The 42,354-nt window shown below is 61.1% G+C and carries 44 protein-coding genes and 3 pseudogenes (1 of these 47 only partly in view); 20 read left to right on the top strand and 27 right to left on the bottom strand.

Translation table 11 applies throughout. The features are described 5' to 3' along the window. The 3 genes from ACEWE8_RS20570 to ACEWE8_RS20580 form a co-directional block, all read right to left on the bottom strand. Positions 1-46: the 5' end (the start) of a hypothetical protein gene (locus ACEWE8_RS20570; RefSeq protein WP_012315739.1), read on the bottom strand. It extends 218 nt beyond the left edge of the window; only the first 46 of its 264 coding nucleotides appear in the window; the start codon lies at positions 44-46; its stop codon lies off the left edge, out of view. A 423-nt stretch (positions 47-469) separates the two neighbouring features. Further along, positions 470-1,420, bottom strand: a complete 951-nt coding sequence (gene tal / locus ACEWE8_RS20575) for a transaldolase (RefSeq protein WP_046787997.1) — start codon at positions 1,418-1,420, stop codon at positions 470-472. A 24-nt stretch (positions 1,421-1,444) separates the two neighbouring features. Further along, positions 1,445-3,028: an FGGY-family carbohydrate kinase gene (locus tag ACEWE8_RS20580; RefSeq protein ID WP_046787998.1), complete on the bottom strand. Its 1,584-nt coding sequence runs from the start codon at positions 3,026-3,028 to the stop codon at positions 1,445-1,447. A 236-nt stretch (positions 3,029-3,264) separates the two neighbouring features. On the opposite strand from ACEWE8_RS20580, the gene ACEWE8_RS20585 reads away from it, so the two are divergent. The 4 genes from ACEWE8_RS20585 to mqo all read left to right on the top strand — a co-directional run bounded on the left by ACEWE8_RS20585 (position 3,265) and on the right by mqo (position 7,536). Then, entirely contained in the window at positions 3,265-4,263 is a 999-nt protein-coding gene (locus ACEWE8_RS20585) for a LacI family DNA-binding transcriptional regulator (protein WP_046787999.1), read from the top strand. A 166-nt stretch (positions 4,264-4,429) separates the two neighbouring features. After that, positions 4,430-5,158 (top strand): SDR family oxidoreductase, encoded by a 729-nt coding sequence (locus ACEWE8_RS20590; protein WP_046788000.1) that lies wholly within the window; start codon positions 4,430-4,432, stop codon positions 5,156-5,158. Positions 5,159-5,378: 220 nt separating this feature from the next. Next, the gene (locus ACEWE8_RS20595; protein WP_008097338.1) at positions 5,379-5,570 is read left to right on the top strand and encodes a DUF4223 family protein; all 192 of its coding nucleotides are present in this window, start codon (positions 5,379-5,381) and stop codon (positions 5,568-5,570) included. 328 nt (positions 5,571-5,898) lie between these two features. Next, the gene (gene mqo / locus ACEWE8_RS20600) at positions 5,899-7,536 is read left to right on the top strand and encodes a malate dehydrogenase (quinone) (protein WP_046788001.1); all 1,638 of its coding nucleotides are present in this window, start codon (positions 5,899-5,901) and stop codon (positions 7,534-7,536) included. Between the two features lie 81 nt (positions 7,537-7,617). On the opposite strand, the gene ACEWE8_RS20605 is transcribed toward mqo, so the two are convergent. Then, positions 7,618-7,953 (bottom strand): helix-turn-helix transcriptional regulator, encoded by a 336-nt coding sequence (locus ACEWE8_RS20605; RefSeq protein ID WP_012315737.1) that lies wholly within the window; start codon positions 7,951-7,953, stop codon positions 7,618-7,620. A gap of 49 nt (positions 7,954-8,002) precedes the next feature. On the opposite strand from ACEWE8_RS20605, the gene xenA reads away from it, so the two are divergent. Further along, the gene (gene xenA / locus ACEWE8_RS20610) at positions 8,003-9,094 is read left to right on the top strand and encodes a xenobiotic reductase XenA (RefSeq protein ID WP_046788002.1); all 1,092 of its coding nucleotides are present in this window, start codon (positions 8,003-8,005) and stop codon (positions 9,092-9,094) included. A 30-nt stretch (positions 9,095-9,124) separates the two neighbouring features. On the opposite strand, the gene ACEWE8_RS20615 is transcribed toward xenA, so the two are convergent. From ACEWE8_RS20615 to ACEWE8_RS20635, 5 genes are all read right to left on the bottom strand, one after another. Further along, positions 9,125-10,375: an FAD-binding oxidoreductase gene (locus ACEWE8_RS20615; protein ID WP_046788003.1), complete on the bottom strand. Its 1,251-nt coding sequence runs from the start codon at positions 10,373-10,375 to the stop codon at positions 9,125-9,127. 3 nt (positions 10,376-10,378) lie between these two features. Then, entirely contained in the window at positions 10,379-11,956 is a 1,578-nt protein-coding gene (locus ACEWE8_RS20620) for an aldehyde dehydrogenase (NADP(+)) (RefSeq protein WP_046788004.1), read from the bottom strand. A gap of 54 nt (positions 11,957-12,010) precedes the next feature. Then, positions 12,011-12,958, bottom strand: coding sequence for a dihydrodipicolinate synthase family protein (locus tag ACEWE8_RS20625; protein WP_046788005.1), 948 nt, complete (start codon positions 12,956-12,958; stop codon positions 12,011-12,013). Between the two features lie 55 nt (positions 12,959-13,013). After that, positions 13,014-13,940, bottom strand: coding sequence for a 4-hydroxyproline epimerase (locus tag ACEWE8_RS20630; protein ID WP_046788006.1), 927 nt, complete (start codon positions 13,938-13,940; stop codon positions 13,014-13,016). A gap of 66 nt (positions 13,941-14,006) precedes the next feature. Then, positions 14,007-15,623, bottom strand: coding sequence for an APC family permease (locus ACEWE8_RS20635; protein ID WP_046788007.1), 1,617 nt, complete (start codon positions 15,621-15,623; stop codon positions 14,007-14,009). Positions 15,624-15,908: 285 nt separating this feature from the next. On the opposite strand from ACEWE8_RS20635, the gene ACEWE8_RS20640 reads away from it, so the two are divergent. After that, positions 15,909-16,691 carry an AraC family transcriptional regulator gene (locus tag ACEWE8_RS20640; protein WP_046788008.1) on the top strand — a complete coding sequence of 261 codons (783 nt, stop codon included), beginning with the start codon at positions 15,909-15,911 and terminating at the stop codon, positions 16,689-16,691. Here the strand turns inward: ACEWE8_RS20640 and ACEWE8_RS20645 are convergent. Further along, positions 16,679-17,566, bottom strand: a complete 888-nt coding sequence (locus ACEWE8_RS20645; protein WP_046788009.1) for a LysR family transcriptional regulator — start codon at positions 17,564-17,566, stop codon at positions 16,679-16,681. The two genes, ACEWE8_RS20640 and ACEWE8_RS20645, sit on opposite strands and share 13 nt — an antisense overlap. Positions 17,567-17,705: 139 nt before the next feature. Between ACEWE8_RS20645 and moaB the strand changes: the two genes are divergently transcribed. Further along, positions 17,706-18,245, top strand: a complete 540-nt coding sequence (moaB, locus tag ACEWE8_RS20650) for a molybdenum cofactor biosynthesis protein B (protein ID WP_046788010.1) — start codon at positions 17,706-17,708, stop codon at positions 18,243-18,245. Positions 18,246-18,287: 42 nt separating this feature from the next. Here the strand turns inward: moaB and ACEWE8_RS20655 are convergent, their stop codons facing one another. Both ACEWE8_RS20655 and moaA read right to left on the bottom strand, forming a co-directional pair. Beyond that, on the bottom strand, positions 18,288-19,187 hold the full coding sequence (locus ACEWE8_RS20655; RefSeq protein WP_046788011.1) for a bestrophin family protein: 900 nt from the start codon (positions 19,185-19,187) through the stop codon (positions 18,288-18,290). Positions 19,188-19,207: 20 nt separating this feature from the next. Continuing rightward, a complete protein-coding gene (gene moaA / locus ACEWE8_RS20660) occupies positions 19,208-20,212 on the bottom strand; it encodes a GTP 3',8-cyclase MoaA (RefSeq protein WP_080952203.1) in 1,005 nt (334 codons plus the stop codon). Positions 20,213-20,532: 320 nt separating this feature from the next. Here moaA and ACEWE8_RS20665 point away from each other — a divergent pair, with 320 nt between their 5' ends. Further along, positions 20,533-22,860 (top strand): FdhF/YdeP family oxidoreductase, encoded by a 2,328-nt coding sequence (locus ACEWE8_RS20665; RefSeq protein WP_046788012.1) that lies wholly within the window; start codon positions 20,533-20,535, stop codon positions 22,858-22,860. A 23-nt stretch (positions 22,861-22,883) separates the two neighbouring features. Here ACEWE8_RS20665 and ACEWE8_RS20670 read toward each other — a convergent pair whose 3' ends face one another. Beyond that, positions 22,884-23,345: an Lrp/AsnC family transcriptional regulator gene (locus tag ACEWE8_RS20670; protein ID WP_012315727.1), complete on the bottom strand. Its 462-nt coding sequence runs from the start codon at positions 23,343-23,345 to the stop codon at positions 22,884-22,886. 122 nt (positions 23,346-23,467) lie between these two features. Between ACEWE8_RS20670 and ACEWE8_RS20675 the strand changes: the two genes are divergently transcribed. Beyond that, on the top strand, positions 23,468-24,652 hold the full coding sequence (locus ACEWE8_RS20675; RefSeq protein ID WP_046788013.1) for a PLP-dependent aspartate aminotransferase family protein: 1,185 nt from the start codon (positions 23,468-23,470) through the stop codon (positions 24,650-24,652). Positions 24,653-24,720: 68 nt separating this feature from the next. On the opposite strand, the gene ACEWE8_RS20680 is transcribed toward ACEWE8_RS20675, so the two are convergent. Next, complete coding sequence (locus ACEWE8_RS20680; protein WP_012315725.1) at positions 24,721-24,957, bottom strand: YdcH family protein; 237 nt, start codon at positions 24,955-24,957, stop codon at positions 24,721-24,723. Positions 24,958-25,072: 115 nt separating this feature from the next. Between ACEWE8_RS20680 and ACEWE8_RS20685 the strand changes: the two genes are divergently transcribed. The 6 genes from ACEWE8_RS20685 (at position 25,073) to ACEWE8_RS20710 (ending at position 29,863) form a co-directional block, all read left to right on the top strand. Next, positions 25,073-25,438 carry a 5-carboxymethyl-2-hydroxymuconate Delta-isomerase gene (locus ACEWE8_RS20685; protein ID WP_046788014.1) on the top strand — a complete coding sequence of 122 codons (366 nt, stop codon included), beginning with the start codon at positions 25,073-25,075 and terminating at the stop codon, positions 25,436-25,438. Between the two features lie 103 nt (positions 25,439-25,541). Next, positions 25,542-26,675 carry a ribonuclease D gene (gene rnd, locus ACEWE8_RS20690; RefSeq protein WP_046788015.1) on the top strand — a complete coding sequence of 378 codons (1,134 nt, stop codon included), beginning with the start codon at positions 25,542-25,544 and terminating at the stop codon, positions 26,673-26,675. After that, the gene (locus ACEWE8_RS20695) at positions 26,672-26,965 is read left to right on the top strand and encodes a YcgL domain-containing protein (RefSeq protein ID WP_012315722.1); all 294 of its coding nucleotides are present in this window, start codon (positions 26,672-26,674) and stop codon (positions 26,963-26,965) included. The genes rnd and ACEWE8_RS20695 overlap by 4 nt, the downstream gene beginning before the upstream one ends. A 78-nt stretch (positions 26,966-27,043) precedes the next feature. Then, a complete protein-coding gene (locus tag ACEWE8_RS20700) occupies positions 27,044-27,976 on the top strand; it encodes a D-2-hydroxyacid dehydrogenase (RefSeq protein ID WP_046788016.1) in 933 nt (310 codons plus the stop codon). A 187-nt stretch (positions 27,977-28,163) separates the two neighbouring features. Further along, positions 28,164-28,613: a YcgN family cysteine cluster protein gene (locus tag ACEWE8_RS20705; RefSeq protein ID WP_042112095.1), complete on the top strand. Its 450-nt coding sequence runs from the start codon at positions 28,164-28,166 to the stop codon at positions 28,611-28,613. A gap of 41 nt (positions 28,614-28,654) precedes the next feature. Beyond that, positions 28,655-29,863: a hypothetical protein gene (locus ACEWE8_RS20710; protein ID WP_046788017.1), complete on the top strand. Its 1,209-nt coding sequence runs from the start codon at positions 28,655-28,657 to the stop codon at positions 29,861-29,863. Positions 29,864-29,909: 46 nt separating this feature from the next. Here the strand turns inward: ACEWE8_RS20710 and ACEWE8_RS20715 are convergent, their stop codons facing one another. From ACEWE8_RS20715 to ACEWE8_RS20725, 3 genes are all read right to left on the bottom strand, one after another. After that, positions 29,910-30,251: a DUF2892 domain-containing protein gene (locus ACEWE8_RS20715; protein ID WP_046788018.1), complete on the bottom strand. Its 342-nt coding sequence runs from the start codon at positions 30,249-30,251 to the stop codon at positions 29,910-29,912. A gap of 116 nt (positions 30,252-30,367) precedes the next feature. Further along, on the bottom strand, positions 30,368-30,838 hold the full coding sequence (locus tag ACEWE8_RS20720; protein ID WP_115274091.1) for an RNA methyltransferase: 471 nt from the start codon (positions 30,836-30,838) through the stop codon (positions 30,368-30,370). Between the two features lie 72 nt (positions 30,839-30,910). Continuing rightward, positions 30,911-31,282, bottom strand: a complete 372-nt coding sequence (locus ACEWE8_RS20725; protein WP_012315716.1) for a YajD family HNH nuclease — start codon at positions 31,280-31,282, stop codon at positions 30,911-30,913. 131 nt (positions 31,283-31,413) lie between these two features. Here ACEWE8_RS20725 and ACEWE8_RS20730 point away from each other — a divergent pair, with 131 nt between their 5' ends. Continuing rightward, positions 31,414-31,692: a hypothetical protein gene (locus ACEWE8_RS20730; RefSeq protein WP_046788019.1), complete on the top strand. Its 279-nt coding sequence runs from the start codon at positions 31,414-31,416 to the stop codon at positions 31,690-31,692. On the opposite strand, the gene ACEWE8_RS20735 is transcribed toward ACEWE8_RS20730, so the two are convergent. After that, positions 31,689-32,156: a Crp/Fnr family transcriptional regulator gene (locus ACEWE8_RS20735; protein ID WP_046788083.1), complete on the bottom strand. Its 468-nt coding sequence runs from the start codon at positions 32,154-32,156 to the stop codon at positions 31,689-31,691. The genes ACEWE8_RS20730 and ACEWE8_RS20735 overlap by 4 nt on opposite strands. 113 nt (positions 32,157-32,269) lie before the next feature. Then, the gene (locus ACEWE8_RS20740; protein WP_046788020.1) at positions 32,270-34,312 is read right to left on the bottom strand and encodes a S9 family peptidase; all 2,043 of its coding nucleotides are present in this window, start codon (positions 34,310-34,312) and stop codon (positions 32,270-32,272) included. An 82-nt stretch (positions 34,313-34,394) separates the two neighbouring features. On the opposite strand from ACEWE8_RS20740, the gene ACEWE8_RS20745 reads away from it, so the two are divergent. From ACEWE8_RS20745 to ACEWE8_RS20755, 3 genes are read left to right on the top strand one after another with little or no spacing between them, the layout of a single operon-like run. Further along, positions 34,395-34,889 (top strand): hypothetical protein, encoded by a 495-nt coding sequence (locus ACEWE8_RS20745; protein WP_012315712.1) that lies wholly within the window; start codon positions 34,395-34,397, stop codon positions 34,887-34,889. 14 nt (positions 34,890-34,903) lie between these two features. Continuing rightward, complete coding sequence (locus ACEWE8_RS20750) at positions 34,904-35,677, top strand: class II glutamine amidotransferase (protein WP_012315711.1); 774 nt, start codon at positions 34,904-34,906, stop codon at positions 35,675-35,677. Positions 35,678-35,686: 9 nt separating this feature from the next. Further along, entirely contained in the window at positions 35,687-36,208 is a 522-nt protein-coding gene (locus tag ACEWE8_RS20755; protein WP_012315710.1) for a DUF2937 family protein, read from the top strand. Positions 36,209-36,287: 79 nt separating this feature from the next. Here the strand turns inward: ACEWE8_RS20755 and ACEWE8_RS20760 are convergent. From ACEWE8_RS20760 to ACEWE8_RS20780, 5 genes and pseudogenes are all read right to left on the bottom strand, one after another. Further along, positions 36,288-36,481: pseudogene (locus ACEWE8_RS20760) on the bottom strand (hypothetical protein); the annotation flags it as partial. A 357-nt stretch (positions 36,482-36,838) separates the two neighbouring features. Then, complete coding sequence (locus ACEWE8_RS20765; RefSeq protein WP_144415509.1) at positions 36,839-37,087, bottom strand: hypothetical protein; 249 nt, start codon at positions 37,085-37,087, stop codon at positions 36,839-36,841. Between the two features lie 485 nt (positions 37,088-37,572). Continuing rightward, the gene (locus ACEWE8_RS20770) at positions 37,573-38,049 is read right to left on the bottom strand and encodes a hypothetical protein (protein ID WP_046788021.1); all 477 of its coding nucleotides are present in this window, start codon (positions 38,047-38,049) and stop codon (positions 37,573-37,575) included. Then, a pseudogene (locus ACEWE8_RS20775) lies at positions 38,043-39,290 on the bottom strand (RHS repeat domain-containing protein); the annotation flags it as partial. The pseudogene ACEWE8_RS20775 and the gene ACEWE8_RS20770, both read right to left, overlap by 7 nt. A gap of 389 nt (positions 39,291-39,679) precedes the next feature. After that, the gene (locus ACEWE8_RS20780; protein ID WP_080952204.1) at positions 39,680-40,159 is read right to left on the bottom strand and encodes a hypothetical protein; all 480 of its coding nucleotides are present in this window, start codon (positions 40,157-40,159) and stop codon (positions 39,680-39,682) included. Between the two features lie 305 nt (positions 40,160-40,464). Between ACEWE8_RS20780 and ACEWE8_RS20785 the strand changes: the two are divergent. Further along, a pseudogene (locus ACEWE8_RS20785) lies at positions 40,465-40,716 on the top strand (IS5/IS1182 family transposase); the annotation flags it as partial. 105 nt (positions 40,717-40,821) lie between these two features. Here ACEWE8_RS20785 and ACEWE8_RS20790 read toward each other — a convergent pair. The 3 genes from ACEWE8_RS20790 to ACEWE8_RS20800 form a co-directional block, all read right to left on the bottom strand. Beyond that, entirely contained in the window at positions 40,822-41,433 is a 612-nt protein-coding gene (locus ACEWE8_RS20790; RefSeq protein WP_144415511.1) for a hypothetical protein, read from the bottom strand. A 172-nt stretch (positions 41,434-41,605) separates the two neighbouring features. Next, positions 41,606-42,097, bottom strand: a complete 492-nt coding sequence (locus ACEWE8_RS20795; RefSeq protein WP_046788022.1) for an SMI1/KNR4 family protein — start codon at positions 42,095-42,097, stop codon at positions 41,606-41,608. A gap of 9 nt (positions 42,098-42,106) precedes the next feature. Continuing rightward, positions 42,107-42,354, bottom strand: a 248-nt coding sequence (locus tag ACEWE8_RS20800) for an HNH endonuclease (protein WP_395589361.1), incomplete at its 5' end; no start/stop codon positions are given.

The raw sequence follows: 42,354 nt of genomic DNA on the forward strand, positions 1-42,354 counted from the left end.
ACGAGGGATCGAGGGGGGACGGTGGATCGGGGACTATCTTGCGCATGAATGCTCCTTGAGTCAGGTGGAGCTACCTTTAAACGCTGTCAAACGAATGGAGGCAGCTATACACGGGTTGACAGACCGGTGACCCAAGGAACCCGGCGCACACGAAGGTGCCCCATGTACAGCTGCCATGAAGCGCTGCAAAGGACCCTTGAATCGGTCAGCCTGTCAAAGCCGGTCGCTGAGGTGTCAACGACGAACCGAGACTAGGCCGCAATCCGAGCACTCGCAATGGGTTGGCAGCGCCGGCAATATAATTCGGAAATGGACTACAGGGAATGGGAAAAATCGGAGTTAAATCTGTAGGACCTTAGGCGCACCAGGCGTGAATATTCTTCCCTGGCACGGATGCAATAAAGCCCCTGAAAGCGATGAGCTGTCAGAGGCCTTATCGTTATGCGTTTCCCCTCAAGATTTGGCGTGCTCAAGCCCACAAACGTTGTGCGATAAGCGCCTCCAGTTTCCTCTGGTCCGCCGCAAACCCTCGAATCCCTTCGGCCAGCTGCGCGGTTGCCATTGCGTCCTCATTCATCTGCCAGCGAAAATCGGCCTCGCTCAGTGGCGGTGGCGGCGCCTGATGGTCGGCGGGGGCGGCGAGGGCGGCCTGCAGGCTGCCCTCGGTCACTGCCAGCTCCTCCAGCAGTGCGGGGCTGATCGTCAGCCGATCGCAACCTGCCAAAGCAACGATTTCACCGACGTTGCGAAAGCTAGCCCCCATCACCGAAGTCGCGTAACCGTGGCGTCGCATGAAGCGGTAGCTGGCCGCCACCAATTGAACCCCAGGCTCCGACGCCGGCGCGTACTCCTTGTTCGGGTAAGCGCGGCGATGCCAGTCCAGCACCCGGCCAACAAAAGGCGAGATCAGGAATGCGCCGGCTTCGGCGCAGGCGAGTGCCTGGGCGAGGTTGAAGATCAACGTCAAGTTGCACTGGATGCCCTCACGCTCCAGTTCGCTGGCCGCGCGAATGCCCTCCCAGGTGGCGGCGAGCTTGATGAGGAACCGCTCACGTGGAACGCCCGCCGCCTCGTACAGTGCGACCAGGCGCCTGGCCTTGGCCAGGCTTGCCTGTTTATCGAAGGACAGCCGCGCATCGACCTCGCTCGATACCCTGCCGGGCACGTGCTGCAACAGGTCGCACCCCAAAGCAACGATCAGTTGGTCGGACAGTTGATCGATTGCCTGCGCATGCGGCAGGCCGGCAGCTTTCGCCAGGGCGCAGAGGTCATCGAGCAATGTGTCGTAGTGCCCCGACACCACGGCCTTGAGCACCAGTGAGGGGTTGGTGGTTGCATCATGAGGGCTGAAGCGGCGAACGGCCTGAAGGTCGCCGGTCACTGTGCTGTACTGCTCCAACTGGCTGAGCAAAGTTGGCATGCTGGAACCCTTTGGTGGTTGATGTCAGACGGCCATGGGCTGTGCGGGGTGCGAAGGCTCGGGCAGGGGCGTGGCCTGGTCTGCCAGCCCATGCATGATGGATTTCAGGGCGTGGTAGGCCGCGCAGTAATGAACGAACATCTGGTCATACAGGGCTTTGTTCGCGGGGTTGGGGTCGGCCCGTCGGCGCAGGGTGCGCCAGTTGCGGATAGCTTCGACGTCCTCGATGGCGCCGATTGCCAGTGCCGCGAGCATGGCGCCACCCAGCGGCGCTTCGACCTGCTGCTCGATGGTGAACACGGCGTGGCCGGTGATATCGGCGATGATCTGCATCCACAGGTTCGACGCCGTGCCGCCCCCTACCACGATCAAATGCGGATCGAGCTGCAGCCCTGCCTGGTTGCCCATTTGCATGTTGTGACGCAAGGCAAACGCCAGCCCCTCCAGTACTGCGCGGTACAGATGAGCCTTGTGGTGGAACAGCGACAGCCCTATATAGGCCCCCGATGCCTTGGCATCCCAGATGGGGCTGCGCTCGCCCATCAGGTAGGGCAGGAACAACAGGCCGTCTGCACCGGCGGGTGTTTTGGCAGCGTCCTGCTCCATCAGTTGGTGCACCTCGGCGCCGGGTGACAGGGCAGCTGCCTGCTTTTCCTGTGCACAGAACTGCTCACGGAACCAGCTGATTGCGGCACCGGCGGTAATGGCGCCGCCGAAGCTGTAGGTGTTGGCGCCAGCGTCGTAGACGTAAGGCATGTTGATCAGCCCTTTGCAGGCAGCGCTGTGCTGCTTGATGAAGCCCCAGCACATGCTGGTGCCCAGCATCGCGACATGGTTGCCTGGCGCAATGACCCCTGCGGCCAGTGTGGCCATCGCTGCATCGACTCCGCCTGCAACTACCTTGGTGCCTGGCTGGAGCCCTAGCCGCTGCGCCGCAGCCGGTAGCAGGCTGCCAATGACCTGCCCGGGCGCAACCAGGCGTTGCGGCATCAGGTGGGCGTCGATGCCCAGGGCATCGAGCATCAGAGGCGACCAGCCACGCGTTGCGAGGTCGTAGATGCCGCCGATATTGCCCGCTGAACTGTGGTCCACGGCCAGCTCGCCGGTCAGGTGGTACTGCACAAAGCTGTTGGGCGGCAGCAGGTAGCGTGCCTTGGCCCAGACCTCTGGCTGGTTGCGCTTGATCCACAGCATCTTGGTATAGCCGTAGTAGCTGTCGACACCGTTGCCCGTTATGCGCTGCAACTGTTCCACATCCACATTTTCGCGCACCCATTCGGCCTCGGCGATGGCCCGGCGGTCCATCCAGATGAGGCAGGGGTGAAGGGGGTTGATGTCGGCGTCCACCGGGATGCCCGAGCCCCCGTAGAGGCTGCTGATGCAGATGGCTTTGATCTGGGCGGCTGGTACTTGGCTGCGGCGGATGCTGGTCGCGACCGTTTCGTACACAGCGTCCAGCCACACCTGGGGCCATTGCTGCGCCCACAACGGTCGAGGTTGCTCGACCTGGTAGCTGACGCAGGCCTGGGCCAGCATTCCACCCTCGGTTGACATCAAGAGAGCCTTGGTACTTTGCGTGCCGATGTCGACACCAATCACGTAGTCCATTGTTGTCCCTTTTATTATTGGCGTGGTGGTTTATGTAGACGTGAACATTTTTTTGGCGATTTTATCCAACGGCAGTTTCAAGTCGCGGCTGATCAGTCCGTGGTTGTAAATGTTAACGTCAACATTTCGGGACGCTAGCACAACACGATTGTCACCACAATACGCATGCACGGTTGTGGCCTGGCGTACAATCGCTGAAAATCACGGCGCCCGCAGCCAGCCACCATCGAGCGTTCATGACCAGACCAGGCAAAGCCACCATCACCGACATCGCCAAACGCGTGAACATGACTACCGTCACGGTGTCGCGGGCGCTCAACCAGCCAGAGAAGGTCAAGAAACAGACGCTGGAGCTCATCCTCAAGGTGGCCAAAGAGCTCAACTACGTGCCCAATGCCTTTGCCCGCAACCTCAAGAATCGCGAGAGCCGGCTGCTGGGCCTGGTCACGGCAAGCCTGGAAAACCCGTTCTACGGCGAGATCATCAAGGCGATAACGCGCGAGGCGAAGAAGCGCGACTACACCTTGATGCTGTTCGATACCGATGGCTCGCCAGAGCTGGAGGCGCGGGCGATCGATACGCTGCTCAGCTATCAGGTTGCCGGGGTGATCCTCTCGGTGATCAGCGACGACGACCAATACCAGCCGAGCTATCTGGCCAAGCTGGAGATGGCCGCCATCCCGGTCGTCCAGATCGACCGCCAGCTCACAGGTGCGCCGTTTGCCGGCGTCTACCTGGACAACGAGCAGAGCGGCTATCAGGGCGCGCGCGCCTTGTTGGCACAGGGGCGGCGCCGGCTGCTGGTCGTCGCCGGGCCGCAACGCTCGAAGATTTCCCTGGCGCGGCTGGCAGGCATTCGCCGCGCGTTGGAGCAGTGGCCAGAGCCTACCGTGCTGGAGGTCGTGCATGGGGACTACACCCAGGCGCCGGCACGTGATGTGGTGCGTAGTTACCTGCAAAGTGGCAAGTGGCCCGATGTCATCTTTGGCCTCAATGCGCTCATGACCTTGGGCGCGCTGCAGGCCATGCGCGAGGTTGGCTTGAGCCGCAATGACATAGCGCTGTTCAGCATCGACCAGGTGCACTATGCCGAGATCTATGGCCAACCCATCCCTTGCATCAGCCATAGCAGCGTCGAGTTGGGTGTAGGCGCGATCAACCTGTTGCTTGGCCAGATCGACGATCCTTCGCAACCGCTGCGCGACCAAGTCATTGAAGGGCAGCTACTGCTCTGACCTGCCAGCCACTGGCGGGTACATATCTGGTTAAAAATGTAGACGTTGACATTTGGCGCTGAGCTGGCGTCAGATTGAGTCCGCAAGCGATTCGAGTGGTATGTAAACGTCTACATAAAAATAATCAAAGTGCCCTTTGTTCGTCAGGGGGCCAGGGAGGTGGCGAATGGCAACGCAACTCGAAGGTAAAGTGGCAGCGGTCACAGGCGCTGCGTCGGGAATAGGCCTGGCATCGGCCGAGGCGATGGTGGCAGCCGGTGCCAGGGTGGTCATGATCGACCGGGATGAAGCCGCCTTGGCCAGCGCGTGTGAACGCCTGGGGGAGGCGGCCATGCCGTTGGTGATCGACCTGCTGGTGCCTGAGCGCTGTGCAACGCTGCTGCCGGGTGTGCTGGCGAAGGCCGGCCAGCTCGACATTCTGTATGCCAACGCCGGTTGCTACGTGGGCGGTGATCTGGTTGATGCGGATGTGGCGGCCATCGACCGCATGCTGAACCTCAACGTCAATGCCGTGATCAAGAATGTGCATGATGTGTTGCCGCACATGATCGAGAGGGGGACGGGCGACATTCTGGTCACAGGCTCGGTGGCCGGGCATTTTCCGGTTCCCTGGGAGCCGGTGTACTCGGCCTCCAAGTGGGCGGTCAACTGCTTCGTGCAGACGGTGCGCCGCCAGGTCAAGGCTCACGGTATCCGTGTCGGCGCCGTGTCGCCTGGCCCGGTCAGCAGTGCACTGCTGGCCGATTGGCCGGAAGAAAACCTGAAAAAGGCCAAGGCGAGCGGAAGCCTGATCGAACCCTCCGACATAGCCGATGCGGTCATGTACATGCTCACGCGCCCGCGTAACGTGACGATTCGGGACATGATCGTGCTGCCTTCGGCATTTGATATGTAACGGTTGCACGCAACATCAACCGCTGCAGGCGTGATCTTGTCGAGGCAGCCTGCAGCGTAAGTTGGTCTGCGGTGGTGTCTTATTTCAAAGCACTACCGAAACCCGCTGGTGGATTGGATGGCGGCCTATCTTCGAATGCGACTTGGATCCAATACTCCGGTTCTGTATCATCCGGCCGCCATCAGAATGATGGTCGATGATTATTTAAAGGACTGAAGTAATGAAAAAGCTGTTCAAGGCCACCGTAGCCGTTGCTGTCGTTTCGGGCGTTGCCCTGCTGTCCGGTTGCACTGGCCAAGTTTACAACCAGCAGAAAAACTGCTCGTACGACTACCTGTTCCACCCATCGGTTTCCATCTCCAAGGTCATCGGTGGCTGCGGCCCGATCGATAAACTGCCTCAGCCGCAGTAAGCTTGGCGATACCCTGATCGCGTCACCTGTGACCTGATCCAAAGCCCCCAGTCATGCATATGGCTGGGGGCTTTTGTTTGTCTGGCGTGACAACCTGCCGCTGGGACAACCTGCCGCCTTGCTTGTACGCCCGCAATTTGTTTGTGCTGGCATTTCAGATACAATCAGCGAAACGATTCAGCCCTGTCGGTCAATACGACAAAAGCCTGGGTCGTTTTCTGGTTCTTTAAGCCGCTGAACAATGATCACAAAAAGCCTGCGCACAAGAACACGAAGCACCTGGGCCAGCCACAGGCCCGTCCTCCGTTCTACAGACTGGAATTGATCAATGTTCAAGAAAGCTGGCAAGACCTTGCTGGGTCTGGCTGTCGCTGCGAGCTTCATGCAAGCGCACGCCGCAGAAACCAAGAAAGTCGATGTGCTGCTGGTCGGCGGCGGCATCATGAGCTCCACCCTGGCCGTGTGGCTGCACGAGCTGGAGCCAAGCTGGTCGATGGAAATGGTCGAGCGCCTGGATGGCGTCGCCGAAGAAAGCTCCAACGGCTGGAACAACGCCGGCACCGGCCACTCCGCGCTGGCTGAGCTGAACTACACCCCGGAAGATAAAGACGGCAACGTCAACATCACCAAGGCCATCGAAATCAACGAAGCCTTCCAGATCTCCCGCCAGTTCTGGTCGTGGCAGGTCCGTCAGGGCGTGCTGAAGAACCCGCATTCGTTCATCAACACCACCCCGCACATGAGCTTCGTGTGGGGCGATGACAACATCAAGTTCCTCAAGAAGCGTTATGACGCGCTGCAGGCAAGCCCGCTGTTCCGCTCGATGCAGTACTCCGAGGACCACGCGCAGATCGCCAAGTGGGTCCCGCTGATGATGGAAGGCCGCGACCCGAACCAGAAGCTGGCGGTGACCTGGACGCCACTGGGCACTGACGTGAACTTCGGCGAGATCACCCGCCAGTTCGTCGGCCACCTGAAGACCCAGGACAACTTCACCCTGAAGCTGTCCAGCGAAGTCCAGGACATCACCCGCAACGAGGACGGCTCCTGGCACGTCGAGTACAAGAACCTGAAGGACGGGACCGAGTCGGCCACCGACGCCAAGTTCTTGTTCATCGGTGCCGGCGGCGGCGCGCTGAAGCTGCTGCAGAAGTCGGGCATTCCTGAAGCCAAGGAATACGCAGGCTTCCCGGTCGGCGGTTCGTTCCTGGTGACAGAGAACCCGACCATCGCCATGCAGCACATGGCCAAGGCCTATGGCATCGCCTCGACCGGCGCGCCACCCATGTCGGTACCGCACCTGGACACCCGTGTGCTGGACGGCAAGCGCGTGATCCTGTTCGGGCCATTCGCCACCTTCTCGACCAAGTTCCTGAAGAACGGTTCGTACCTGGACCTGCTCAGCAGCACCACCATGCACAACGTGTGGCCAATGACCAAGGTCGGCATCGAGCAGTACCCGCTGGTCGAGTACCTTGCTGGCCAGCTGATGCTGTCGGACGACGACCGCTTCGAAGCGCTGCGCACCTACTTCCCGAACGCCAAGAAGGAAGACTGGAAGCTGTGGCAGGCCGGTCAGCGCGTGCAGATCATCAAGCGTGACGCAGACAAGGGCGGCGTGCTGAAGCTGGGTACCGAAGTGGTGGCCTCGCAAGACCGCACCATCGCCGGCCTGCTGGGCGCATCGCCAGGCGCCTCGACCGCCGCACCGATCATGCTGAACGTCCTGGAAACCGTGTTCAAGGACAAGGTCGCCACCCCGCAATGGCAAGCCAAGATCAAAGAGATCGTGCCGAGCTACGGCACCAAGCTCAACGATTCGGCAGCGGCCACGCAGAAAGAGTGGAACTACACCGCTGAAGTCCTGCAGCTGGAGAAGCCGCCGGTCATCGACCAGAGCGTCGGTACCAGCACGGGTGCTAGCCAGCCGGTTGAAAGCAAGCCAGAGAACGACATGGCGCTGTAAGCGTCAGCGTTGTGATCGAAAGCCACGGGGGTGACCTCGTGGTTTTTTTTTGCCTGTTCCGGCCCCACCGCCAACCTTGGCTCACCGCTGACGCAAAATGCACTCCAGCAAACCGGGGAAGCGTGCATCGAGCATTTCGCTGCGCAGTGAGTTCATATGGGTAGTGCCCACATTGCGCGTTTGCACCAGCCCCGCATCGCGCAACACGCGAAAATGATGGGACATGCTGGACTTCGGCCGGCCGCCGTCCAGCTCGCCGCAGCTGGCTTCCGCCACGCCCGCTAGGTGGCGCACGATTTCCATGCGTACAGGGTCGCTCAGCGCATACAGCAGGCGCTCGAGGATCAGGTCTTCAGGGGTGGGATGTTTGTAGGCTCGCATGGGCGTCATGATAACGGGGGTTTCATTAATTGCCATAGTTCGATTATGATCGAACTATCGTATTCAGATGAACCCGGAGTTCTCCATGTCCGCACTGTTCGAACCCTATACCCTCAAAGACGTCACCTTGCGCAACCGCATCGCCATTCCGCCGATGTGCCAGTACATGGCCGAGGACGGCATGATCAACGATTGGCACCAGGTGCATTACGCCGGCCTGGCCCGTGGTGGCGCCGGCCTGCTGGTGGTCGAAGCCACTGCGGTGGCGCCGCAAGGGCGTATCACCCCCGGTTGCGCCGGTATCTGGAGCGATGCCCATGCCCAGGCCTTTGTGCCGGTGGTGCAGGCGATCAAGGCTGCAGGCTCGGTGCCGGGCATCCAGATCGCCCACGCGGGGCGCAAGGCCAGTGCCAACCGCCCGTGGGAAGGTGACGACCATATCGCCGCGGATGACGCGCGAGGCTGGGACACCATCGCCCCGTCGGCCATCGCCTTCGGCGCCCACTTGCCGAAAGTGCCCCGTGAAATGACCCTGGACGACATTGCCCGGGTCAAGCAGGACTTCGTCGATGCAGCACGTCGAGCGCGTGATGCGGGCTTTGAATGGATCGAACTGCACTTCGCTCACGGCTACCTGGGGCAGAGCTTCTTCTCCGAGCATTCCAACCAGCGCACCGATGCCTACGGTGGCAGCTTCGAGAACCGCAGCCGCTTCCTGCTGGAAACCCTGGCAGCCGTGCGCGAGGTGTGGCCGGAAAACCTGCCGCTGACCGCCCGCTTTGGCGTGCTGGAATACGACGGCCGTGATGAGCAGACGCTGGAAGAGTCCATCGAGTTGGCCCGCCTGTTCAAGGCGGGTGGCCTGGACCTGCTCAGTGTCAGCGTCGGCTTCACCATCCCGGACACCAACATTCCATGGGGCCCTGCCTTCATGGGGCCGATCGCTGAGCGTGTGCGTCGTGAGGCAGGTTTGCCAGTGACTTCGGCGTGGGGCTTCGGTACGCCGCAGTTGGCGGAAGGGGCGTTGAAGGCCAATCAGCTCGACCTGGTGTCGGTGGGGCGTGCGCACCTGGCCGACCCGCACTGGGCGTATTTTGCGGCCAAGGAACTGGGCGTCGATAAAGCCTCGTGGACTTTGCCTGCGCCTTACGCGCACTGGCTTGAGCGTTATCGCTGATTCCTGGAGGGGCCGCACAGCGGCCCCGGCTCAAAACCGATCCAACCGGTAACCCTTCAACTCGGCACGAAGCTCCCGTTCAGCCAACCCAGCCACCCATTCCGCTGTCACCGCCGCCTGGGTCAACCCCAGGTGCTGATGCCCAAACGCTAGCAGCACGCGCCCGTCACACACCCGGTCGATCACCGGCAGCGAGTCCGGCAGCGAAGGCCGCAAGCCCATCCACGGCGTCGCCCCTTCGGCATTCAGTTCACGTTGGAACAAACCCTTGCTTAACCGGTGCAACTGCCACGCCCGCTGCATGCTCGGCGGTGCATCGAGACCGGCGAACTCCACCGTGCCAGCCAGGCGCAAGCCCTCGGCCATTGGCGTCATGATGAACTTGCGCTCCAGCGAGGTGACGGCGAATGGCAAGCGCTGCTGCTCGCCAGGCAGCATCAGGTGATAGCCACGCTCGGTGTCCAGAGGGACTCGTTTGCCGGTCAGAGCCGTGGTCAGTTGCGCTGAGTGCGCGCCGCAACTGATTAGCACCTGGCGCGCATGGAACGTACCTTGGCCGGTGTTGAGCTGCACGCCATTGCCATTCAGTTGTCCGCCATCGACCTGCGCCTGGACGAAGCGCACGCCACAGGCCTTGGCGGCTTCGAACAACTCGATTACCACGCGGTAAGGGTCGATGAAATGCCCGGTACGGGGGAAAAACAAGCCGCCCAAGATAGACGAGGTCAACTCTGGCGCAGCGGCGCGCACCGTGTCGGCTGACCAGAATTCGGCCGGCACCGCCTGCTGTTGCATGCGTGCCTGCAACGCTTCCAGTGCCGGGCGCGACTCGGCGCGCTCGAACACCAGCAACGAGCCGTCCTCCTTGAACAGCGCGCTGCGCCCGATGGAGCCGAGCAAACGCTGCCAGGCGCCCAGGCTGCCTTCGTTCAGTGCACGGATGCCGGCCACGCTGCGCTGGAACGGCTCCGGGCGCAGGTTGAGCAGCAGCCGGGTGAACCAGGGCAACGCCTTGGGCAGGTACTTCCAGTCCAGCCGCAGGGGCCCCATCGGGTCCAGCAGCATGCGCGGCAGGCGCTTGAGGATCGACAGGTCGGCAATCGGGAACACCTGCTCGGTAGCCAGGTGTCCGGCATTGCCGTAGGAGGCGCCGTGGCCCGGCGGTTGGCGGTCGATCAGCAGCACGCGGCGGCCCTGGCGGGCCAGTTGCAGGGCGCAGGCGACACCGACAATGCCGGCGCCGACCACAGCGATATCGGTCTGGGAGGGGGCGTGGGCCATGATTCAGTGTTCCCGCTTGCCGTCGAGCAAGCGCCGCACCTGCAGCGGGTTTGCGTGTTTCAGCGCCTGCGGCAGCAAGGCATCGGGGAAGTCCTGATAGCACACCGGCCGCAGAAAACGCAGGATCGCAGCCGTGCCCACCGAGGTGCTGCGCGCATCGGACGTTGCCGGGAACGGCCCGCCGTGGACCATCGCATCGCACACCTCAACCCCGGTCGGCCAGCCATTGACCAGCAGGCGCCCGGCCTTGCGTTCGAGGGTCGGCAGCAGGCTGCGGGCGCTGTCGAGGTCGGCATCGTCCAGGTGCAGGGTCGCGGTCAGTTGGCCCTCCAGGTGCTCGGCCACCTGGCGCACTTGTTCATCGCTGTCGCAGGCCACCACCAACGAAGCGGCGCCAAACACCTCGGCCTGCAAGCCCGGGTCGGCGAGAAACGCGCTGGCCTGGGTGACGAACAGCTGAGCCTGGCACTGGTTCGGGCCTTGCGGGGGTTGGCCGCAGGCCGCGACCTTGGCATTGCTGTTTTCGGTCAGGGCGCCCACATCCGCTGCGTAGGCATTGAAAATGCCCGGGGTCAGCATGGTCTGCGCCGCTGCATGGCGTACTTGCTCGCTGGCGGCGGCGATAAAGCGCTGCAGTGCCGGGCCTTGACGGGCGACTATCAGGCCGGGGTTGGTGCAGAACTGCCCGGCGCCCTGGGTCAACGAGGCAACGAAACCTTGGGCCAGTACCTCGCCACGCGCCTGCAAGGCTGCGTCGAACAGGAACACCGGGTTGATCGAGCTCATCTCGGCATACACCGGGATCGGTTCCGGGCGCGCCTGAGCCGCGTGGCACAGGGCCAAACCGCCGCTGCGCGAACCGGTGAAGCCAACGGCCTTGATCCGCGGGTCGCTGACCAGGGCGATGCCCACTTCACTCCCAGCACCATACAGCAGCGAGAAGAAGCCCTCTGGCAGGCCGCACAACTGGACGGCGCGAGCGACGGCCTGGCCGACCAGCTCACTGGTGCCCGGGTGCGCGCCGTGTGCCTTGACCACCACCGGGCAGCCGGCGGCCAGGGCCGAGGCGGTGTCGCCACCGGCCACCGAGAAGGCCAGGGGGAAGTTGCTGGCGCCAAACACCGCTACCGGCCCCAAGGCCACCTGGCGCTGGCGCAGGTCGGCGCGCGGCAGGGGCTGGCGCTGTGGTTGGGCGGCATCGACGCGCACATCCAGCCATTCACCACTGCGCACCACGCGGGCGAAGGTGCGCAGTTGGCCACAGGTACGGCCCCGTTCGCCCAGGATACGTGCCTTGGGCAGGCCACTTTCGGCCACGGCACGGCCGATCAGGGCATCGCCCAGCGCTTCTATCTGCTGGGCGATGGTTTCGAGAAAGATTGCGCGTTGCTCCAGTGAGGTTTCGCGGTAGGCGTCGAACGCAGCCCAGGCCAGTTCGCAGGCGTGGGCCACGTGTTCCCCGGTACCGCCGGCATAGGCGGGTTCCAGGGGCTGGTTGGTAGCCGGGTCGATGGCGCGGATCGCTTCGCGGCTGCCGGGTACGGGGCGTTGGCCGATCAGCAGTTTGCCTGTCAGGGGCATGGAGCCTCCTTCATAGTCGGATTCTGGGTCGGGGCTGCCAAGCAGCCCCAGGGTTCAGGCCAGGTTCTGCTCGGCCGACCAGCTGGCATACCACGTGCGGAACAGCGCGTACTGCTGTTCGGCGTAGTTGCGCTGGGCGTCGGTGAGCGCATCGGTTTCGTTGAAGTGCAGGCTGTATTCGCGGTCGCCGTTGAGCACCATCAGGTGTTTGTAATACAGCACCAGGTCGCAGCCCTCATCGAACGACGACAGCACCGCCAATGCCGACTCCAGCTCGCGTGCCAGGCGGCGGGCCCTGGCGTCACCCTTGGCCGCTTGCTTGCTCAGGCTCACCAGTTGCAGCACTTCACGCGGCAGGGCATTGCCGATGCCGGTAATGGCGCCGGTGGCGTTGCAGTTGACGAAACCATGGACTACCTGGGTATCCACGCCGACCATCAGGGTCACATCGTCGTCTTTGGAGGTGATGTGCTCGGCGGCGTAGCGCAGGTCGGCACCACCACCGAACTCCTTGAAACCGATCAGGTTCGGGTAGTCGCGGCGCAGTTCGAAGAACAGGTCGGCACGGGTGGCAAAGCCGTAGTAGGGGCTGTTGTAGATCACTGCAGGCAGCTTCGGCGCCGCTTGCAGGATCGCGGCGAAGTGGTGCTTTTGGGCGATCAGAGAGGCGCCACGCGACAGCACGCGGGGGATGACCATCAGGCCGGCGGCGCCGACCTTGGCGGCATGGGCTGCATGGGCCACGGCTTCACGGGTGTTCACCGCGCCGGTGCCGACGATGGTCGGGATGCCGGCGGCAACCAGGCGCGCCACGCCCTCCTGGCGCTCGGCTTCGGCCAGCAGCGGCCAGTCGCCCATCGAGCCGCAGTAGACCACGGCGCTCATGCCGGCCTCGATCAGCTCGCGCCCTTTGCGCACAAGGGCGTCGAAGTCTGGCTTGCGCTCGGCGGTGCAGGGTGTCATCAGGGCAGGCATGCAGCCGGTGAAAATATTGTCGCTCATGGGTATCACTCCTTGCAGTATTCAGTCTGGGTTGCGAAGAAAATGGCCTGGGCAGTCAGATGCCCCAGGCGAAAGGGTCTTGTTCGTCGATCAGCAGGGTACTGTCGGCGGTCATGTAGGCGCGGCCGGTGATGAACGGCCGAATATGCTCACCTTCGCGCTCGTAGCGGCCGTGGAACTGGCTGCCGGTAATGCTGGCCTGGACCCAGGTCTGGCCTTCGGCGAGCTTGCCGTCGGCGGCCAGGCAGGCCAGCTTGGCGCTGGTGCCGGTGCCGCAGGGCGAGCGGTCATAGGCCTTGCCGGGGCACATGACGAAGTTGCGGCTGTCGGCATCAGGGTCGGCGGCAAACAGCTCGATATGGTCGATGGGGGCGCCGTGCTCGCCGGTGATGCCTTGGGCCTCCAGGGCCTTGAGCATCGCCCAGGTGAACGCGGTGAGAGCTTCGCGGTTGTCCAGCTCGATGCGCTGGCCGTGCTCTGAAACCAGGAAGAACCAGTTGCCGCCCCAGGCGATGTCGCCGTGCACCACGCCATGGCCTGGCACGTCCACCGACACCTGCCGGCGGTAGCGATAGGACGGCACGTTGCCGACGGTGACCGCGCCGTCCTCGTGCAGGGTGGCGCTGACCTGGCCGACCGGCGTGTCGATTTTGTGCACGCCCGGCTGGATCAGCCCCAGGTGCCGTAGCGAGGCGACCAGCCCGATGGTGCCGTGGCCACACATGTTCAGGTACCCGGCATTGTTGAAAAAGATCACCCCACAAGTGGCGTCTTCCGACACCGGGGCGCAGTACAGCGCACCGACCAGCACATCGTTGCCGCGTGGCTCCAGCAGGCAGGCGCGGCGCCAGTGGTCGTGCAGCTCGCGCAACTCATCGCGCTGCTCGGCCATGCTGCGGCCATTGAGTTGCGGGAAGCCATTCATTACCAGGCGGGTCGGTTCGCCGCCGGTGTGCGAGTCGATGACGTGAACGTGTTTCATGGGCATGTCCATTCTCTAGTGAGCCTGCTTTTGTGCTGGTTGTGCCGGCGACAGGGCCAGTAGCCTTCAGGAGGCCAGTGCAGCCGGGCGAGCGGCGGCCTGGGCCTCGTGGCTTGTTTCGCTTTCGTCTTCGCCTTCCAGGCGCACCAGGTGGGCCGGCACGCCGGTGGCAGCACCCCAGTAGTAGATGCCCAGCGCGCAGGCCGCGACGACCACGGTATCGAACGGGTGGCCGATCACGCCCAGGCCGCCGAAACTGCCCAGCCAGGAAAGCAGGATGGTCACCGCGTAAAAGCCGATCAGCCAGGCGCTGGAGCGCACCTGCTGGGCCAGCGACAGGTGCTGGGTCGGCACGAAGCGGCCGCACAGCAGGTACAGCACGAACATCACCATCTGCAGGGCCAGTAGCCACGACACGGTGTTCCAGCCGGACCAGTAGACGATCAGCGCGGCGATGATGAACGACAGCGGGCCCAGCACGCCCATGCCCTTGACCCGGAACGGGCGTGGCATATCTGGCGCATTGCGGCGCAGGGCAGCGACGGTGACCGGCGCTACCGCATAGCTCAGCACCAGGGCTGCAGACACCACGTTGATCAGCGCTTCCCAGGACGGAAAGGGCAGGGTCCAGAACACTGACAGGCCGAAGGTCAGCCACAGCGCCGGGCGTGGGATGCCCGATTGCTCGTCGATGCGGGTGAAATACTTGAAGAAGGTGCCGGTCTGGGCCCAGCCATAGATCACCCGCGGGGTGGCGTTCATGTAGATGTTGCCGCAGCCGCTGGGGGAGATCACCGCATCGGCCACCACCAGGTAGGCCAGCCAGCCTACGCCCAGGGCCAAGGCGATGTCACGGTAGGGCAGGGCCAGTTCCTTGGTCACCGAAGCCCAGCCGTTGGTCAGCATTTCGGTTGGTACGCTGCCAAGGAAGGCCAGTTGCAGCAGGGCATAGATCGCGGTGGACAGCAGCACGGAGAGGATCAGCGCGATGGGTATGGTGCGCTGTGGGTTCTTGACCTCGCTTGCCACCGAGATGATTGGTGTCAGGCCCAGGTAAGCGAAGATGATGCCGCCAGCCGAGACGGCCATTTCCACACCGGACATGCCGAAGGGGGCGAAGCCCTGGACCTCGAAGTTCTCTGGCTTGAAGAAGGTGAACAGCACACCGATCACCAGCAGCGGCACGATGAACTTGAACACGCTGACCAGGTTGTTGGCCTTGGCGAAGGTCTTGACGCTGCGGTAGTTGAGCAGGAAGAACAGCCCCAGCAGCGCAAACTGCACTAACCAGCCGAGCACGGTGGGGTCGCTGGAGCCGGCCTTGGTCAGGCCAGGGAACCAGGCCGCGGCGTACTGGCGTGATGCGACCACTTCGATGGCGATCAGGCTGGAGAAGGCGATCAGGGTGATGAAGCCCATCAGGTAGCCGAGCAGCGGGCCGTGCGAGTACACCGGGTAGCGCACCACACCCCCGGCGCGTGGCAGCGCGGCGCCGAGCTCGCAGTAAACGATGCCCAGTAGCAGTACGGCGAAGCCGCCGAGAAACCAGGAGAGGATGCCGGCCGGCCCGGCAATGGCCGAAACGTGGCTGGCGGCGAACAGCCAGCCGGAGCCGAAGATGGCGCCGAGGCCGATGAAGGTGAGGTCCAGCAATGACAGCTGTTTCTTGAATTTGCCTGACATGGGGTCGCCTTTTTGTAGGTTTTGGATAGGCAGGTCTGATGTCACCAGGTGCGGCTTTTGGGGCCGCGCTCTTGTAGGTTTTGGGCGGCTTGCGTGGGAACTAGAGTGGACCGAACGGGGCCACGGTTCTTGATGGTTTTCTGCAGGGCGGATGACGAAATCGGCACAATTGCAGAAAAGGCTGGCGCGCCGGTCGCCAGGATGGATAGGCTGGAGGCCTTGCTGTGCAAGGGTTTGAGAGTTTTGCCGGCGATGGCGCCGGTGCAGACACTAGAGAATTGACTGATGGCCGACGCCACCCTGGCAGCCCTGTACCAGAACTTGGACCAGCACCGCCCCGCCAGCCTTCAGGCACTGCTCGCCGGGGTATCCCTGCTGTTGCCGATCCTCGATGCCATCCCCAACGCCGCGATCTTCATCAAGGATCCGGATGCCCGCTATGTGCTGGCCAACAACACCCTGGTTCAGCGCTGCGGCCTCAAGCGCCTGCAACCACTGCTGGGCAAGACCAGCGCCGAAGTCTTCCCGGCGCAACTGGGCCCCGGTTATACCGAGCAGGACCGTCGTGTGCTCAAGGATGGCCTGGTGCTGGAAGACCAGCTCGAGCTGCACCTGTACGGCAGCCGTGAACCGGGCTGGTGCCTGACGCACAAGCGCCCGCTGCATGACAGTGCCGGCCAGATCATCGGGCTGGTAGGCATTTCGGTCGACCTGCAGTCAGCGGCAGACACGCACCCCGCCTACCAGCGCCTGGCCGCGGTGGACGAGCATATTCGGCGGCACTTTCATCAACCGATCAGCCTGGGTGAACTGACCCGCATTGCCGGCATTTCCGTCGCGCAACTGGAGCGCTACTGCAAGCGGGTATTCCACCTCACACCTCGGCAAATGATTCACAAGGCGCGGCTGGAACATGCCCATCGGCTGCTGCACAGCGACTTGCCGATCACCGAAGTGGCGTTGCAGTGCGGTTACACCGACCACAGTGCTTTCAGCCGGCAGTTCAAGCAACTGACGGGTTTTACACCGCGCCAGTACCGTCAGGCGACTGCCGCTCAGGAGGGTTGAAACAGTGTGCGGGCCTCGTCAAAACACTGTTCGGCAATCGCCGAGCGCGGCTCGCTGCGGCGCAGCAGCAGGCCGACGGGGCTGTGGATGCTGGCGTCGGCGATCGGGATGATGCGCATATGCTCGCTCAGGTCTTCCAACCCGCAATCGAGCGGCATGATTGCGCAGCACACGCCGGTGTTGATGGCTTGAACCAACTGGAAGCTCGAGTCGCTTTCCAGCACGGCATTGGGTTCCAGGCTGCGGCTGCGAAAGCTCAGGTCGAGCGACTGACGGTAGTGCATCCCCTTGCTCAGCAAGCCCAGAGGGATTTCGCCCAGTTCCTCCCAACGCAGGGTGTCGGCTTCGAACTGGAAGTGCCGGGTATCGTGCAGCAGGCCCATGGTGGTGGTGCCCAGTTCGATCACCTCGAAGAAGTTGGCGTTGACCTGGTCCAGATAGCAGATCCCCAGGTCGAGCTGGTTGCGGCTCAGGCCATCCATGATCTGCTCGGTGCTGTGCGAGCTGAGCTGAAACTGCAGCTCGGGGTATTTTTCGCGCAGCGGCAGCAGCAGCTGCATGGGGTTGAAGCTGGCCAGCGGCACGGTGCCCAGGCGCAAGCTACCAACCACTTGGCCGCGGCAGCTGGCTGCCTCGGCCTGCAGGCCATCATGGGCGGCGAGCAGGGTGCGGGCCCAGGCCAGGATGCGCTCGCCGGCTTCGGTGAAGCCCTCGAAGCGCTGGCCGCGTTTGACCAGCACCAGTTCCAGTTCGTCTTCCAGGTTGCGCAGGCGCATGGACAGGGTCGGCTGGGTGATATGGCACAGCGCCGCAGCCTGGCCGAAGTGGCGGGTCTGGTCGAGGGCGATGAGGAACTTGAGCTGCTTGATGTCCATGGGAGTGCCTGGGGTCTGGTTGTGCTGACCTTAACCAAGTCAGCGATAGATGTCATTGATCGGGCGGTACGGCATATCGATTGGACGCGCTCTGGTCATGTCTCTAGCGTAACGACCATGCCATACAAGGAGCTTCACTGTGCGCGTTCAATCCGACGCGGTCTTCGTACCGCTCAATATCGCCGTACTGACGGTCAGCGACACCCGCACCTACGACAACGACACTTCGGGTGAGCTGCTCGCCAGCCGCCCGGTGCAGATTGGCCATCGCCTGGTGGCGCGTGCGCTGCTCAAGGACGACCTGTACAAGATCCGCGCCCAGGTGGCCACCTGGATTGCCGATGAGCAGGTGCAGGTGGTGCTGATCACCGGCGGCACCGGTTTCACCGGGCGGGACAGCACACCGGAAGCGGTGGAGTGCCTGTTCGATCGGCGTATCGACGGTTTCGGCGAGCTGTTCCGGGCGTTGTCCATTCTTGATGTCGGTACCTCGACCGTGCAGAGCCGGGCGTTGGCCGGCATGGCCAATGGCACTCTGGTGTGCTGCCTGCCAGGTTCTACCGGTGCCTGCCGCACGGCGTGGGAAGGCATCCTGGTGGAGCAGCTGGATGCGCGGCACCAGCCTTGTAATTTTGTGAAGCACCTTAAGCCCATCGCGCCCTGCGACACACGCGGTTGATCAGTTCCGGCCCTATCGCCAGCTTGCCGGCGATAGGGCCAGTCAGCTCAACACATGCTCCACCGGCTGCAGCGCCGGTGGCAGCGGCTCCACGCCCAAGGCCCCCAGCACATCCCGCTCGACCGTGCGCACCATGGCATCGGTCGGCAGGTCGTTCTCGTCTCGCCCGAACGGGTCTTCCAGTTCATTGCCGATCGCATCCAGCCCAAAGAAGGTGTACCCCACAATGGTGGTAAACAGCGGTGCCAGCCAGCCCAGCGGCTCGGCCAGCGCGAACGGCAGCAACAGGCAGAAGATGTAGATGGTCCGGTGCAGCAGCAGGGTATAGGGGAAGGGCAGCGGTGTGCCCTTGATCCGCTCGCAGGTGGCCTGTACCTCTGACAGCCCGACCAGGCGTTGTTCCAACAGGCTGTAGCGCCAGTCGCTGATTTGCTGCCGCTCGGCCAGGCGTGAGCAGCGGGCGCCAACCTCCTGCAAGATACCGTCGCAGACATTGTGCGGGCGGATCGCAGCGGGGTTGGCCAGCCACGGCCGGGCGGCGGCCACCTCATCCTCGTTGCGCAACCGGGCATTGAGCGCATGGGCAAAGCCGCACAGGCTGTGCAGCACCTCGGCGCGCAGCTTTTCATCGGCGATCACCACGCTCTCACGTATGAACGAGCGGGTCTCGATGATCATCTTCCCCCAGGCCTTGCGCCCCTCCCACCAACGGTCGTAACAGGCATTGTTGCGAAAACTCATGAAGATCGACAGCGACAGGCCAAGCAGCGTGAAGGGGGTAGCGCTGACGGGGTAGAAAAACGCCGGGAAGTGGCGTTCGACCAGCACGATCAGGGCGGCGAGCAAGGTCACCATCAGGCAGCGCAAGGCAATGCGCTTGACGATCGAACCCTTGAGGGTGAACAGCACGCGCAACACATCGGGGCGAGAGTGAACGATCATGAAAGTCCAGAGACGGCCGGTCAGCCGCCGGTCATGTTCATGAAGCGCAGGATCTGCACATCGCCACCGACCTCGAAATGATGGCGGTAGGGCTTGAGGTGCAGTGAATCGCGGATGGCTTTTTCCAGCCGCTCGGCATCACCCGGGTGGGCGCGCAGCACCTGTTTGAGGTCCATCGAATGTTCATTGCCCAGGCACAGCAGCAGCCGGCCTTCGACAGTCAGGCGCACACGGTTGCAGGTGGCGCAGAAGTTGTGGCTGTGCGGCGAGATGAACCCGACACGGGTGCTCGCCGCTTCTGCCAGGCGCCAGTAGCGCGCCGGGCCCTGGGACGACTCGGTCGATTCGATCAGGGTGAATTGCTCGGCCAGCCGCGCGCGCACTTCGTCGCTGGAGCAGAACGACTCGCCGCGTTCATGCTCGTTGATCACGCCCAGCGGCATTTCTTCGATGAAAGTGATGTCCAGTTCGCGGTCGATGGCAAAGCGCACCAGGTCGACCAGCTCATCGTCGTTGCGCCCCTTGAGCACCACGCAGTTGAGTTTGATGCGCTGAAAACCCGCGCGGCGGGCCGCGTCGATGCCGGCGATCACCTGGGCCAGGTCGCCGGTGCGGGTCAGTTGCTTGAAACGTTCTGCATCGAGGCTGTCGAGGCTGATGTTCAGGCGCGACAGGCCGGCGTCGAACAGCGGCTGAGCCAGGCGGGGGAGCTGCGAGCCGTTGCTGGTCATGCACAGTTCACGCAGGCCGGGCAGGGCGGCAATGCGCCCGCACAGGTCGACGATGCCCTGGCGGACCAGCGGCTCGCCGCCGGTAAGGCGAATCTTGCGAGTGCCCAAGGCGACGAAGCGTTCGGCCACCTGGAACAATTCCTCAAGGCTGAGGATCTGCTGGCGCGGCAGGAACTGCATGTCTTCAGCCATGCAGTAGACGCAACGGAAGTCGCAGCGGTCCGTGACCGACATCCGCAGGTAGTCGATTTTCCGGTTGAAGCCGTCGATCAGGGCCCGGCTGTTCTGTTCCACGTTCGCGCTCGGCAGGGGAGGAGTACTGGTTCAACGCTATAACCTGCGGTGTTCGCCGTCAAATTGCTTTGCCCGACTGCTTGATCAATCTCATCTATCACGGCTGCAGGGCCAGTACTCCAAGGCCTTGATCGGATTGTCGCGTTTGCGTGATTACCCGCGAAGGGAACGCTGCCAACACCAGCCCATCATCGAAACGGCCTATCACCCCGTAAGACATTTCGATTGGACGGCCCCCTGTCGGCCTCCATAGGCTGAAAAACAAGCACCGGACGACACGATCCGCTGCACTTTTCGATGCCCGCGTGAGGATTGACCGCATGAGCCAGGACGACCATATCAGGGACTACAAGGGGCCGGCCGCCGGCTGGGGCGCGCTCAAGAGCGTGACCAAGAGCTGGCTGGGCAGTGACAACGCCTTCAAGAACCTGCGGGCCATGCTCAAGACCAACCAGAACGGCGGTTTCGACTGCCCCGGCTGCGCCTGGGGCGAGTCGCCGGAAAGCGACATGGTCAAGTTCTGCGAGAACGGCGCCAAGGCGGTCAACTGGGAGGCCACCGGCCGTTCGGTCGACCCCGCGTTTTTTGCCAGGTACAGCGTCAGCGCGCTGGCCGAGCAGACCGACTACTGGCTCGAATACCAGGGCCGCCTGACCCACCCGATGCGCTACGATGCGGCTACCGACCATTACGTCGAAACCACTTGGGAAGAGGCCTTTGCCCTGGTCGCCCGGCACTTGCAGGCGCTGGATTCGCCCGATGAGGCCGAGTTCTACACCTCCGGCCGGGCCAGCAACGAGGCGGCATTCCTGTATCAGCTGTTCGTCCGCGCCTATGGCACCAACAACTTCCCTGACTGTTCGAACATGTGCCACGAGGCCAGTGGCGTGGGCATGTCGGAAACCCTCGGCGTAGGCAAGGGCACCGTGGTGTTCCACGACCTGGAACTGGCCGATGCGATCTTCGTCATCGGCCAGAACCCCGGCACCAATCACCCGCGCATGCTCGAGCCGCTGCGTGAAGCGGTCAAGCGCGGCGCCCAGGTGGTGTGCTTCAACCCGCTCAAAGAGCGTGGTCTGGAGCGCTTCCAGCACCCGCAGCACCCGTTCGAAATGCTCAGCAACGGCTCCGAGCCGACCAACACCGCCTACTTCCGCCCAGCCCTGGGCGGCGACATGGCGGCCATGCGCGGCATTGCCAAGTACCTGCTGCAGTGGGAGCGCGAAGCCCAGGCCAAGGGTGAACCAGCGGTATTGGACCATGACTTCATCGCCGCGCACACCAGCGGTGTGGACGCCTACCTGGCGGCAGTGGATGCCACCTCGTGGGACCATATCGTCGAGCAGTCCGGCCTGACCCTGGCCGAGATCGAGCTGGCCGCGCGCATGTACCGCAAGGCCGAGCGGGTGATCATGTGCTGGGCGATGGGCGTCACCCAGCACCGTCACTCGGTGCCGACCGTGCAGGAGATCGTCAACCTGCAACTGTTGCGCGGCAACGTCGGCAAGCCCGGGGCGGGCCTGTCGCCGGTGCGTGGCCACAGCAACGTGCAAGGCGACCGCACCATGGGCATCGACGAGAAACCCAGGGCGGCGTTGCTCGATGCCTTGGAAAAACGCTTCCAGTTCCGCGTACCTCGCGCCCATGGGCACAACGCGGTGCTGGCGATCCAGGCCATGGAGCAACAGCGTGCCAAGGTGTTCATCGCGCTGGGTGGCAACTTCGCCCAGGCGACGCCGGACACCCCCCGCACCCACGCGGCCCTGCGCAACTGTGCGCTGACGGTGCAGATCTCCACCAAGCTCAACCGTTCGCACCTGGTCACTGGCCGCGATGCGCTGATCCTGCCCTGCCTGGGGCGCACCGAGATCGACCTGCAAGCCGGCGGGCCGCAGGGCGTGACCGTGGAAGACACCTTCAGCATGGTGCATATCTCCCATGGCCAACTGCGCCCGCGTTCCCCGCACATGCGGTCGGAACCCTGGATCATTGCCGGCATGGCCAAGGCCACGCTGGGCAACAAGCCCATCGATTGGGAATACGCCGTTGCCGACTATGGCCGTATTCGCAGCATGATCGCCGATGTCATCCCCGGCTTTGCCAACTTCAACCAGCGCCTGCAGCAGCCAGGCGGTTTCCACCTGGGCAACAGTGCCGCCCAGCGCAGCTGGCGCACGGCGACCGGCAAGGCGCGTTTCAGTGCCAGCCCGTTGCCAGAGCATCTGGTCAATGCCCAGGTGCTCGCCCGTGGCGACAAGCCTGACCTGATCCTGCAGACGATGCGCTCGCATGACCAGTACAACACCACGCTTTATGGGCTAGATGATCGTTATCGGGGCGTGTTTGGCCTGCGAGAAGTGGTGTTCGTCAGCGAGGCGGACATCCGCCGCCTGGGCTTTGAGCCGGGTGAGCACGTAGACCTGGTGTCACTGTGGGAGGACGGTGTGGAGCGCCGGGTATCGGGCTTCCGCCTGGTGCCCTACGACATTCCCGATGGGCAGGCAGCGGCCTACTACCCGGAAACCAACCCGCTGGTGCCGTTGGAAAGTTACGGCGAGGGCACCTATACGCCGACGTCGAAATTCGTGGCGATTCGGCTTGAGAAGGCCAAGGCCGGGAACCGGATCGAAGCGGTGGCGGCGCAGTGATGGGGCGCTAAGGCAGGCACCGATCAGGGCCTGTGTACCGGGAAAGCCGTGGTGTATTTCATCTGCTCCATGGCAAAGCTGGACGTGATGTTGGAGAGCCCATCGGTGCTGGTAATCAGCTTTTTGTAGAACCGGTCGTAGGCGGCGATATCCCCCACCACCACCCGCAGCATGTAATCCCAGTCCCCTGACATGCGATAGAACTCCATCACCTCCTCGAAGCCTTTCACCGTCTCGGCAAACTGCTCAAGCCAGGCGCTGTCGTGGCGCTGGGTCTTGAGCTGGACGAATACCGTCAGGCCCAGGCCCAGGCGTTCGGGGTCGAGCAGGGCGACGCGGCCGAGGATGTAGCCATCCTCTTCCAGGCGTTTGACCCGCTTCCAGCAGGGGGTGGTGGACAGGTTGACGGCTTCGGCCAGGTCCTTGAGCGAGAGCGAGGCGTCGCGCTGGAGCAGGGTGAGGATGTGCTGGTCGAAACTGTCCATGAGGATCCGCTGGCGGTCAGGAAAATATTCCCCAGATTACCCCAACGATAGAAAAAATTCCCGCAACCGCCGGCGTTGTGGCGGCAGGTGTTTGTGCGATAGTTGCGCACTTACATCTGCCAATGGGCCCGACCATGTCCGACAAGCCGCGCAATTTCGCCACCCGTACCATCCACGCCGGTGAGCAGTTCAGTGTCGCCGACAACGCGATCTTCCCGCCTATCTACACCGCCAGCTCGTATATCAAGCGCAGCCTCGATGACAACCCCGAGTACGCCTACAGCCGCGTCGGCAACCCGACCCGGCATGCCTATGAAAGCTGTGTCGCGGCGCTTGAAGAGGGTGTTGGCGCGGTGGCCTGTGCCTCGGGTGTAAACGCCACCGCCACGGTGCTGGAGCTGCTCCCCAAGGACGCTCATGTGGTGGTGATGAACGGTGTCTACGGCGGCACCTTCCGCATTCTTGAAGACTACCGCGCACGCACGTCGGGCCTTACCACCACCTATGTCGACCTCAACGATGTCGCGGCCGTAGCGGCGGCGATCAAACCCGAAACTCAGTTGATCTGGATCGAGTCGCCGACCAACCCGTTGCTGCACCTGGTCGACATCAAGGCGGTCTGCGACCTGGCGCGGGCGCGTGGCATCCTCACCTGCATCGACAACACCTTCTGCTCGCCGTGGAACCAGCGGCCGATCACCCTCGGTGTGGACCTGGTGATGCATTCGGCCAGCAAATACATTGGCGGCCACTCCGACCTGACCGGCGGCGTGGTGGTGGCTGCCAATGACGCCTTGCTGGGGCGCCTGCGCAAGATCAGCATGGCCGTGGGGGCAATCCAGGGCCCGTTCGACTGTTACCTGGCCCTGCGTGGCCTGAAAACCCTCGACGTGCGCATGGAGCGCCAGTGTGCCAATGCCCTGCAGGTGGCACGCTTTCTGGAAAACCATCCGCAGATCGAGCAGGTGTATTACCCGGGCCTGGAGAGCCACCCGCAGCACGCGCTGTGCAAACGCCAGATGCGCGCTGGCGGGGCGGTGGTGGCAATGAAGGTCAAGAACGGTGATCGGGCGGCGCTCAACCGCCTGGTGGAGGCATTGCAGATCTTTGTCCTGGCCGATTCGCTGGGCGGCGTGGAGAGCATGATCAACCACTCCTGGAGCATGTCGCACAACTCACTGAGCCCCGAGCAGAAGGGGGTGATGGGCATCAGTGAAAGCCTGTTGCGGCTGTCGATCGGGATCGAGGATTACCGGGACCTGATCGAAGACCTGGACGGGGCTTTGAACGCATCGGCTGCTGTGTAACGGGTGTTGGGTCTGTCGCCGGCAAGCGGGCTTGCCGGCGACAGGCCGATTGATTCAGCAGAGAGCCATCAGGATTTCGGCGGATGAATGATTCGCTCGATCTTGTCCTTGATCAGCAGGCGCTCCTTGCGCAGGCGGTTGACGGTATCGTCGTTGGTCCCATTGCCTTCGGCGGCTACCACCTCCTTGTCTTTGGCGTTGTATTCCTTGTGCAGGGCATGCAGCGTCTGGTCCTTGTCTATCAGTGCCTGGAATGCATCGGCGGTAACGTGCAAGTCAGCGAGCAGATCATGCGGAACTGGCATTTCTTCACCTCTGTCAGGGTTGTCAGTAAGGTCCTGACCTTTGAGGATAGCCGCCTTTGCGCGGGTAGGGGACTGGGGTAGGCTGTCGCTTCCCCCAACGCCTGGAACCTGTGCCATGCCTCACCTGAACCTGGAATACAGCGACAACTTGCGCGAGCTGAATGTCGAGGTACTGCTGCTGCGCCTGAATCACGCCCTGGTCGGCAGCGGCCAGTTTGCCGATGAGGCGGACATCAAAAGCCGCGCCCAGGCGTTCGCCCATTACCGGGTGGGCACAGCACCGGCCGAGCGGGCGTTTGCCCATGTGCGCCTGGCCATCCTCAGCGGGCGCCCGGCGGAGGTAAAGAAGCAATTGTCCGCCAGCTTGCTGGAGGTACTGCGTGAGGCCATACCTGAGCAGGCGGGCGTAGACCTGCAATTGTGCGTGGAAGTGCTGGATATCGACCGCGAGCCTTACGCCAAGCTTCGCTTGCCAGGCTGAGCGGTAGCGCAAGCTTCCCGGTAGTCGGCGCAGATGTTCGTCAGGTTTCACCCGCAGTGCCCGCGCCGTATATACTGCGCGCCAATGTTTGTGGGAGAGCCTCGTGGCCATCGAAATACACTGGATCCGTGACGACCAGACCCTGGCCGAACTCTGCCAGAGGTGGCGCACATTGCCCTTTGTGGCGCTCGACACCGAATTCATGCGGGTCGACACCTTTTACCCGAAAGCCGGCCTGATCCAGATCGGTGACGGTGAGCGGGCTTTTCTCATCGACCCGTTGCTGATCGGCGACTGGCAGCCGCTGGGCGAACTCCTAGAGGATGCCGGCGTGGTCAAGGTGCTGCATGCCTGCAGCGAAGACCTCGAAGTGCTGCTGCGCCTGACCGGCAAGCTGCCCCAGCCGCTGTTCGACACGCAGTTGGCCGCAGGCTACCTGAACCTGGGCTTCTCCATGGGCTATTCGCGCTTGGTCCAGGAAGTGCTGGGCCTTGAGCTGCCCAAGGGTGAAACCCGCTCGGACTGGCTGCAGCGCCCGCTGTCGGACACCCAGGTCAGCTACGCCGCCGAAGATGCCGTGCACCTGGCCGAACTGTTTGCGGCCTTGCGCCCCCGGCTGTCCGACGACAAGTACGCGTGGGTGCTGGAAGACGGTGCCGAACTGGTGGCGGCGTTGCGCCGTGAGGTCGAGCCCGAGACCCTGTACCGCGATGTCAAGCTGGCCTGGAAGCTGGGCCGCCAGCAACTGGCGGTGCTCCGCGAGCTGTGCGCCTGGCGCGAGCGTGAAGCACGCAGCCGCGATGTGCCGCGCAACCGTATCCTCAAGGAACACTCGCTGTGGCCAATGGCCAAGAACCAGCCGGACAACTTGTCGGCCCTGGCCAAGATCGATGAAATGCACCCACGCACCATCCGCCAGGATGGCGCCTTCCTGATCGAGCTGATCAAGCGCGCCGCCAGCCTGCCGCCTGAGCAATGGCCGGCCACGTTGCCCGAACCGCTGCCGATCGAAGCGGCCGGCATCCTCAAGCGCCTGCGCGCCATCGGCCAGGCCGAAGGCGAGCGTTTGGGCATTGCCCCGGAGCTGATGCTGCGTAAAAAGGCCCTGGAAGCCCTGCTCAAGAGTGGCTACCCCAATGGCCCCTATCAACTGCCCGATTCGCTGCGCGGCTGGCGCCGTGAGCGGATGGGCCAGGCCCTGCTGGACGACCTGGCGGGCGCCGGAGAAACCCGATGAAACGTATCTGCTCGATCTACAAGAGCCCCCGCAAGAACGAAATGTACCTCTACGTACTCAAGGCCGAGGGCCTGGAGCGCGTGCCCGAGGCGCTGCTGCCGTTCTTCGGCACGCCCGTGCATGCCTTCGACCTGGTGCTGAGCCCCGAGCGCAAGCTCGCCCGCGAGGACATCGTCAAGGTGCTGGACAACCTCGAAAACCAGGGTTACCACCTGCAGATGCCGCCGGCCGAGGACGAGTACATCGAGCATTTGCCGGAAGAACTTCTGCGCCGAAACGACCCGGTCTGACCCGGCCACTCTCCCTTCACACCCCAAGGTGGCCCGCATGCCGGGCCGCCTGCGTTGTCTGCCAAGGTTGTCACTTTGATGCGCGTTCTGATCGCTGAGCAGGATCATGCCAACTACGCCCGCCTGCTGGCTGAAGCGGCCCCGGACCTGGAAATCCTGACCAGCGGCGATTCCGCCGAACTGGCCTTGCAGGCACCCCAGTGCCCGGTCTGGCTGGGCCAGCCAGACCTGCTTGCCAGTCTGCTGCGCCAGGGCCACAAGCCGGCCTGGATGCAATCGACCTGGGCCGGCATCACGCCCTTGCTGGCCGATGGCTTGCCGCGTGATTACCGCCTGACCCGTGCGGTCGGCATCTTTGGCCAGGTGATGGCCGAGTACATGCTCACCTATATGCTGGGGCACGAGCGCGAAGTGCTGTCTCGGCTGGTGAGCCAGGTGGAGCGCCGTTGGGACGACCGCCCGGGGCGCACGCTTGAAGGGCGCAAGGTGTTGATCGTGGGTACTGGCGATATCGGCCAACGCGTGGCCGAATTTCTCTTGCCGTTTGGCGTGACCCTCTATGGCATTGCCAGCACGCCCCGCGAGCAGGCGCCGTTCGTCGAGGTCGCCGGGTTGGCTGATTTGCCACGGATGGTCGGGCAGGCCGATTACGTGCTCAACCTGTTGCCGGATACCCCGGCAACCCATGACCTTTATGATGCCGCGCTGTTCAAGTGCTTCCGGCCCAGTGCGCTGTTCATCAATGCCGGGCGTGGGGTGGCGGTGGTCGATGCTGACCTGGTCGAGGCGCTGAAGCAGGGGGATCTGGCGGGCGCGGTGATCGATGTGTGCCGGCAGGAGCCGTTGCCGCAGCGTCACCCGTTCTGGACGGCGTGGGGGTTGTTGCTGACCGGGCATAGCTCGGCACCGACTTCGCCGGCGGCGATGGTACGGCTGTTTGTCGAGAACGTGCGGCAATACCAGGCAGGGCAAGGGTTGCGTGGCGAAGTGGATTTCGCGCGGGGCTATTGAGCTGCAGCCGGTCGCTACTGACAAGCGGTCTGGCATTGCCGAAGGCCAGGCTCTAGACTGGCGCCGCCATGGCGCCCAGCTACAAACACTCAAGCTGCAAGCCACCAGAAAAAAGCCATACGCGCCGCAATTGCCTGGAGCTTCCAGCATGAAGCCTGGCGCAGGCCCAATGCAGGAAACCCGTGTGATGATCGCTGAAAGCGCGCCGTTCTGGCGGCGCAAGACCCTCGAACAACTCGACCCGCAAGAGTGGGAATCGCTGTGTGACGGCTGTGGCCTGTGCTGCCTGCAAAAGCTCGAGGACGAGGACGACAACAGCGTCTATTACACCCGTATTGCCTGCAAGCTGCTGGACATGAACACCTGCCAGTGCAGCGACTACCCCAACCGTTTCGCCCAGGTGCCCGATTGCATCCAGCTCACCCCTGGCAAGGCGGACCAGTTCAAGTGGCTGCCGAGCACCTGCGGGTATCGTCTGGTCAGCGAGGGCAAGGACCTGCCGGCATGGCACCACCTGGTCTGCGGCGACCGCAGCCAGGTGCATGAACAGCGCATTTCCCAGTCGGGGCGTATGCTCAGGGAGCAGGATGTGGACGAAGACGACTGGGAAGACCACCTGATTTTTCGCGCCAGCTGAGCGGCATCCTCCGTCGCCTCTGGGAAACAAGGAGTTTCTGTATGCGTTGCCAGCTGTTGCTCCTGCTGGGCCTTGTGGCCAGCTCGCCTGCCTGGGCGAAGAAGGTCGACCTCGACTACCAGGTGCGGCTGCTGCCTGCCAGTGGCCAGGCCGAAGTGCGCCTGACCCTGGCAGACGGCAATGCCGTGCGTAGCCTCGATTTTGACCTGGGCAAGCAGGGCGCTTATAGCGGTTTCCAGGCTGACGGCCAGTGGCAGGTGCAGGGAGAGCGCGGTGTGTGGCACCCGGCGGCGGGCAAGACCAGCCTCAGCTACCGGGTCAAGCTGGACGAGAAAGTACGCAGCGGTGCCTATTCCTCGCGCATTACCCCTCACTGGGCGTTGTTCCTGGGTGACCAGCTGGTGCCACCGGCACGCCTTGACCAGCAAGACGGCACCGAATTGGTGGCGCGCTTGTCGGTCGACCTGCCTGAGGGCTGGAAAAGCATCGAAACCTCCTGGCCGCGCATCGGCAAGGACAAGTTCCGTATCGACAATGTATCGCGCCTGTTCGATCGCCCGACTGGCTGGATGCTGGCCGGCGACCTTGGCAGCCGACGTGCGCGTCTGGGCGAGACCGACGTGACGGTGGCGGCCCCGGTGGGGCAGGGCATGCGCCGCATGGACAATCTCACCCTGCTGACCTTCGTCTGGCCGCACCTGCAGGCGGTATTCCCACGCAACCCGGCAAAGCTGCTGTTGGTGGGGGCCCGTGATGGCATGTGGCGCGGAGCAATGGCAGCGCGGGGCTCGATATACCTGCACAGTGCCCGGCCCATGGTCAGCGAGAGCGGTAACAGCCCTGTGCTGCGTGAACTGGTGCAGCTGTTTGCGCAGGTTCATGTGAGTGCTGACAGCGACTGGCTTGGCCAGAGCCTCACCGATTATTACGCCAACGAGTTGCTGCGCCGGGCCGGGGGTGTGAGCGATGACCGCTACCAGGTGTGGCAGGCGCGTTTGCAGAAGCAGGGGGCCAAGGTCACCCAGTTGCGCGGCGAGCGGGCAAGCCCGGCCCAGGTTGCCCGTGGTGTTTTGCTGTTGCAGGCGCTGGACAAGGAGATCCGCATCCACACCCAGGCCAAACGCTCACTTGATGATGTGACCCAGGCGCTGATGCGCTTGCCGAAGGTGAGCACCGAGGAGTTCGTGCAGATCAGTGAGAACGTGCTGGGGCGGCGATCCGAGGTCTTGCAGAGCAAGGCGTTGCGTTAGCTTGCAGGCTGGCCCTGCTGGCGACAGGGCCATTAAAAACAACTGATCAACTACCCGTGAGCGGGTCTTTCCCCGTTACCGTCACCCCGCGCGTCGCCGCCTCGGCACTGCGTTTGAGCGCCTCCAGCTCCGTCGCACTGCGTTCGATGTCCGAGCGCAAACGGTGATATTCCTGTCGATGCTTCTGCCACCAGGCCTTGGTCGAGCAATGGCCGCTGATTCCGCGAGCCACCGCAAGGCCACCGACCGCCATCTGCAGCAGCCCGACCAGCCCGCCGTGGCGCATACCCTTGGTGAACATCAGCGCACCCCCGGCCAGTGAACCGACCCGTTCCAGGCCCTGTACGTTATGGTCCTGTGACGCCGTAGTGGAATGAATATCGAGCATGGCAAGCCCTCCATCTGAAGTGTAAGCAGCTGACCAGCTGCCTGCTGCACACGTTCAGTCGGGTTGCCAAGCGGTCGCAATTTGCCAATGTTGGGAGGGCGCTGCGCGTTGCCCGGCTACTTGAACTTGGGGCCCGAGCGGGTATTGAGCCCCTTGGCCAAACGGTCGTATAGCACCACATTCACCGTCGCGGCGAGGTTCATGCAACCTTCGGTAGGGATGTAGATGGTTTCTTCACACCATGCGCGCACGCTGGCATCGAGACTGCCGTCTTCCGGCCCGAAGATATAGATGGCGCGATCAGGGTGGGTGTAGTCAGGCAGGGGCCGTGCACCTTCCACCAACTCCACTGCAACGGGTGTGCAACCCAGCGGGATGATGCGCTGCAGGTCGTCGATACCGATCAGCGGAATATCGTAGTGCACGCGCTTGGTGTCAGTGACGAAGTCGCGGGCGCGCTCGTAGCGCTTGCCGGTGTAGAACACCGAGTTGACGCCGTAGCAACCCGCTGCGCGCATCACCGAACCTACGTTCTCTGCAGATTTTGGGTTGAACAGGCCGATGCAGCTGTACCGTTTGTTTGCCACGTGCCGGGGCCCTTCGCAAAAAAAGCGCGATTATACGGGCTCGCCGGCGGCAGCGGGGGGCTGTGTCGACAGTCAGTCTTTCTTCAGCAAGCCAGCCAGCCCGGCGAACGGGTTGTGCGTGGCCTTGGCGATGCTCGGGGTGCTGGTGGAGCCTTCGCTGAAGTACTGCTGGTCGGTATAGCGCGAGTGCTCGTTGTCGTGGCAGTACAGGCACAGCAGCTCCCAGTTGGAGCCGTCCTGGGGGTTGTTGTCGTGGTTGTGGTCACGGTGATGCACGGTCAGCTCGCTCAGGCGCTTGCCGGCGAACTCACGGGCGCAACGGCCGCACACGTGCGGGTACATTCTCAGGGCTTTGTCGCGGTAGCCCATCTCTTTGTCGCGCTTGGCGTCGGCGAGGATGCGGTCGAGGCGGGCGGTGGCGGCGGACGTGGATGCCGAACTCATGGTGTTTCCTTTGTTCTGATCAGGCAGGTAACGGTTATGCCAACGAGTCTAGCGCGCTTGCAGGGCAAGCGGACAGGCGGAAACGTGTATTAAGGCGTAGCCTGTAGGAATGTTCAGACAGGAGGTTGCTGATGTTTCATGCGATCCTCGCCGCGCTGCTGTTAGCCGGCCTGCCCTTGGCGCATGCCGCCGGCACGCCGCCGCGTATCACTACACCGGTGCCCGGGGCGCCTGGCACGGCAACGCCCACGCCGTACCCTCAGATTACCCCGAGCACTGTACCCAAGGCCTACGACAGCCAGCCCGGCGCGCCGCTGCTGCCGCCCATGCCGGTGCCCGGGCCGCCGAAGGATCAGCCATTGCCTGGTTTGCGTACGGAGCCGGCCAAACCGCCGGCGAATGATGACTAAAGCGCCAGGCGCTGCCCGTCCTGCATTCGCAGGCGTTTCGACAAGGCTACGGCCAGTGCGCGGATGATCCGCGCGGCGATGCGCGGGGCTTCGTTGAGCATCTTTTCCAGCGAATCCTTGCCCAAGGTCAGCAGTAGGCAGTCGCTGGCGGCCAGGCAGCTGGCCGAGCGGCGCTCGCCGTCGAGCACGGCCATTTCGCCGAAGGCGCGGCCACTGCGCAGCGTGGCGATTTCTACCTGGGCGCCTTGGGCGTCGGTCTTGCGCACTGAAACCACACCGTGGTGCAGGATGCACATGAAGGTGCCGGCGTCGCCTTCGTTGAAGATGGTTTCGCCTTCGACCAGGGTGGCGAGGCTGAAGTAGCCTGCGGCGGTATGGAAGTCAGCGGGCTGCAAGGTATCGAACAGGTCGCAGTCCATGAGCATGTCGCGGATTTCGGCGCTGAGATGGGTCTGGTCGGGCATGTGTCGTTCTTCTTGGCGGGTGTTGTCCGAAAGTTTCTGGGCGGCCCCGATCGTCGGCTTGCCGGCAATCGGGGCCATTGGCCCTGCGAACCTATGACAACGAAAAGCGCGTTTTACACCACGCCCAGCTCATTGAAGACGAACGCATATTCAAGTGCCACGTCTCGCAATCCCTGGTAGCGCCCACTCATACCGCCGTGGCCGGCCCCCATTTCGGTCTTGAGCAGCAGCAGGTTGCTGTCGGTCTTGCGCGTACGCAGGCGCGCCACCCACTTGGCCGCCTCCCAGTACTGCACGCGGCTGTCGTTGTAGCCAGCGACCACCAGCATGGCCGGGTAGGCCTGGGCGCTGACGTTCTCGTAGGGGGCGTAGGCCTTGATCCGCTCATACACCTGCGGCTCTTGCGGGTTGCCCCATTCGTCGTACTCGGTGACGGTCAATGGCAGCTCGGGGTCGAGCATGGTGTTGAGCACATCGACGAACGGCACTTCGGCGATGGCGCAGCGGAACAGATCCGGGCGCAGGTTGAGCACCGCGCCCATCAGCAGGCCACCGGCGCTGCCGCCACTGATGGCCAAGCGGTCGGAGGCTGTCACGCCTTGGGCGATCAGGTGTTCGGCGCAGGCGATGAAGTCGCTGAAGCTGTTGTGCTTGTGCTCCTGCTTGCCGGCGCGGTACCAGGCTTCCCCCAGCTCGCCGCCACCGCGCACATGGGCGATGGCAAAGGCCACACCGCGTTGCAGCAGGCTCAGGCGGGCGTGCGAGAACCACGGGTCGAGGCTCTCACCGTAGGCACCGTAACCGTACAGGTAGAGGGGGACCGTCTTGCCCTGGTCTTGTTTGCGGCGCACCAGGCTGATCGGCACTTGGGTGCCGTCGGCGGCGGTGGCCCACAGGCGTTCGCTGACGTAGTCGTCGGCATCGAACTCGCCCAGCACCGGGGTTTGCTTGAGCACTGTCTGCGCGCCCGTGGCCAGGTCCAGCTGACGCACCTGGGCCGGGCGGTTGAGTGCCTCGTAGCGCAGGCGGATGCGCGTGCTGGCGAACTCCAGGCTGTCCTGTACGTACAGGCTATAGGCCGCGTCAGGCAACTCGACGCGGTAGGCCGGCGTGCCTTGCGGGCGCACTTCGATGATCGGCAGGCCGCCTTCACGCAGGCTCAAGGTGAGGGCGCTGGCGTTGAGGCTAAGGCCTTCGAGCATGATGTCGTCGCGGTGCGGCACCAGCACCTGCCATTGCTCGCGGGTGGGCACCTGGTCTGCCGCTGCCTGGTACAGGGCGAAATTGATGCCGTCCTGGTTGCTGCGGATGAACCAGCGCCACTGGCCATCGAGCTGGCCGTGGTCGGGGAAATACTCGTGGCCCTCGGCGCGCGGTGCCAGGCAGGTAAATGCCGCCCGTGGCGTTTCAGCGTCCAGCACCCAGGCTTCGCTGGTGGTCTTGCTGTTGAGCAGCAGGACCAGCTGGCGCTCGGAGCTGGCGCGGTAGCAATGCAGGAAAAAACGCCCGTCCGGCTCTTCGAATACGGCCTGCGCGCCGGTTTCGCCCAACGTGTGACGGCGCAGCCGCCACGGGCGGTGGGTGTCGTCCAGTTCGGCAAAGAACAGCGTCTGGCTGTCATTGGCCCAGGTCAGGCTGCCGTCGCAGTCGTCGAAGGGCAGGGCGGTCAGGTTGCCGCTGGCCAGGTCCTTGACGTACAGGGTGTAGACCTCGTCGCCGCTGGTGTCGAGGCTGTAGGCCAGCAGGCGGTGATCGGGGCTGACGCTGAAGCCGCCAAGGGCCAGAAAGCCGCCGTTGGCCAAGGCGTTGGGGTCGAGCAGCAGCTGTTCCTGGCTTTCGTCCACCGTGTTGGCGTCATCCGCAGGCCGTGGGCAGCGATAGTGGCGCGGGTATTCATCGCCTGCCGTGGTGCGGGTGTAATAGAGGTACGGGCCCCAGGGGGAGGGCAGCGACAGGTCGGTTTCCAGGATACGGCCCTTGATCTCTTCGAACAGCTGTTCGCGCAGGGGCGCCTGGTCGGCCAGGCAGGCTTGCTGGTAGGCGTTTTCGGCCTGCAGGTACTCGAGCACCTCAGGGGTGTCGCGCTGTTGCAACCAGGCGTAAGGGTCGGTGGCCTGGTCTTGGCGGGCGATGGGGGGCTGGAGCGCGTTGGGCATCGGGGATCTCTTGGCTGGGGGGCGCCTGCGCCCGGAAAAGTGTTTATCATAGGCAACTCTTTGCCTGGCTTGCACGATCACCATGACCGAGAACGACTATACCCTCGCCTGGGGCCTTTACGCTGTTGCTGCCCTGGGTTGTCTCTGGGTGGGTTTCAAACTCACTGGCTGGATGTGGCGCTGGCTGCGTGAGCCGCTGCGGGTGATCCTCGCGGTCCTGTTGTTGACGCCGACCGTCGTCGACCCGGGCAAGGATGCCATGGCCCCGGCCATCGCCATCACTGCCCTGGACGTTGCCTTCAAGGTGGGCAACAACGCCTGGCGCGCGGTATCGGACTTTGCCATGTACGGCCTGATCGCCTTTGGCCTGTACCTGGCCTTCGTGCTGCTGCGCTGGCCGCTGGAAAAGCGTGCCCGCGAGCGTCGCGAGCAGCAGGAGGCCGCCGCCAAACGCCTGGCTGCCGAGGATGACCAAGTGGGCGTCGGGGCGCCGCTGGCCGCCGAACGCGGTGACCGTTACCGCAATGACCCACCGCCTGCCGCACCTTCTGGTGGCCGGGTCGAGCCACGTCTGTAAGCGGAGGCATCACCATGTGCGAACTGCTGGGCATGAGCGCCAACGTCCCCACCGACATCGTCTTCAGCTTCACCGGCCTGATGCAGCGCGGCGGCCGTACCGGCCCGCACCGTGACGGCTGGGGCATCGGTTTCTACGAGGGCCGCGGCCTGCGGCTTTTCCAGGACCCGGCAGCGAGCAGCGAGTCGGAAGTCGCCAACTTGGTGCAGCGTTATCCGATCAAGAGCGAAGTGGTCATTGGCCACATCCGCCAGGCCAATGTCGGCCAGGTGTGCCTGTCCAATACGCACCCGTTCGTGCGCGAGATGTGGGGCCGTAACTGGTGCTTCGCCCACAACGGCCAGCTGGGTGCGTTCAAGGGCGAGGCGACCTTTTACCGGCCGGTGGGGGACACCGACAGCGAAGCCGCTTTCTGCGACTTGCTCAACCGCATCCGCGCGGCTTTCCCTGAGCCGGTCGCAGTGGAACAGCTGCTGCCGGTGCTGGTCGAAGCCTGTGCCGAGTATCGCGGCAAGGGCGTGTTCAACTGCCTGCTCAGCAATGGTGACTGGCTGTTCTGCTTCTGTTCGACCAAGCTGGTACACATTACCCGTCGCGCCCCCTTTGGCGCGGCGCGTTTGAAGGATGTCGACCTGATCGTCGACTTTCACACCCAAACCACCCCCAATGACGTGGTCACGGTGATTGCCACCGAGGCCTTGACCGAGAACGAGACCTGGCGGCGCTACGAACCCGGCCAATGGGGCCTGTGGCGGCACGGAGAGTGCGTTTCGCAAGGCCAGAGCTAAGGACGCTGCATGTTCAGAAGTTACCTGCGGTTGCTGCTGTTCACCTTCGGCCTGCTGGCCGGTATCCAGGTGCCTGGGCTGGTCAAGGACTACAGCCAGCGGGTCGAGGCGCACCTGTTCGAATCGCGCCAGGCACTCGATGGCTTCAAACAGACCGCCGAACGCTTCTTCAAGGGCGATTTGCAGGCGCTGGTGCGGCATTACCGCAGCAGTGACGATGTGGTTTTCAACAGCGATGCCAACAGCATAGAAAGCCTGCTGATCCGCAACCAGCTGCTCGAGAACGAGTGGCAGGCGCTGCAAGGCTCGTGGGTCAGCCGCACCTGGCATGTGCTGGTGCAGCCCGATCCGCAAATGCGTGAAGAGACGCTCAAGGGGTACAGCTATCAGATTCTGCTGGTGCCGGAGGCGATTGGCTGGGGCGTCGGTGCGGGGTTTGTGCTGGCGTTTGTCGTCGAAAGCCTGTTGCTGGGAATTGCCTGGGTCATTCTCGGTGGGCGGCGCAAGGCGGTGAAAGAGAGCTGGCGTTGATCAATGGCACTTCCAGAGTTACCGGATCAATTGCCTTTTTTGAGTGGAATCTGCAGCTAGCTATGGTACGAGCTGTCACTCTTTGCTCTATGGCGTCGTAGTAAAAGCAGCTGGTGAGCTTGCCCTGGGTGCGGTACACCTCGCGGTGCAGGTCGTCGCGCTCCATGTCGGCGGGTCGTACTCGTAGCCCAGCATGCCGCAGGCATATTCCAGCGCTTCCACTGTGACCCCAAGCTGCTTGCCGGCACCCGTCGGGTGGCGCTGAATGTGCAGCCTGGAGGGCCAAAGCCGGCTTAGCGCGAGTTGGATTCCCACGCTTAGCGCCAAGTTGATGGGAAGAGTTCACACGCTGCAAAAAATGTTGCGGAGCGTTCCAGGTCCTCAAGCCTCAATTCTTAAAGATGATAAGCAACGTTACAGCCCTTCAATGCTTGAGGAACGAGTCGACCACCACCAAACTATTTCATCTGCGGGCAGACTGGCTCACCACTTATCATTTAGTTTAAGCAGAATATCTCAACTCTGAAAAAGACATGGCCTTTCCACATTTCTCTTAGAAGCGCTAAAGCAGCCAGCAGCACTATCACTACCTAAAGCAGCTGTATGAGGCAGCAATTCAGTCAATATACATTACCGTGCGATTGCGGCATACATTCTGCTTAGTTGCGCGGCATATTTTTTTGCTCCAGGAATTCTGACAGCCTTAAGATAGCTTTCAAGCCCGGTAGGGTTGAAGCTCAAAAAGTGCAGCTCAATCAGATAAATATTTAGAAAGTTCGGGTAGAATGGATGCACCTTTATAACTACATCATCCTCATCCTCTGGATTTCTACCCTCTTGCTCATCCGCACTGCCCCCTAGAGCCTGAAGTTTTTGCACTTACATATTTCCAAGTCATCTCAGTGTCGGACGCAATAACATCCAAATCCGCAGGTTCTAAATTTGCGGCATTGAATTTATTGGCATCGTGTTGGAGAATTACATCAGGAATTACGTCTGTATTTATTGGTAGGCGTAAAGTTTTAGATACACCCGCCAGCAAATTTACGTAGACATCAGCATCCACCCAATTACGAACGTTATCGGCACTTACCATACATCAAGCCCTCTTATGATCCGGACCAAATCACTTTCAGCATGCCTGAACGGGTCCCCTACTTCGTGTTCCCATGGTGTCAGCGCATCCAGATTTTGAGGCGAGGCGTTTAAATACCTCGTGTGCTGAACCGGACTTTTAAGGATCAAAAAGCTTTAGATCGAATGTCAGGCTAACACACCATATTTTGCAATATTCACACGCTCCAGAAATCCTGGATTGTATATTAGCTACGCATCAATACCTACCCGACACTCGCCCAAATCATCTAGCTTTTAAGACGCATAAGGTCAGTTATCAGTCTCGCATACTGCTTCGCCTTGGGCACTCTAGATACTTTCAAGTAATCCAGTAATTGCTCTTGCCCTTTGTTAGCAAGCATGTATTCAATAAGATTGGTCAATAGGAAGCCTTGAGAGTAGTTGCCGGCCGACAGAGTTTTGGCTTTCTCGTCACTTGGCGGCTCCGCCCCTCCAGGATATTCCTCGTCCTCCTCCCCCGAAAGCGCAGAAAGCTTATCAATGGAGTACTGGACAATCTCTAAGCAACTGGCGCTGAGAAAGCTTAAAATCTCTTGCGCCCCTAGATTTGCCCTGGCCATTTTCGAAGAATCTAACTTCGCAAAAACTTCAGTGTAGCCAGACTCAACTTTAATATTGCTGGCCTGAACCAGCTCTTCAAGAGTTTTCTGATACTCAACCGAGCACACAACCTGCTCAGCGGCGCTTTTGTCTATGGTCACCATACATCTACTCCTTTGATAACTTTAATCAAGTCTGCGCCGACGTGTCTAAACTGATCTACGGTCTCATGCTCCCATGGCGTAAGCGCCAATATATTCGGTGACTCATGAACGCCATCACCACCTACCCTCTGAGGAATGGCATTGTGATGAAGCTCTAGACTATATTCCTTGATGGAGATCTTATCAGTCTTGCGAGAAATCACTTCAACCGTTATCCGGGGAGCCTTACCTTCCGCCATTCGAGCAAGGTTGGCAGGAGAGTATGTTTGTGTTGGTGCTTTTGCTTCTGCTTTCCAATAATTTTTTCGCGCAGTGCTCCAGCACTCCCAGCCCCTGGGATCAGTCCAGCCAGTTGGATTTGGAGCATAGCGGTAGAGGTTGAAACCTCCATCCAGTCCTATTGGATCCTGAGAAATGAAACGGCCCAATTCAGGAGCATAGAATCGGAACGTATTGTAGTGTAGGCCCGTCTCTGAATCAGAGTACTGCCCTTGAAACCGCAAATGCTGTTCGACGTCATTGACGGCCAAATGCTCGATCGCACCCCATGAGCGATACGTCGCCTGCCAGACAATTTGGCCTTCGCTATCAGTCAGCTCCAGCGGTGTACCAATCTGATCGGTATGGAAGTAGTAGACCTTGTGGGCCTCACCCTCCACCTGATCAACCCGCGCCAACGGCGCATAGCTCCCCGGTTCATACAGGTACAAAATGCTCTGCCCCGGCGTCTCCTCACGCAGCATCCTCAACCCTTGCCAGAGGAAATGCTTCTGCTCCGTCGCGCCTTGGATTTCAGCGGTTTTGGCCACTCGTCGGCCCAGGCTGTCATAGCGATAAGCGCCCGTACTTTCCAGCTTGCCGTCGACCACTGTCTCAGCACGCACCAGCCGGTTCTCGCAGTCATAGCTAAAGCTCTGCAGCTTGCTGTGCCCCGAGCTTTTCTCGATCAGGTTGCCCCATGGGTCGTAGCGGTACTCTTGGTTTTGCCAGCGCTTGGTGCGGTTGTCCTTGACATTCTCAAACTGCCGCGCGTTGAAGTGCAGCCGGTTTGCCGCCGGGTCATAGCGGAATTCTTCACTGCCTACCAACGACCCGGTATCGCGGCTGTGCAACTGGCCGTTGGCTTCGTACTCGTACTTGGTCTCACCGCGCAGCTTGTCCAGCGTGCGTACCAGTTCCCCCGCCGGATCGTACTGGTAGCGGCGGTGAATCGGGTTGTAGGCATGCTCCACCAGCAGGCTGAGCTGTTTTCGTTGACCAACGCAGTCAGGCGAAACGCTTTGTCATACTTGTAACGAATCCCGCGTTCCAATGATTTGTCTCGGTCACCACATCGGTGACCTCTATCGTATGCCGGCCAACATACAACGGTAGTAGGCTGATAAAGAATGCAGCTTGAAATAAAATTGTACGCAATGGTTACCGCACAGACATGACCGCGATTACCTACACCTACTTAAAAACATCCATAATTCGAATCAACCAAGCATGACGCCCAATACATGAAGAAATTTATTTTTTAAAGATCGTGAAAGTCAATATTAAACTATGGTATGCAAATTTAATCGCTCAGCTTGCAACCCAGTTCTTACAAATACTTAGTCTGCTCAATGCAATTATAATCTGCAATTTAAATGGCAATCAGCTTCCTACCTGAATAGCCTACAGGCCACCTGCCTGATAAATAAAGTTCAACCACTTTCGACCAAGTCCCAGGGGGTCCATAGTAAGACTCCGAAACGTATTGCCGAAATGCAAAACAAGCACCATTTCGAGCAGCCAGACTAAAATCATGGGCGCCGGTGATAAATTTATCCTTAGAACTCCCTTTAATCGACTGCATGACAGATTTACTTACGCTAATACGCCAATCCACTAGCTCTTTAGGTGGCTTAGGGAATGAATTGAACGGATCATCTTGACTAGGAGACGTAGGCAACCACTCAAGATTTTTATAACACCCCTGAAAATAGGAGTCTTCAGGCTCAATGAAGACCTTCAATACGTCTCTTATATATATCACACCATCTACCGGGTCTGGATCGCACCCCATTCTTGAGTAAAAATCGGTAGTGGCTATTCTTTTGATCAAGCTCTCTATATCTTGCATGTCAAATTCTCAAATCTGTTATCGTGCCCGGGGGCAAGGCTTTTCTGCTTTGCTGAATTGTGGTTCTCAAAACACCACCTGCAGTGTGCGGTCCAAGAATTCCAGGAAGTGAGTGATTGGGCAGTTTTCCTCTCGTAGGCATAAGGTTCCACCACTTGTTAGGCTCTGTACGAAATCCCGAAAAACCCAATCGCCGCTCCTCAAGCGCTGAGATTTTGTAGAGTCCTTCGCCATCGACGGAAAGGAATCCTGTGATGGCAAAGCGTTACGAACTCTCGGATGAGGTCTGGGCTGTGGTTGCCGACTGCGACCAATATCGAATGCAACCCGTCATCCCGCTGCGCTCGATGAAGCGCAAACCCAAGCATGGCTTACCAAGACTGTTTGATCGGCCCAAGTATCGACAGCACAACATCATCGAGCGCATGTTTGGCTGGCTGAAGGAAAACCGCCGGATCGTGACACGCTTCGACAAGCTCGCGAAAAGCTATGTCGCTATGGTCACGCTGGCTTGTTCCATGCAGTGTTTGCGACATCTCTTTTCGTACAGAACCTAGCTAGGTGGGGCGTGAAAAGCCTCACCTTATTCATTTGGAATGTTAAAGATCAAACATGCTTATTTCGTGAAAAATTTTCCACTCATGGAGCGCCTCCATGCACCTTCAAATGAAGCTAGTTAAAAGCGGAATATCATAATCTTTGTTTTTTACAATTTTTTTAGACTTTAGCGCCTCGCTTAAATCCAGTGATTTTTCGCCCTGACTTAATTTTGCGGCGCAATGTATAAATACCGCAGGGAAGGCGTAATCATCGGGTGACGACAAAACATTCATGATCGTCCGGTTCGTGGGAAAAATGCAAGCTAGGATTCTTGGAATGTAAAAACCTTCCAGCACCGTTTGAATGTGCGCACACACTTCGCCGACTGCATTTGGGGCCGGTGTTTTTATCGCCCCACCTAGATTGCCACTAAATGTTTTATCTTGCATACCCGAGGAAATAAAAGAGAAACACGACTCATTAAACAAATTACTTCTATACGGCGGTGTGAATTTAGACGAGCATTCAAATATCTCACCTCCATATACCATTCCGCCTAAGACGTAAGAGTCGACCCGAGACAGATGCTCAAAAAAAAGCTCGGCAACATTTTTTTTGTTGTACATGAATTTTAGTTTGTTTTTTGAGGCCGCAGCGCCGTCAAATTTAGCCGCCACTAATTTGAGTGTTTTTAGCAGCTCTGATTCAAAAAGAAAGCGATTATCATTACCCATGCGCTACCTATGCTTTAGAATATTGAACACTGCATCATGAACAGCATCTTTACCTCCAAGCAGCTTACCGCGCGCGCTTTTCGGATCAATTTTTAGCTTGGTAGTGGTTCCACCTGATGGCTTAATAAACCCACCTCACCCGTCGCGCAAAATTAAGATTTTAGATGTGCTATCAATATCCAACGTCATCCTCATCGACTAGAGATTTAATGAATTCACCAAAAGAATCCGACATGATTCTCTGGGCATTAATGTGATTAAGGTGCATGTCAATATCTGCCTGAAAGGTATCAACTGCAAAATAGATAATTCTGCCCGTCCCTGCTTCCATGCAGATGAAATTACCAGCCTCATCGCTCGCGAAAGGGACTAGCTGACAAGGAAGGACGTTTTTCTCCTGCATTAATTTATAACACCCGCCAATATATTTTGTTTCATTGGCATCCGTTGCTCCGATGCTTGATATACTTTTAAAGTCATCCACTCTGATTGGCTCAAAGTTGTCATCAGAAATCCAAAATTCTCGAGCGGGTAGGCCCCCGTTATAAGTGAGATACAGTAATTTAAAGTCTAGTGGAAGTTTGCATAAAACTTGCGCCTCCAGTCCTTCAATGTCTGCCTCCGAAATCGGCAAGCCTGGGTTCAATAGCTTAAAGTCTTTCATTTTCACTGCTCAGCAAGTTGAAGATACTATTTTTTTGTGGCGACCTTTAAGCCAGCCCTGATCTTGCGATATGGCCACTGCTTCGGGTGTTCCATATGCGCCTGAAGATAAGCCAAAGTGCTTCTCAAATTGAGCTACAGACCCTGTATGCGGTAGGGTCGCTTCATGCGCTGAGTTTGCGATCAACTGCATAGTTCCCTTGCCTGTTGCAGGATCAAAGTCATCCAAATGGTGCCACGTATATTTACCAATCGACT

Origin of the sequence: Pseudomonas sp. TR47, from assembly GCF_044143025.1 — a bacterium.
Classification (GTDB): Bacteria; Pseudomonadota; Gammaproteobacteria; order Pseudomonadales; family Pseudomonadaceae; genus Aquipseudomonas; species Aquipseudomonas putida_E.

What these genes read in the sequence shown, in the direction of transcription:
- tal (WP_046787997.1), bottom strand. Translation starts at nt 1,420, where the DNA reads ATGCCAACTTTGCTCAGCCAGTTGGAGCAGTACAGCACAGTGACCGGC.
- ACEWE8_RS20580 (WP_046787998.1), bottom strand. Translation starts at nt 3,028, where the DNA reads ATGGACTACGTGATTGGTGTCGACATCGGCACGCAAAGTACCAAGGCT.
- ACEWE8_RS20585 (WP_046787999.1), top strand. Translation starts at nt 3,265, where the DNA reads ATGACCAGACCAGGCAAAGCCACCATCACCGACATCGCCAAACGCGTG.
- ACEWE8_RS20590 (WP_046788000.1), top strand. Translation starts at nt 4,430, where the DNA reads ATGGCAACGCAACTCGAAGGTAAAGTGGCAGCGGTCACAGGCGCTGCG.
- ACEWE8_RS20595 (WP_008097338.1), top strand. Translation starts at nt 5,379, where the DNA reads ATGAAAAAGCTGTTCAAGGCCACCGTAGCCGTTGCTGTCGTTTCGGGC.
- mqo (WP_046788001.1), top strand. Translation starts at nt 5,899, where the DNA reads ATGTTCAAGAAAGCTGGCAAGACCTTGCTGGGTCTGGCTGTCGCTGCG.
- ACEWE8_RS20605 (WP_012315737.1), bottom strand. Translation starts at nt 7,953, where the DNA reads ATGGCAATTAATGAAACCCCCGTTATCATGACGCCCATGCGAGCCTAC.
- xenA (WP_046788002.1), top strand. Translation starts at nt 8,003, where the DNA reads ATGTCCGCACTGTTCGAACCCTATACCCTCAAAGACGTCACCTTGCGC.
- ACEWE8_RS20615 (WP_046788003.1), bottom strand. Translation starts at nt 10,375, where the DNA reads ATGGCCCACGCCCCCTCCCAGACCGATATCGCTGTGGTCGGCGCCGGC.
- ACEWE8_RS20620 (WP_046788004.1), bottom strand. Translation starts at nt 11,956, where the DNA reads ATGCCCCTGACAGGCAAACTGCTGATCGGCCAACGCCCCGTACCCGGC.
- ACEWE8_RS20625 (WP_046788005.1), bottom strand. Translation starts at nt 12,958, where the DNA reads ATGAGCGACAATATTTTCACCGGCTGCATGCCTGCCCTGATGACACCC.
- ACEWE8_RS20630 (WP_046788006.1), bottom strand. Translation starts at nt 13,940, where the DNA reads ATGAAACACGTTCACGTCATCGACTCGCACACCGGCGGCGAACCGACC.
- ACEWE8_RS20635 (WP_046788007.1), bottom strand. Translation starts at nt 15,623, where the DNA reads ATGTCAGGCAAATTCAAGAAACAGCTGTCATTGCTGGACCTCACCTTC.
- ACEWE8_RS20640 (WP_046788008.1), top strand. Translation starts at nt 15,909, where the DNA reads ATGGCCGACGCCACCCTGGCAGCCCTGTACCAGAACTTGGACCAGCAC.
- ACEWE8_RS20645 (WP_046788009.1), bottom strand. Translation starts at nt 17,566, where the DNA reads ATGGACATCAAGCAGCTCAAGTTCCTCATCGCCCTCGACCAGACCCGC.
- ACEWE8_RS20655 (WP_046788011.1), bottom strand. Translation starts at nt 19,187, where the DNA reads ATGATCGTTCACTCTCGCCCCGATGTGTTGCGCGTGCTGTTCACCCTC.
- ACEWE8_RS20665 (WP_046788012.1), top strand. Translation starts at nt 20,533, where the DNA reads ATGAGCCAGGACGACCATATCAGGGACTACAAGGGGCCGGCCGCCGGC.
- ACEWE8_RS20670 (WP_012315727.1), bottom strand. Translation starts at nt 23,345, where the DNA reads ATGGACAGTTTCGACCAGCACATCCTCACCCTGCTCCAGCGCGACGCC.
- ACEWE8_RS20675 (WP_046788013.1), top strand. Translation starts at nt 23,468, where the DNA reads ATGGGCCCGACCATGTCCGACAAGCCGCGCAATTTCGCCACCCGTACC.
- ACEWE8_RS20680 (WP_012315725.1), bottom strand. Translation starts at nt 24,957, where the DNA reads ATGCCAGTTCCGCATGATCTGCTCGCTGACTTGCACGTTACCGCCGAT.
- ACEWE8_RS20685 (WP_046788014.1), top strand. Translation starts at nt 25,073, where the DNA reads ATGCCTCACCTGAACCTGGAATACAGCGACAACTTGCGCGAGCTGAAT.
- ACEWE8_RS20695 (WP_012315722.1), top strand. Translation starts at nt 26,672, where the DNA reads ATGAAACGTATCTGCTCGATCTACAAGAGCCCCCGCAAGAACGAAATG.
- ACEWE8_RS20700 (WP_046788016.1), top strand. Translation starts at nt 27,044, where the DNA reads ATGCGCGTTCTGATCGCTGAGCAGGATCATGCCAACTACGCCCGCCTG.
- ACEWE8_RS20705 (WP_042112095.1), top strand. Translation starts at nt 28,164, where the DNA reads ATGATCGCTGAAAGCGCGCCGTTCTGGCGGCGCAAGACCCTCGAACAA.
- ACEWE8_RS20710 (WP_046788017.1), top strand. Translation starts at nt 28,655, where the DNA reads ATGCGTTGCCAGCTGTTGCTCCTGCTGGGCCTTGTGGCCAGCTCGCCT.
- ACEWE8_RS20715 (WP_046788018.1), bottom strand. Translation starts at nt 30,251, where the DNA reads ATGCTCGATATTCATTCCACTACGGCGTCACAGGACCATAACGTACAG.
- ACEWE8_RS20725 (WP_012315716.1), bottom strand. Translation starts at nt 31,282, where the DNA reads ATGAGTTCGGCATCCACGTCCGCCGCCACCGCCCGCCTCGACCGCATC.
- ACEWE8_RS20730 (WP_046788019.1), top strand. Translation starts at nt 31,414, where the DNA reads ATGTTTCATGCGATCCTCGCCGCGCTGCTGTTAGCCGGCCTGCCCTTG.
- ACEWE8_RS20735 (WP_046788083.1), bottom strand. Translation starts at nt 32,156, where the DNA reads ATGCCCGACCAGACCCATCTCAGCGCCGAAATCCGCGACATGCTCATG.
- ACEWE8_RS20740 (WP_046788020.1), bottom strand. Translation starts at nt 34,312, where the DNA reads ATGCCCAACGCGCTCCAGCCCCCCATCGCCCGCCAAGACCAGGCCACC.
- ACEWE8_RS20745 (WP_012315712.1), top strand. Translation starts at nt 34,395, where the DNA reads ATGACCGAGAACGACTATACCCTCGCCTGGGGCCTTTACGCTGTTGCT.
- ACEWE8_RS20750 (WP_012315711.1), top strand. Translation starts at nt 34,904, where the DNA reads ATGTGCGAACTGCTGGGCATGAGCGCCAACGTCCCCACCGACATCGTC.
- ACEWE8_RS20755 (WP_012315710.1), top strand. Translation starts at nt 35,687, where the DNA reads ATGTTCAGAAGTTACCTGCGGTTGCTGCTGTTCACCTTCGGCCTGCTG.
- ACEWE8_RS20770 (WP_046788021.1), bottom strand. Translation starts at nt 38,049, where the DNA reads ATGGTGACCATAGACAAAAGCGCCGCTGAGCAGGTTGTGTGCTCGGTT.
- ACEWE8_RS20780 (WP_080952204.1), bottom strand. Translation starts at nt 40,159, where the DNA reads ATGCAAGATATAGAGAGCTTGATCAAAAGAATAGCCACTACCGATTTT.
- ACEWE8_RS20790 (WP_144415511.1), bottom strand. Translation starts at nt 41,433, where the DNA reads ATGGGTAATGATAATCGCTTTCTTTTTGAATCAGAGCTGCTAAAAACA.
- ACEWE8_RS20795 (WP_046788022.1), bottom strand. Translation starts at nt 42,097, where the DNA reads ATGAAAGACTTTAAGCTATTGAACCCAGGCTTGCCGATTTCGGAGGCA.